This is a genomic window from Micromonospora sp. NBC_00389, from assembly GCF_036059255.1.
Taxonomy (GTDB): Bacteria; Actinomycetota; Actinomycetes; order Mycobacteriales; family Micromonosporaceae; genus Micromonospora.
The window spans coordinates 4,962,750-5,019,194 of record NZ_CP107947.1; the positions used below are offsets into that span (position 1 = coordinate 4,962,750).

Annotated in this window: 53 protein-coding genes and 3 pseudogenes (2 of these 56 running past the window's edge); 32 read left to right on the top strand and 24 right to left on the bottom strand. The window is 70.5% G+C overall.

Translation table 11 applies throughout. The features are described from left to right. Positions 1-85, top strand: the end of a protein-coding gene (locus OG470_RS23530) for a serine/threonine-protein kinase (RefSeq protein ID WP_328415509.1). Its footprint begins 1,526 nt before the window's first position; the window shows 85 of its 1,611 coding nt (coding positions 1,527-1,611); the start codon falls outside the window, past its left edge; it ends in the stop codon at positions 83-85. After that, on the top strand, positions 82-789 hold the full coding sequence (locus OG470_RS23535) for a DUF6308 family protein (RefSeq protein ID WP_328415511.1): 708 nt from the start codon (positions 82-84) through the stop codon (positions 787-789). The genes OG470_RS23530 and OG470_RS23535 overlap by 4 nt, the downstream gene beginning before the upstream one ends. Before the next feature lie 36 nt (positions 790-825). Here OG470_RS23535 and OG470_RS23540 read toward each other — a convergent pair whose 3' ends face one another. Further along, complete coding sequence (locus OG470_RS23540; protein WP_328415512.1) at positions 826-1,242, bottom strand: GntR family transcriptional regulator; 417 nt, start codon at positions 1,240-1,242, stop codon at positions 826-828. Positions 1,243-1,473: 231 nt separating this feature from the next. Here OG470_RS23540 and OG470_RS23545 point away from each other — a divergent pair, with 231 nt between their 5' ends. The 10 genes and pseudogenes from OG470_RS23545 (at position 1,474) to OG470_RS23590 (ending at position 13,138) form a co-directional block, all read left to right on the top strand. Then, positions 1,474-1,773 carry a DivIVA domain-containing protein gene (locus OG470_RS23545; protein ID WP_328415514.1) on the top strand — a complete coding sequence of 100 codons (300 nt, stop codon included), beginning with the start codon at positions 1,474-1,476 and terminating at the stop codon, positions 1,771-1,773. Then, a complete protein-coding gene (locus OG470_RS23550) occupies positions 1,770-2,021 on the top strand; it encodes a hypothetical protein (RefSeq protein ID WP_328415516.1) in 252 nt (83 codons plus the stop codon). Before OG470_RS23545 ends, OG470_RS23550 begins: the two co-directional genes overlap by 4 nt. 350 nt (positions 2,022-2,371) lie before the next feature. Further along, positions 2,372-5,542 carry a type ISP restriction/modification enzyme gene (locus OG470_RS23555; protein WP_328415518.1) on the top strand — a complete coding sequence of 1,057 codons (3,171 nt, stop codon included), beginning with the start codon at positions 2,372-2,374 and terminating at the stop codon, positions 5,540-5,542. A 388-nt stretch (positions 5,543-5,930) separates the two neighbouring features. Continuing rightward, positions 5,931-7,433, top strand: coding sequence for a hypothetical protein (locus OG470_RS23560; protein WP_328415520.1), 1,503 nt, complete (start codon positions 5,931-5,933; stop codon positions 7,431-7,433). Then, positions 7,430-9,916 carry a hypothetical protein gene (locus OG470_RS23565; protein ID WP_328415522.1) on the top strand — a complete coding sequence of 829 codons (2,487 nt, stop codon included), beginning with the start codon at positions 7,430-7,432 and terminating at the stop codon, positions 9,914-9,916. The genes OG470_RS23560 and OG470_RS23565 overlap by 4 nt, the downstream gene beginning before the upstream one ends. Before the next feature lie 28 nt (positions 9,917-9,944). Then, positions 9,945-10,628 (top strand): hypothetical protein, encoded by a 684-nt coding sequence (locus OG470_RS23570; RefSeq protein ID WP_328415524.1) that lies wholly within the window; start codon positions 9,945-9,947, stop codon positions 10,626-10,628. A gap of 47 nt (positions 10,629-10,675) precedes the next feature. Beyond that, positions 10,676-10,927, top strand: a pseudogene (locus OG470_RS23575) (hypothetical protein). A 367-nt stretch (positions 10,928-11,294) separates the two neighbouring features. Continuing rightward, entirely contained in the window at positions 11,295-11,708 is a 414-nt protein-coding gene (locus OG470_RS23580) for a DUF2267 domain-containing protein (protein ID WP_328415525.1), read from the top strand. A gap of 85 nt (positions 11,709-11,793) precedes the next feature. Then, entirely contained in the window at positions 11,794-12,186 is a 393-nt protein-coding gene (locus OG470_RS23585; protein WP_328415527.1) for a DUF2267 domain-containing protein, read from the top strand. 40 nt (positions 12,187-12,226) lie between these two features. After that, positions 12,227-13,138: a TIGR03619 family F420-dependent LLM class oxidoreductase gene (locus OG470_RS23590; protein ID WP_328415529.1), complete on the top strand. Its 912-nt coding sequence runs from the start codon at positions 12,227-12,229 to the stop codon at positions 13,136-13,138. 16 nt (positions 13,139-13,154) lie between these two features. Here OG470_RS23590 and OG470_RS23595 read toward each other — a convergent pair whose 3' ends face one another. Continuing rightward, on the bottom strand, positions 13,155-13,589 hold the full coding sequence (locus tag OG470_RS23595) for a TIGR03668 family PPOX class F420-dependent oxidoreductase (RefSeq protein WP_328415530.1): 435 nt from the start codon (positions 13,587-13,589) through the stop codon (positions 13,155-13,157). A gap of 124 nt (positions 13,590-13,713) precedes the next feature. Between OG470_RS23595 and OG470_RS23600 the strand changes: the two genes are divergently transcribed. Together OG470_RS23600 and OG470_RS23605 are read left to right on the top strand one after the other, a co-directional pair. Further along, on the top strand, positions 13,714-14,163 hold the full coding sequence (locus OG470_RS23600; protein ID WP_328415531.1) for a VOC family protein: 450 nt from the start codon (positions 13,714-13,716) through the stop codon (positions 14,161-14,163). A 715-nt stretch (positions 14,164-14,878) separates the two neighbouring features. After that, entirely contained in the window at positions 14,879-15,274 is a 396-nt protein-coding gene (locus OG470_RS23605) for a nitroreductase family deazaflavin-dependent oxidoreductase (RefSeq protein ID WP_328415533.1), read from the top strand. A 20-nt stretch (positions 15,275-15,294) separates the two neighbouring features. Here OG470_RS23605 and OG470_RS37365 read toward each other — a convergent pair whose 3' ends face one another. Beyond that, entirely contained in the window at positions 15,295-15,555 is a 261-nt protein-coding gene (locus OG470_RS37365) for a DUF4326 domain-containing protein (RefSeq protein ID WP_442931207.1), read from the bottom strand. Between OG470_RS37365 and OG470_RS23610 the strand changes: the two are divergent. Continuing rightward, positions 15,499-15,870 (top strand): annotated as a pseudogene (locus OG470_RS23610) (aldehyde dehydrogenase family protein); the annotation flags it as partial. The gene OG470_RS37365 and the pseudogene OG470_RS23610 overlap by 57 nt on opposite strands. Here OG470_RS23610 and OG470_RS23615 read toward each other — a convergent pair. The 5 genes from OG470_RS23615 to ccsA are packed head-to-tail and all read right to left on the bottom strand — an operon-like array spanning position 15,842 to position 20,378. After that, positions 15,842-16,738, bottom strand: coding sequence for a cytochrome c-type biogenesis protein CcmH (locus OG470_RS23615; RefSeq protein ID WP_328415536.1), 897 nt, complete (start codon positions 16,736-16,738; stop codon positions 15,842-15,844). The pseudogene OG470_RS23610 and the gene OG470_RS23615 sit on opposite strands and share 29 nt — an antisense overlap. Then, on the bottom strand, positions 16,735-17,286 hold the full coding sequence (locus tag OG470_RS23620) for a TlpA family protein disulfide reductase (RefSeq protein ID WP_328415537.1): 552 nt from the start codon (positions 17,284-17,286) through the stop codon (positions 16,735-16,737). The genes OG470_RS23615 and OG470_RS23620 overlap by 4 nt, the downstream gene beginning before the upstream one ends. After that, a complete protein-coding gene (locus tag OG470_RS23625; protein WP_328415539.1) occupies positions 17,286-19,229 on the bottom strand; it encodes a heme lyase CcmF/NrfE family subunit in 1,944 nt (647 codons plus the stop codon). The genes OG470_RS23620 and OG470_RS23625 overlap by 1 nt, the downstream gene beginning before the upstream one ends. After that, on the bottom strand, positions 19,219-19,629 hold the full coding sequence (locus OG470_RS23630) for a cytochrome c maturation protein CcmE (RefSeq protein ID WP_328415540.1): 411 nt from the start codon (positions 19,627-19,629) through the stop codon (positions 19,219-19,221). The genes OG470_RS23625 and OG470_RS23630 overlap by 11 nt, the downstream gene beginning before the upstream one ends. Continuing rightward, positions 19,626-20,378, bottom strand: coding sequence for a cytochrome c biogenesis protein CcsA (gene ccsA / locus OG470_RS23635; protein WP_328415541.1), 753 nt, complete (start codon positions 20,376-20,378; stop codon positions 19,626-19,628). Before ccsA ends, OG470_RS23630 begins: the two co-directional genes overlap by 4 nt. Positions 20,379-20,514: 136 nt before the next feature. Here ccsA and coxB point away from each other — a divergent pair, with 136 nt between their 5' ends. Genes coxB through qcrB form a run of 9 tightly spaced genes read left to right on the top strand, consistent with a single transcriptional unit; the run spans position 20,515 to position 29,240 of the window. Then, entirely contained in the window at positions 20,515-21,558 is a 1,044-nt protein-coding gene (gene coxB / locus OG470_RS23640) for a cytochrome c oxidase subunit II (RefSeq protein ID WP_328415542.1), read from the top strand. 17 nt (positions 21,559-21,575) lie between these two features. Further along, the gene (ctaD, locus tag OG470_RS23645; RefSeq protein WP_328415543.1) at positions 21,576-23,501 is read left to right on the top strand and encodes a cytochrome c oxidase subunit I; all 1,926 of its coding nucleotides are present in this window, start codon (positions 21,576-21,578) and stop codon (positions 23,499-23,501) included. Further along, positions 23,498-24,124 carry a cytochrome c oxidase subunit 3 gene (locus OG470_RS23650; RefSeq protein WP_328415544.1) on the top strand — a complete coding sequence of 209 codons (627 nt, stop codon included), beginning with the start codon at positions 23,498-23,500 and terminating at the stop codon, positions 24,122-24,124. Before ctaD ends, OG470_RS23650 begins: the two co-directional genes overlap by 4 nt. Next, positions 24,121-24,525 (top strand): hypothetical protein, encoded by a 405-nt coding sequence (locus tag OG470_RS23655; protein WP_328415545.1) that lies wholly within the window; start codon positions 24,121-24,123, stop codon positions 24,523-24,525. The genes OG470_RS23650 and OG470_RS23655 overlap by 4 nt, the downstream gene beginning before the upstream one ends. Further along, the gene (locus OG470_RS23660; protein ID WP_328415546.1) at positions 24,513-25,427 is read left to right on the top strand and encodes a cytochrome c oxidase assembly protein; all 915 of its coding nucleotides are present in this window, start codon (positions 24,513-24,515) and stop codon (positions 25,425-25,427) included. The genes OG470_RS23655 and OG470_RS23660 overlap by 13 nt, the downstream gene beginning before the upstream one ends. After that, entirely contained in the window at positions 25,424-25,816 is a 393-nt protein-coding gene (locus tag OG470_RS23665; RefSeq protein ID WP_208869579.1) for a c-type cytochrome, read from the top strand. Before OG470_RS23660 ends, OG470_RS23665 begins: the two co-directional genes overlap by 4 nt. A gap of 3 nt (positions 25,817-25,819) precedes the next feature. Next, positions 25,820-26,620: a cytochrome bc1 complex diheme cytochrome c subunit gene (qcrC, locus tag OG470_RS23670; protein WP_328415549.1), complete on the top strand. Its 801-nt coding sequence runs from the start codon at positions 25,820-25,822 to the stop codon at positions 26,618-26,620. Beyond that, the gene (locus OG470_RS23675; protein WP_328415551.1) at positions 26,617-27,480 is read left to right on the top strand and encodes a QcrA and Rieske domain-containing protein; all 864 of its coding nucleotides are present in this window, start codon (positions 26,617-26,619) and stop codon (positions 27,478-27,480) included. Before qcrC ends, OG470_RS23675 begins: the two co-directional genes overlap by 4 nt. Continuing rightward, the gene (qcrB, locus tag OG470_RS23680; RefSeq protein WP_328415552.1) at positions 27,477-29,240 is read left to right on the top strand and encodes a cytochrome bc1 complex cytochrome b subunit; all 1,764 of its coding nucleotides are present in this window, start codon (positions 27,477-27,479) and stop codon (positions 29,238-29,240) included. Before OG470_RS23675 ends, qcrB begins: the two co-directional genes overlap by 4 nt. 103 nt (positions 29,241-29,343) lie before the next feature. On the opposite strand, the pseudogene OG470_RS37370 reads toward qcrB, so the two are convergent. From OG470_RS37370 to OG470_RS23690, 3 genes and pseudogenes are all read right to left on the bottom strand, one after another. Next, positions 29,344-29,598: pseudogene (locus OG470_RS37370) on the bottom strand (hypothetical protein); the annotation flags it as partial. Further along, on the bottom strand, positions 29,594-30,712 hold the full coding sequence (locus OG470_RS23685) for an RNA-guided endonuclease InsQ/TnpB family protein (protein ID WP_442930953.1): 1,119 nt from the start codon (positions 30,710-30,712) through the stop codon (positions 29,594-29,596). The gene OG470_RS23685 and the pseudogene OG470_RS37370, both read right to left, overlap by 5 nt. After that, the gene (locus tag OG470_RS23690; RefSeq protein ID WP_328415556.1) at positions 30,655-31,068 is read right to left on the bottom strand and encodes a hypothetical protein; all 414 of its coding nucleotides are present in this window, start codon (positions 31,066-31,068) and stop codon (positions 30,655-30,657) included. Before OG470_RS23690 ends, OG470_RS23685 begins: the two co-directional genes overlap by 58 nt. Positions 31,069-31,086: 18 nt before the next feature. Here OG470_RS23690 and OG470_RS37375 point away from each other — a divergent pair, with 18 nt between their 5' ends. Next, positions 31,087-31,269 carry an IS200/IS605 family transposase gene (locus tag OG470_RS37375; RefSeq protein ID WP_442931208.1) on the top strand — a complete coding sequence of 61 codons (183 nt, stop codon included), beginning with the start codon at positions 31,087-31,089 and terminating at the stop codon, positions 31,267-31,269. A gap of 104 nt (positions 31,270-31,373) precedes the next feature. On the opposite strand, the gene OG470_RS23695 is transcribed toward OG470_RS37375, so the two are convergent. The 5 genes from OG470_RS23695 to OG470_RS23715 form a co-directional block, all read right to left on the bottom strand. Next, a complete protein-coding gene (locus OG470_RS23695; RefSeq protein ID WP_328415558.1) occupies positions 31,374-32,366 on the bottom strand; it encodes a TIGR03842 family LLM class F420-dependent oxidoreductase in 993 nt (330 codons plus the stop codon). A gap of 11 nt (positions 32,367-32,377) precedes the next feature. Further along, entirely contained in the window at positions 32,378-33,781 is a 1,404-nt protein-coding gene (gene hydA / locus OG470_RS23700) for a dihydropyrimidinase (RefSeq protein ID WP_328415560.1), read from the bottom strand. Continuing rightward, positions 33,778-34,620, bottom strand: a complete 843-nt coding sequence (locus OG470_RS23705; protein ID WP_328415562.1) for a nitrilase-related carbon-nitrogen hydrolase — start codon at positions 34,618-34,620, stop codon at positions 33,778-33,780. Before OG470_RS23705 ends, hydA begins: the two co-directional genes overlap by 4 nt. Next, entirely contained in the window at positions 34,617-36,173 is a 1,557-nt protein-coding gene (locus OG470_RS23710) for an NCS1 family nucleobase:cation symporter-1 (protein WP_328415564.1), read from the bottom strand. The genes OG470_RS23705 and OG470_RS23710 overlap by 4 nt, the downstream gene beginning before the upstream one ends. A gap of 241 nt (positions 36,174-36,414) precedes the next feature. Beyond that, complete coding sequence (locus tag OG470_RS23715) at positions 36,415-38,019, bottom strand: PucR family transcriptional regulator (protein WP_328415566.1); 1,605 nt, start codon at positions 38,017-38,019, stop codon at positions 36,415-36,417. Positions 38,020-38,147: 128 nt separating this feature from the next. Here OG470_RS23715 and OG470_RS23720 point away from each other — a divergent pair, with 128 nt between their 5' ends. Then, positions 38,148-39,413, top strand: coding sequence for an aspartate aminotransferase family protein (locus OG470_RS23720; protein WP_328415568.1), 1,266 nt, complete (start codon positions 38,148-38,150; stop codon positions 39,411-39,413). Continuing rightward, positions 39,410-40,900 carry a CoA-acylating methylmalonate-semialdehyde dehydrogenase gene (locus tag OG470_RS23725; protein WP_328415569.1) on the top strand — a complete coding sequence of 497 codons (1,491 nt, stop codon included), beginning with the start codon at positions 39,410-39,412 and terminating at the stop codon, positions 40,898-40,900. The genes OG470_RS23720 and OG470_RS23725 overlap by 4 nt, the downstream gene beginning before the upstream one ends. Before the next feature lie 47 nt (positions 40,901-40,947). Here OG470_RS23725 and OG470_RS23730 read toward each other — a convergent pair whose 3' ends face one another. Further along, entirely contained in the window at positions 40,948-41,274 is a 327-nt protein-coding gene (locus OG470_RS23730) for a DUF4326 domain-containing protein (protein ID WP_328415571.1), read from the bottom strand. Between the two features lie 82 nt (positions 41,275-41,356). On the opposite strand from OG470_RS23730, the gene OG470_RS23735 reads away from it, so the two are divergent. After that, positions 41,357-42,547 carry an MFS transporter gene (locus OG470_RS23735; protein ID WP_328415573.1) on the top strand — a complete coding sequence of 397 codons (1,191 nt, stop codon included), beginning with the start codon at positions 41,357-41,359 and terminating at the stop codon, positions 42,545-42,547. Between the two features lie 111 nt (positions 42,548-42,658). Here the strand turns inward: OG470_RS23735 and OG470_RS23740 are convergent, their stop codons facing one another. After that, positions 42,659-44,287 (bottom strand): isovaleryl-CoA dehydrogenase, encoded by a 1,629-nt coding sequence (locus OG470_RS23740; RefSeq protein WP_328415575.1) that lies wholly within the window; start codon positions 44,285-44,287, stop codon positions 42,659-42,661. Next, positions 44,284-44,883 carry a TetR/AcrR family transcriptional regulator gene (locus OG470_RS23745; protein ID WP_328415577.1) on the bottom strand — a complete coding sequence of 200 codons (600 nt, stop codon included), beginning with the start codon at positions 44,881-44,883 and terminating at the stop codon, positions 44,284-44,286. Before OG470_RS23745 ends, OG470_RS23740 begins: the two co-directional genes overlap by 4 nt. Positions 44,884-45,335: 452 nt before the next feature. On the opposite strand from OG470_RS23745, the gene OG470_RS23750 reads away from it, so the two are divergent. Further along, entirely contained in the window at positions 45,336-47,321 is a 1,986-nt protein-coding gene (locus OG470_RS23750; RefSeq protein ID WP_328415579.1) for a beta-propeller domain-containing protein, read from the top strand. 132 nt (positions 47,322-47,453) lie between these two features. Then, the gene (locus OG470_RS23755) at positions 47,454-47,804 is read left to right on the top strand and encodes a hypothetical protein (RefSeq protein ID WP_328415581.1); all 351 of its coding nucleotides are present in this window, start codon (positions 47,454-47,456) and stop codon (positions 47,802-47,804) included. 102 nt (positions 47,805-47,906) lie between these two features. Here OG470_RS23755 and OG470_RS23760 read toward each other — a convergent pair whose 3' ends face one another. Continuing rightward, positions 47,907-48,839: an NAD(P)-dependent oxidoreductase gene (locus OG470_RS23760; RefSeq protein ID WP_328415583.1), complete on the bottom strand. Its 933-nt coding sequence runs from the start codon at positions 48,837-48,839 to the stop codon at positions 47,907-47,909. 12 nt (positions 48,840-48,851) lie between these two features. Continuing rightward, entirely contained in the window at positions 48,852-49,589 is a 738-nt protein-coding gene (locus OG470_RS23765; protein ID WP_328426564.1) for a VOC family protein, read from the bottom strand. A 460-nt stretch (positions 49,590-50,049) separates the two neighbouring features. Between OG470_RS23765 and OG470_RS23770 the strand changes: the two genes are divergently transcribed. Then, positions 50,050-51,273, top strand: a complete 1,224-nt coding sequence (locus tag OG470_RS23770) for an epoxide hydrolase family protein (RefSeq protein ID WP_328415584.1) — start codon at positions 50,050-50,052, stop codon at positions 51,271-51,273. 246 nt (positions 51,274-51,519) lie between these two features. On the opposite strand, the gene OG470_RS23775 is transcribed toward OG470_RS23770, so the two are convergent. Continuing rightward, positions 51,520-52,260, bottom strand: a complete 741-nt coding sequence (locus tag OG470_RS23775) for a hypothetical protein (RefSeq protein ID WP_328415585.1) — start codon at positions 52,258-52,260, stop codon at positions 51,520-51,522. Positions 52,261-52,337: 77 nt separating this feature from the next. Then, entirely contained in the window at positions 52,338-54,521 is a 2,184-nt protein-coding gene (locus OG470_RS23780) for a hypothetical protein (RefSeq protein WP_328415587.1), read from the bottom strand. A 468-nt stretch (positions 54,522-54,989) separates the two neighbouring features. Between OG470_RS23780 and OG470_RS23785 the strand changes: the two genes are divergently transcribed. Next, positions 54,990-55,883, top strand: coding sequence for an NAD-dependent epimerase/dehydratase family protein (locus tag OG470_RS23785; RefSeq protein ID WP_328415589.1), 894 nt, complete (start codon positions 54,990-54,992; stop codon positions 55,881-55,883). 6 nt (positions 55,884-55,889) lie between these two features. Here the strand turns inward: OG470_RS23785 and OG470_RS23790 are convergent, their stop codons facing one another. Next, positions 55,890-56,445, bottom strand: partial view of a glycoside hydrolase family protein gene (locus OG470_RS23790; protein WP_328415590.1) — the 3' portion only. It continues 542 nt past the right edge of the window; only the last 556 of its 1,098 coding nucleotides appear in the window; its start codon lies beyond the right edge, outside the window — the gene reads right to left on this strand; it ends in the stop codon at positions 55,890-55,892.

Consider the following 56,445-nt stretch of genomic DNA (forward strand, 5'->3'; position numbering starts at 1 on the left):
GGTCGAGGCGCTGTTGGCGCATTTGGGTCGCCTGGGTGATGTCAGTAGGCAGGACGAGACAAGGGAAGGACGGGCACGACGATGAGCCGTCAAGCACTCGGCCTCACAGAGATCCTCCAGATTCTCGACGATGACAGGTCGGTCGTAGACCTGCGGCGGTACTTCGGGCTCGACCCCGGTGTGCTCTTCACCGGCAGCCAATTCGAGTCGCTCCGTGGGGGCGGCGACCGGGATGGCGTTCGTGATGTGATCACTGCGGAGGATCTGATCGCGGTGGAACTGCTGAGCGTGCAGGTGCCGCCCCGCATCGCGTTGAACCTGCTGGAAGGACCGCTCGGTCGGGACTTGTCGCTGCACCTGGCGCCGTTACCCACCAACGTCGACCTGGGTGACGAGAGAGCTCTGCCGTTGGTGTCGCCCGCTGGCCCAGCCGACAGCGCCTGGCGCCTGCTCGAGAATTGTGCAGGCATCGGTTGGGTGACCGCAGGCAAGATCCTCGCCCGCAAGCGTCCTCGACTCATCCCGGTCTACGACGGTGTGGTCCGCTGCGCCCTGCGTACGGGCCCACGCTTCTGGACCTGGCTGCACGGCCGTCTTCAAGCGGATGACGCAGCTCTGGCTGCCCGCCTACGAGAGCTGCGGGATGCCGCTGGCCTGAGTGAGTCGATTAGCGTGCTTCGGGTGCTTGACGTGGTGATCTGGATGCGACATCGACAGGAGCACACCGAAGGCAGGTGCGTTGGAATCGGTGACCAGCCCCGTGTGCTGCCCGCTGGGCGGCGGGCATGAGCGCAGTCGGCGCGTGGATCGTGCGCTGATTACGGCTCAACTCTCGGTCGGGCGCATCAGCTCGACCTGGTCGCCTGGCTTGACCTCCACCTTGCCCTTACCATGACGGATCTCCAGCACTGGGACGCCTTCGTCGAGGTGCAGCTCGTTCCGTTCCCGGCCGGTCGGCATACGAGCGACGACTAATGCGCCAGCCGGCAGTTCTACCCGTTGCCGCTCGGGCGTGCTTCGCACCCGCGTTCCGTGACCGCGAACAGTGCTGACCAGCCCCTCGGACCGCAGGATCGCCATCGCCATCCGGACGGCCTCACGGCCGATGCCGTACTCCTGGGTCAGCCGGGCTTCGCTCGGCAGCGATACCCCGGGCGCCAGCTCACCGGATTCGATTCGCTGCCGCAAAAGATCGGCGACCTGCACGTAGACGGGCGTGTGTGAGCGCGGATCGACGGTCATGCCTCGTAAGCCTTGTCCCCCCGTGGGCCGCACTGGTTGTGCCCCTATGCCCCTGTCCGTATATTTACGGAGGTGGCAGCACCTGAGGCCGGAAGCTGGGTCTGTAGCCCGGTCGGGTGACGCCGCACAGGAGCCCCTAGTGCCGTGCCGCTGACTCAAGCCGCGGTGGTAGGGCGGGTGGGGTCGCGCGAGCGGGGCCCACCCTCCGTCCAGAGAGAGGCAGGTTGGTACATGAGCTCCCGCGACCAACGACCGGCACGCGAGGGCCGGGCGACGTATCGCTCTTCGGCGTACACCAGTCTGCTGCCCTGGCAGGTGGGCGAGCGTCGGTTCGCGCCCACCGGGTTCGGGCGTCGCGGCCTGAACCCCAGCGACGTATACGCCTTCCTCGACCGGGTCGCCGTCGACATGGCCGCTCTCCACGCCGCCCTTGCCGAAAGCCGCCGGGAGACCGCACGGATCAAGGAGGCGCTTCGTCGCTGGCAGTCCGAGCACGCCCGCGGCGGCAACGAGCGGGGGCACACCCGATGAGCCAGCGGTATGTCATCCATCTGCCCGTGACCGCCGCCGACCTGCCCGCCGCACAGCGCCTGGCCCGGGTCATCGGCCGTTGGATGTCCGTGCTGCCGACGACCGATCCCGGGGAGACCACGGTGTCCGAGGAGGATCAGCAGTTCCTCCGCCACCGGGTCTTCTGTGACCTGCTGATGCCCGGCGGTCGGCGCTGTGTGCTCCGGGCCGACCACGACGGCGACTGCTCCCGCCGCCTGCGCCGCTGACGGCTGGTCTAACCCGCGATACCTGGGAGCACGCGCTTCCACTGCTGGTCAGGACATAGGCGGTACCGATCCTACGAGCCGCAATCACGTATGGCTATCGATCGATTGCAGGATGTGCCCGATGTGAAGCGCCGGTAATCCTGAAGGGCCAGCCCACGGCTGCAGGGGGATTCATGGGTAGTCCCGCACGTCGCCGTCATACGCCCTCCGGTGTCCGTCAGCTGCGCCTGGTGCCAGATCCCACCGCCCAGGCAGTGGCTGCCTTCGGTGCCCGAGTCGCGGAAAAGACCGGTCGAGGCGGTGATCCCGAGGATCAGTTGCGCGGGCCTCTGGAAGAGCTGCTTCGTCGCATGGGCCAGCACCTGGGAGTCGACGCCGTTCCCTACGGAGAGGTGCGGCTCAACGTGGTTCGAGCGCGCCCCGACTTCGCCGTGGACGTCGCCGGAGTCCGCGTCGGATACGTCGAGCTGAAAGCCACCGGGCATGGGGTGCCCTCGACCTGGCGCCGCCCTGCAAAGCGTGAGCGCCTGCAGTGGGAGAAGCTCAAGGCCCTACCGAACGTCCTCTATTCCGACGGCATTGCCTGGGCGAGATACACCTACGGAGAGCTGGCTGGCTCCGTCGTCTACCTGGAAGGCGACCTCTCCGGCGGGCGGCGCCCGCTGCGGGCGACCGGACCGGAGTTCGAGGCTCTCATCCAGGAGTTCCTGCTGTGGCAGCCCGAACAGCCGCGAACGCTGGCCCAGCTCATCCGGATCGTCGCCGGGCTGTGTCGGCTGCTGCGCGACGAGGTTGGCGCGATCCTCGCGGACCCCACCCGCGATCTGGCTCACGAGGAGTTGTCGCTGCTTGCCGCTGACTGGCGCGATCTGCTCTTCCCCGATCTGGACGACGCCGGCTTCGCGGACGCCTACGCCCAGACCGTCACCTTCGCACTGCTCCTCGCCCGCATCGACGGGATCGTCTTCGATGAGACCCCGCTGCACGAGATCGCCCGTCTGCTCGGCAAGAAGCACTCCCTCATGGGCCGGGCCCTGGCGGTGCTGACCGACAACGACGCAGCCTACGAGCTTCGAATGATCGACACCTTGTCGCGGGTTATCGGTTGTGTCGACTGGAGCACCATCGACAGCGGGCGGGGCGATATCCACGCCGACTTGTACGAGCGTTTCCTGTCCACCTACGACCCCACGTTGCGGCGGCGCAGCGGATCCTTCTACACCCCGCAGCCCGTCGCGGGCGCTGTCGTCGACTTGGTGGACGAGATTCTGCGTGACCGGTTCGATCGTTCGTGGGGGTTCGCCGCCCACGATGTCACCGTCGTGGATCCCGCGATGGGTACCGGAACCTTCCTCGTCGAGGTGTTACGAGCGGTCTCGGCGACGATCGACGCCAAGCAGGGTGCGGGCGCGCGGGGGCCACGGTTGCGGCAGTTCTTCCAACAGCGTCTCGTCGGTTTCGAGATCCAGGCCGCGCCCTACGCCGTCACGGAACTTCGGCTGCACCAGGCGATGAAGACGCAGTTCCATACCGAACTTCCCCCGTCCGAGTACCGGTTCCTTACCGACGCGTTGGAAGATCCCGATACCCAGCAGGGCCGGCTGCGGGCGGCGGCGTATCGGGTCATCGATCGCTCTCGCCTGGAGGCGAACCGGATCAAGCGTGATGTGCCCGTCATGGTCGTGGTGGGCAATCCACCGCACGTGGAGAACACCCGGGGTCGGGCACCGTGGATCGAAGAGCGGCGGAAGACGCCTCTTCTTCCGGGGGCCTGTCCCGATCGGCCCTCGCTCGACGAGTTCCGGGTGCCCGGCGGAGGCCGCTACGAGTCGGACCTCTACGGGCTGCCGTGGTGCTTCTGGCGCTGGGCGCTATGGAAGGCCTTCGAGGCTCACCCTGGAGAGCCACAGGGGATCGTGGCCTTCGTGACGCCGTCGAGCTTCGTCAAGGGCAAGTCCTTCGAGGGCATGCGGGAGTACCTCCGACGGACCTGCGACGAAGGATGGATCATCGAGCTGTCCCCTGAGGGAAATCGGCCGCAGCAACACACCCGCCTCTTCGGGCCGGACGTCGGGCGGCAGCTCTGCATTGCGGTCTTCGCCCGCTACGGCCAGGGCGACCGAACAACTCCGGCGACGATCAGGACGGTCGCACTGACTGGTTCGAGAGAAGACAAGCTCCGGCGGTTGCAGGAGCTGTGCCTGACCGACCCGGCGTGGCACCAATGCCGTGCGGGATGGCGCGCGCCGTTCCTGCCGGATTCCGACACCGACTGGGATCGCTACCCGGGACTGAAGCAGCTCTTTCCGGAGTCATCCCGCGGCGTGACGGCAGGACGAACCTGGATCTACTCCCCGGACGCCGACACCCTTCACCGCCGCTGGCGCAGATTCATTCAAGCGGGGGAGGGCCTGCGCCGGCGGATGCTGCCCGAGTCCCGGGACCGCAAGCTCGACAGCATCGTCCGTCCGCTGCCCGGGATGCCAGCACCGGCCGGGCCGCTTACTGCGGAGACGGGCCCGGCGCCGACGGCCGTAAGGGTCGCCTACCGCTCCTTCGACCGACAGTGGGTGCTGCCGGACAGCCGGCTCATGGTGATGCCCAGGCCGCCGCTGTGGGCAGTCCGGTCACCACACCAGATCTACCTGACCGAGCAGAACAGCCACCCGATCGAGAGCGGTCCGGGCGTCACCTTCACCCAGCTGATACCCGACCTGGATCACTACAACGGACGCAGCGGGCGGGTCTTCCCGCTCTACTGCGACACCTCCACAGGGCGACCCAACGTCGCACCAGGGCTGTGCGCAATGCTGGCCGAGACGCTCGGTACCGAGGTGGCGGCGGCCGAGGTTATGGCCTACGTCGCCGCAGTCGCCGCCCACCCCGGCTACACCGAGCGGTTTCGGCAGGAACTGCAGCACCCCGGCGTACGGGTGCCGCTGACCGCGGATGCCGACGAGTGGGCGGCGGCGGTGTCGATTGGTCGGGAGTTGTTGTGGCTGCATACCTTCGGCCAGGCCAACCTGGGCGAGCAGCCGACCTCGTTCCGTGACTACGTCGACGAGGCGGCGCCGAAGGTGCGGGCAGCGATACCGGACGAGCCGGGAGCCCTCCCCGACAGCATCTCCTGGGAGGCGGACAGCGAGACGCTGCTGGTCGGCAACGGGCGCATCGCTCCCGTCCATCGTCGAGTCTGGGAGTATGACGTCGGTGGGATGAGAGTTATCCGGCACTGGTTCAACTACCGGTGCGCCCACCAACGCCACCGACGTCGCTCCTCCCCGCTGGATGATGAGGAGCTGAACCGCTGGAGCAGCGACCTCACCGACGAGCTGCTGGAGATCCTCGCGGTGCTCGGCGGTTGCGTGGCTGCCGAACCGCGGCAGGTGAACCTACTGGATCGCATCTGCGCCGGTCGGCTGATCTCCGTCGCAGACCTGGCGGCCGGTGGCGTCCTGCCGATACAGGGAGCCGCCAAGCTCACCGCGGTTGACGAAGGGCGTATTCCGAGACTGTTTTGACGGTTTCCGTCGATGCGCCTTCCGGACCGCTTTGGGGCACGTCAGCAGTCGTAGCGGTGCTTGCGGAGCAGCCGCCGTACGGTCTCGGGATCGGGACTTTCACCGTCCCAGCCCCTCGTCGCTGGTGACGTCGTAGCCGCGCTGGCGCAGCTTCACCAACAGCTCGCCCGCCCGTGCCGATCCATCGGCATCGAGGATCTCGCCGCAGCGGGCCTTGGTGATTCGCTGCCTGCTCCGCGCTGACCACCATGGCCCCAGCGCCCGCGGCCTGCGCCGCTGACAACACAAGCGTGTCGGCTATCCGTCACTTCGCTGGCCGCGTCGGGTCGGTCTGCTTCCGTAGCGCGGTGGACCTCATCGACCAGCCGAAGAACATGGGGAAGCGCTGGTGACCGCGATGCTGGGTCCGGCGTGGACGCTCAAACCCGACACTCCGGAGGACACCGGCCGCCAGCCGCTCGCCGTCGAGACTGTGATCGGCACGCACGCCGCGGGGCTGATTCCCGGCGTCATCACCACCACCCCCCACGCCCGTTACCTGGCCCTGCACGCCCGCCTCGCGATCGAGGCGCAGCGGCGTGGCTGGACCGACAAGGCAGACCTGGGACAGTTCCGCGCGCTGGTCCGCCGCGCTGAGGTCGTGCTGGGCGCGGTGTCCGTTGCGCACGGCGACGACGACCACCACCTACGGGCGGGATCGTTCGGTTCACACGGCGTGAACACGATTCGGCCCGCACTGGACCGGCAGCGTGCCGTCGATGTCGGTCATGTGGCCGACGCGTATAGCCGGGTACCTGGCGGCTACCTGCAGACGTACGCAGGGATCGAGGCGGTTCTCGGCCTCACCGATGGGGGACGGATTCCCCTGCCCGGGCCGGCGGCCGACGCCGACCAGCTCGCCGCCCTCGACGAGGTGCTGAGCGTGGCGGAACGGGAGAAGCCGCTCTCCATGGCGGACCTCGATGCCCTGCGCCACCTGTGCGTGTGCGCCATCGGCGACGCCCCCGACGGCGCGTGCGTGCGCAACGCCTACTTCGTCGACCCCGGCCACACCGATTACGCCAGGACCCATCGGCGCAGCGCCGCGCTGTTGGTTGGGGCGCTCACCGGCGAGCAGGTCGATGCGGAGTCGATCGACATGTCCATGGACCGGTGGTGCTGCTTCCGGCCGGGGCTGCTGGAGTTGGTGGGCGAGGACCTGCACCCTCATGCCCTCGTTTGGCGTGGTGCGCTGCTGCGCAACTGGTCGGTCTGGGCGTGGCGGCTGATCTGGGCGCGGTTGGTGTCGCCGTTGTCCGGCACCGGCACCCTTGAGCAGGCGATCGCCGAGTTCGTCCGCGCTCTTCCGGACGCAACCGTCCGCGAGGCGCTCATTGACGGCCTCCCTCCGGTGGCCGACCACGTCGGCACCCCATTGCCGGTCGAGCATGACCTGTACGACGACGCGCTCGAAGCTGACGACTGGACGGTGCTTGGCATGCTGCGGCTGCTCGCCGTCGGCGCCCGACGGCTGGACCATCTCGACCCGGTCACCCGGGACGCCTTCGTCGGAGCGTTCTCCGACGACCTGGGACCCGGCTACGTCGTCGCGTGGCTCGACCGCGACGCCGACCGCCCGCTGGCCGATGCCGTCTCTGACCTCGCCGCTGCGCTGTTCCATCGGGCCGAATCGGTGAGCCGGCAGAAGATGCAGTGGACCCGGTACGGCCTGCGCCTGCCCACCCGTCTGCGCCGCGTCGGCGACCGGTGGCGCCTGGAGGGCCGGGAAGGCCGGGGGGCGGTCTCCCTCCGGCTGCCGACCTTCACCAACGTCATGCAGCAACTGGGTGTGGTCGCGCACGACGGCGGCACCTGGCGTGCCGGCCGGCACGCCACGGAGGTGACGTCGTGACGTTGTGGGAGGACCTGCGGGGAGCCGCCCCGCCGGCGCTGCTGCGCGGCCGGCCGCTCGCCGACGCCGAAGAGGTCCTCGTCCTCACGTACACCTGTGACCTGTCCTTCTTCGAGGACGTCTGCCTGCGGGAGGCGCAGGCCGTCCGCGCCCGCACCACCATCCTTTACGACGCCGACGAGCTCACCCAGGGGCCCCGCCGGGCCGATTACCTGGCCCTGCCGGTCGTCTGCAAGGGAGGCGGGGCCTTCCACCCGAAGCTCGTGGTGATCGCCTCCGAGACGGACGCCGTGGTTGCCATCGGGTCCGGCAACGCCACCCCGTCGGGCTGGCACCACAACGCGGAGGTCTGGACGCTGCTACGCGGTGCAGGCCAGACGGTGCCGCAGCTGTTCCATGACCTCGCTGCCTGGCTGCGCCGACTGCCCGCTGCGGTCTGGGTGGAGAACCTCGGTCGGGAACGCCTCGACCGAGTCGCGGCGCTGCTTACCGCCCGTCCGGCGGAGCAGGCCCCCGGCCAGCCGGTGCTGGTGACGACGGCGGCGCGTCCGATCATCGAGCAGCTTCCGGTGCCGGGGACGCCCGTCACGTCGCTCGCGGTCGCCGCCCCGTTCTTCGACCCGCGGGCGGAGGCGCTGCGCCGGCTGGTCGACCGCTTCGGACCCGCCGAACTGCACCTCCTGCTCACCCGGGACGTCCAGTGCGACCCGGACACCCTCGCCGGAGTGGTCAAACGCGCGCCGACGGGCGTGGTCGCCACCCCGAAGAGCAGCCGCTACCACCACGCGAAGATCGTGGAGTGGAGAACGGCCGACCAGTCGTGGGCGCTGACCGGCAGCGCCAACTGCAGCATGGCCGCCCTGGTCAGGACCATGGCCACGCGTGGCAACTGCGAGCTCGGCCTGCTGACCGAGACGGCCCCGTTGATCGACACCGGAGCCGCCCACGAAGTGGACCTGGCGCAGCCGGCGGGTCTGCACGTACGGGAACCCGGCGAACGCGTCCCCTCGCAGGCGGCCCTCCGCGTGCTCGGGGTCCGGGTCGACGCCGAGCGGGTGGAGGCCACCGTTCTCGCCGACGCGGAGCTGGCCCCGGCATGGCTCATGGTCGACGGGCTGCGGCTCGACCACCAACACAGCGACGGCAAACTCCACCTCTACGCCGCTGTCCCGGCGGCCGACTGGTCTCTTTTGTCCGGTGGGCGGGTGACCGTGCACGTGGCGACCGACATGGGCGTCGAGATCCGCGACGTGGTGGTGACCGACGTGACTGCGGCGCTGTCGCGCATCGACCGCCCGTCCCCGCTGGAACACACGTCGCTGCCGCTCGTCATCGCCGACCAGGCACACCTGGCCGCGCTCGTCGAGGCGCTCGCCCACCTGGCCTCGGTCCGCCCGGACCGCATCGCCACCCCGCCCGGCAGCAACCGGCGGCGCCAGGTCGAAGGTCGGATCACCGCGGCCGTCGGGCCGGCGCTGCTGCGTTTCGCCCTCGGCGTGGACGGCCGGAGCCGGCCAACGCCGACCGACGAAGAGATCTTCGACGATCCGGACGAGGACAACGGCGCTTCGCGGCGGCCCGGCCAGGGGGAGCGGAGGACGACGGAGGAGGGTTCACCGGACCGGGCGGCGCCTGTCGCGACGGTGCTGGACGCGCTCACGCCAGGCCAGCGCACCCGGTTACGACGTGAGATCGAAGGACTGGTCGACGCGTCGGAGGGGTGGTCGCTGCCGGCGAAGCTGGCCGTCATCCGGCTGGTGCTGACCTTGGTCGCCGGCGGGCTCTGGCTGGATCCGGCCGACTGGTCCGACCTCCTCTACTGGGTGGTGCTGCAACTCTGGATGACCGACCAAGAGGAGAGCCTGGACGACGAGCACGCGGCCCTCGCCACCATCGGGCTCGTGGCGCTGCGCAGCGGTCTCGACCGCCGGACCGAGCCGGACAGCGAACTCGTCGAGCAATTCGAGGAGCTACGGCAGGCGTACGTGGAGCGGACCGACTGGCTCGCGGCGGCGCCGGTGGAGACGGTCCGGCGGTACGCGGCCGGCCTGGGCGGACACACCTTCGGTGTGCTGTTCGGACAGACCAACTTCGTGGCCGAACTCAGCTGGATCCTCGGGCGCACGGCGTTGCACGACGCGGTGGACCGGCTCACGGGTGCCCAGCTCGACAGTGGTTCCGTCGTCCGCGTCACCGGCGGCCGGACCACCCGTCAAGCCGTCATCGCCGCCCTCGACGCCCTGCGCGACTTCCCCGAGGTGCAGGTGGCGTCGGAGGGTGAGCCGGCGGTGCACGGCTGGTGGAACGGGCGACGTCTGCTGCTGGTCACCCGGACGGGTGCCACGTGGCGGGCCGAGACCTGGTCGAACCTGATGACCGGTATCGCCGCCTACTCGCGCGGCACCCCGTTGCGCCCGCCTGACCGGCGTTGGACGGCGTCCGGGCCGGACGACGCCTTCGGAAGTCAGACGACCAGCCCTTGAGCGAGCCAGGCGAAGGAACCAGATGTCGATGAGGGGCCCCACGATCGCGGAGCGGGCCGTGCAGGAGTTGCTGCGTGCTAGGACGCCGCTCGACGACGACGAACTTGCCCGGCGGCTCGACGTGCAACCGCGGCAGACGATCAACCAGGTGTGCCGCCGGTTGGAGCAGAGCCGTCGGCTCCGCAGATACGTCGGCCCTGCCGGCAAGATCGTGAACGAACTCCCGGGGGAGGGCGGAACGTCGGCGCCGATCGTGCGGCAGGAGACCCGGCCGGCACCGGCCGCCGGCGACAGCGCGGTGCAACGGCACGCCGAGAGCGTGATGCTCGGGCTGCTCGGCGTCCGGCTGGGCTGCGCGCTCAGCCCCCGGCGATTCGTGCTGGAGGACGGGTCCCGGGTCGAGGTCGACGGGGCGGACGAGAACCTGACCGTCCTCGTCGAGGCGTGGGCACACCAGGGGCCGCCGAAGTCTGCCCAGAAGCACAAGGTGCTCGCCGACGCCTTCCGCCTGATGTTCGTGGCCTCGTCGCTGCCGACCCCGCCGCGCCTGGTGCTCTGCCTCTCCGACCCAGAGGCGGCCCGCCACTTCACGACCGCGCGCTCCTGGGCTGCCGCAGCGCTGCGCGGGTTCGGGCTGGAAGTCGAGGTGGTCGAGCTGCCAACGGAGGTGAGGTCGGAGATCCTCTCCGCCCAGCAGCGTCAGTACCGATGAGCTCTGCCGCACGGGGAGTTGGCGAGGCACGAGCAGGCGGTGCAGCACTGACCCAGCGGTACGTCATTCACCTGCCGGTGGTCGCGAACGACCTGCCCGCCGCGCAGCGCCTGGCCCGGGTGATCGCCGCTGGCTGCTCGTCCTGCCGCAGACCGATCCGGGCGGGACCACCGTTTCGGCCGAGGACGACCAGAACGTACGCCGATGGGTCTTCTTGCGATGCGCTGATGCCCGGCGGTCGGCGCTGCCTGCTCCGCGCCGACCACGACGGCCACTGTGCCCGCCGCCTCCGCCGCTAACTTGGCCCTGCGATGCCTTTCCGGCAACTCGCTGCGAGCCCACCGCTGGCTCAGACGGCTGGCTGAAGCCTCTGCCGTCGAGCACGTTGATGATCTCGTCGTCGCGGGTGACCTCGTAGCCGCTATGGCGCAGCTTCGCCAACAGTTCGCCCGCCCGTGCCGGTCCATCGGAATGTCGAGGATGTCGCCGTAGCGCGCCATGGTGATTCGCCCGATGGGGATGAGGCAGGGTCACCCCCCGTCCCAGGAGGCTGTCGAGGTACCAGTTCGCTCGGCACCCGAGAGTGAAGTGTGCGATCGCGGCGCATTGAGGTCAGGGGCTCGTAACTGGCGGTTCGACGGCGATCGGGCCGGAGAGGAGAATCAGGTGGAATACGAGGATTTCATCAACGCAGTGGCCACGCGGGCGAAGGTGTCGACCGATCAGGCGGCGACACTCAGCCGCGCGACGTTGGAGACATTGGCAGATCGGATCAGCGCCGGCCAGGCTGAGAACCTTGCCTATCAGCTTCCCGGAGGGCTGGACGATTCCCTGCGCAATCCGCCACCGCGTAGAGGCGAACATGCCAAGTCGTTCGGGCTCGAAGAGTTCGTGCGGCGGGTGGCGGACCGCCCGGCCGTCGACCGTGCGCTCGCCGCTGCCGGGGTCGGCGCGGTGCTCACCACGCTCCGTGAGGCTGTCTCCCGTGACCAGTTCGAGGACGCGGTGGCCCAGCTTCCGAAGGAGTTCCAGCAGGTAATCGAACCGGTGGGTGCCGGTGGCGGGCAGCGCTCCGGGTAGCACGCACAGCTGCGCGAGACAGAACAACTGTCGACGCCGGTCACGGATGCCGCGACGCACCTCGACTGGTTCGGAAGGAGAACTGGTGAACTACGCCGAATTTCTCGAAGCGGTGGGGAAGCGGGCCGGAATGCCGGCGGCGGAGGCGGCGAAGTTCGTCGGAGCCACGCTGACGACCTTGTCGGAAGGAGTCAGTGGCGGCGAGGCGCGGCACCTGGCCACCCAGGTCCCCGAGGAGTTGCGGGGGTACCTGCACAAGGACGTGGACTTCGCCGAACGACTCGACCTCGTGGAGTTCCTCAATGAGGTAGGGGTCCGCGTGGGAACGGATGACGAGCGGCCCGTTGAGGGCGCCCGCGCCGTGTTGACGACCCTGCGCGAGGCGGTGAGCCCCGAAGAGCTCGAGAGTCTGGAATCCGAGCTGCCAAAGGACATCCGGCAGCTGCTTCATCCGGTGGGCCGCGGCGTCGGGGCTTGAACCGAGCCACTTCCTGGCCTGATCTGGGTACGGTGCGCGGGTGGAGGTTGGATTCGCCCCGCCCGTCTCCGGCTCGTGGGCCACACCGGAGCGCATGATCCATGTCGCCCGCCGCGCCGAGCAGCTCGGATACCACTCGCTCTGGACGTTCCAGCGGCTCCTGGTGCCCGCCGACCTCGGCTGGAGCGAGACCTACCACAGCGTCCAGGATCCGCTGACAACGCTGGCGTTCCTGGCGGCCCACACCACGCGGATCCGGCTCGGCGTCGCGGTGCTCAACATGCCGTTCATCTCTCCGGTGCTGCTGGCCAAGCAGACCGCGACCCTCGACATCCTCGCCGGCGGACGACTCGACGTGGGACTCGGCCTCGGCTGGGCGGACGAGGAGTATCAGGCGACGGGGGTGAGCAAGCATCGGCGGGGCCATCGGGCCGAGGAGTTCCTCGCCGTTCTCCGCGCTCTCTGGCAGAACGACGTCGCCGAGCATCGTGGCGAGTTCTACCAGATCCCGCCGACGCGCCTGGAGCCGAAACCCGTGCAGCGGCCACACCCGCCGATTCTGCTCGGCGGCCAGGCGCCCGCCGCGCTGCGCCGGGCCGGCCGGCTCGCCGACGGCTGGGTCAGCGGCAGCCAGGCGGACCTGACAGGCATCGGCGAGGCGGTCGCGACCGTCAAGGCCGCCGCTGCGGAGGCCGGCCGCGACCCCGGCTCACTGCGATTCGTCTGCCGCGGCGCGGTCCGCGTACGCCCGACGGGCCCGCCCGATCGCGAGCCGCTCACCGGCACGCTCGAGCAGATCCGGTCGGATCTCGGCAGACTTGCCGAAGCCGGCATCACCGAAGTGTTCGTCGATCTCAACTTCGATCCGGAGATCGGCTCACCCCGCGCCGACGCGCAGGCGTCGCTGCGCCGGGCCGACGAGGTGCTCGACGCCCTCGCTCCGACCCGCTGACACCCCTGACCGGCGCTCACCCGGCCGGGTCGGCTGCCGCGTCCGCCGCGGACCACGCCGACCAGCCGGTCACCGCTACCGCGATCACCGGCCCGGCTGGTGGTCGCTGGACGTACTGCGGGTACTTGTCGGCCAGCGCGGCGCGGGCCGCGGCCTCCTCCACGCGGTCCTCCACCAGCCGGCCGTGCCCGTCCAGGCGGACCCACCACAGCCGCGACCAGTCCTCGTCGTACTCGTCGACCAGCAGGCAGGCATGCCCCGTCGCCTGGATGTTCTCCACCCGTCGTAGCCGCCGGTGGCGCTTGGGCTTCTCGTCCACCGCGTGGTAGACGACGTCGTCGAGCAGGACGAAGCACACGGGCACCAGGTGTGGACGCCCATCCGCTCCGACGGTGGTCAGCCGGGCCACCCTGGCCGACCGGACCCGATGGCGGATTTCGTCGGCGGGCACAGGCCCGACGGTAACAGCCGACACCGGCCATGGTGACTCGTTGTGGCCGCGGCGTCGTCGAGCCGGTGGGTGTGCCGGCGCCGCACGCGGGTACGCCCTGCCGATCGGACCCGGGGGAGGCGTGATGGCGAGCGAGGCGCCCGACTACTTCCAGCCCGAGGCTGGGCTGGTGCTGACGCACCTGCTGATCGTGCGGGATGTGGACCGTTCACGGGAGTTCTACCAGCGGGTGCTGGGAGCGACGGTGGTGCGGGAACGCCAGCCGGCGATCCTGCGGTTCCACAACAGCTACATCGTGATCAACGACGAAGGTGGCCCGACCGACGACAAGCCGGGTGTGCAGGCGCAGGCGCCGCCGGATTCGCGGACGCTCAGCAGCGCGATGAACGTCCGGGTCACCGACGTCCGGGCGGTCTACGAGCAGTGGCGATCACGGGGTGGGGAGTTCCTGACCGAGCCGAAGGACCACGGCGTCGAGATCCGGTGCTACCTGCGTGATCCGGACGGCTACCTGATCGAGCTCGGTCAGGGCACCGGGATCCTCGCCGAGATGGGTCGGGCAGCCTCCGCCTGAGCCTGACGATAGGCGCCGCCGGCACCTCTGGTCACGGCCAGACCAACCATCGTGATCGGGCCCCTGGTGATCAGGGCGGTACCCGGTGCCGAGATGCACGAGCCAGGCGAGGACCCGCTGGCTATGTTTGCAACGCCACATGTGCCGCCAAATGGTATTAATCGGGCTATTGCTGCCGCCGCACTCGGCGAGCCGGTCGGCAGACGACCGACCCGGCCGCTTCAGGAGCGTTCGTAGACGACGGTGCCGTCGGCGATCGTGTGGGTGAGGCGGGCGTCGGCGGGTAGTCCCGCGCCGGTAGCGAACAGGTTGCGGTGGAGCCCGGCAGGTCCGCGCGCTTGCCGACCGCGATCGTGTCGGCGTCATGGTTGACGTACGCCGAGTCTGCGGTGAACGCGATGGGTAGCGGCAGCGCCTGTTCCGGCAGGAACGGGGCGTCGAGCTCGGTCACCGCGGCGGCGAGCAGCTCGGCATCGACGTACGTCAGGCCCCAGTTGTCGGTGTGGCCGCCGCGCCCAATCCGGTCCCAGGTACGCCTGCCGGGCCGCGAGGTCGTTGAGTCAGACCCGTAGCCGGTTGCGCCCGGCCAAGGGCGCGTGAATGTGGGCGTCCTGGAATCCTGGCAGCACCATGCCGCCCGATCGGCGGGTAGCAAAACCAGTGCAGCGATCGAAGTGTCGGCCGCTTCGGTCGCGCTCGGGGGAACATGGTGGCCATGGTGTTACCCAGACGGTTGGCGAGGTTCAACCGGGTCGTCACCAACCGCGTGACCGGTCCGCTGGCCGGGCGGCTGCCCGGTTTCGGCGTCATCATCCATCGGGGCCGCCGCTCTGGTCGCGAGTACCGGACGCCGATCAATATCTTCCGGACGTCCGACGGTTACGTCGCCGCGTTGACCTACGGGGTCACCGACTGGGCGAGAAACGTACTGGCGGCCGGCGGCTGTGAGCTGGAGATCCGCGGCCGGCGAGTGCCCCTCACCCGTCCCCGCCTCGTGCACGACCCCACCCGCCGGGACATGCCGCCGGTCGTCCGCCAGCTCGTCGGGGTGATCGGCGTGACCGACTTCCTCTATCTCGACACCGTGCCCGATGCAGACCACGTCCACTAGGCAGATCTCCGCCGGGCTTCCTACCGAAGGCTCGACGTTGGCAGCGAGTCGGCGAGTTCGGCGATAACCTCGGCGTGGCAGCGCTCCGGCACGCACCAGCAGCCGAGCCGGCGTCCGCGCAGGCCGGGGCGGAGGGCGAGGAGGTCGGGTCGGCCGAGCAGGTACGCCCGGTACTTGTCGAGGATCTCGTTTCGGGTGCCGTCAGGGCCGGGGCGGACTACGACCCCGCCACCGGCCAGGTCTCCGGACAGGTCGACTTCGCAACCGCCTCGGTCGTCGATGAGGCGGTCGCCGCCGCCGACGAGGCGTTCACCCGATGGCGTAGCGCATCCCTCGCTCGGCGGATGAGCGTCATGTTCTCCTTCCGGGAACTGCTCAACGCCCGAAAGTCCGACCTCGCCCAGATCATCACCGCCGAGCATGGCAAGGTGCTCTCCGACGCCGCGGGGGAGATCCAGCGTGCGCTGGAGGCGGTCGAGTTCGAAGGATCGGCGGCGATCGGTGCGGGCCAGCACCAATGCGTGCGCGACCCGGCTCAACGTGGATCCATGGGGTTCGGGTGGGGTGTCACGGGCCGGCGGCCAACAGCCGGGTGATCTCTCCGGCGGCCGGATGCTCCGGAGCGATGGTCAGGAAGCGTTGCAGGGTGCGCGCCGCCTCGGCGGACCGGCTGTCGCGCTGCGCCAGCCCGAGCACGAGCAGGCCGTCCGGGGAGTCTGGGGAGCGGGTCAGCACCTCCCGCGCCGACTGCTCCGCGCCGGCGTTGTCGCCGGCCCGCAGCAGCGCGAAGGCGAGCCGCAGCTGGATCGCATCGTCGGGGCGGTCGCGCAGGGCCTCCCGGTACATCCGCGCTGCGGCGTCGTAGCGGGCCTGCCCCTCGAGGTCGCGGGCCAGCTGCACGGCGACCGTCACGGGATCGGCCGGTTCCGGATCCTGGCCCGGCCGGTCCAGGCGGCTGGCGGCCACCGTGACCGACGCGACGAGGCTCACCATTCCCACCGACACCGCGCGCCACGCCCGGCGCGTGGCCCGACCGGTGGGCGCCGCCCGCACGGCCGTGGCCCGCGCGGACGGGGTCGGGCGGGGACGCAGCGTGCGCAGGGCCGCGTAGCCGCCGGCCAGCAAGGTCAGCGCGGGTACGGCCCAGAGCAGCAGCTCCGCCCGGCGGGTCGGCGGGTCGGTCAGCACCTCCGGGCCGTAGCGCTGGACGAACCAGCGGCGGATCTCGTCGCGGTCCCGCCCCTGGGCCAGATGGTCCGCCACCACCTGCCGCATGGCCGCCGCGATCGGCGAGCGGGAGTCCGCCACCGACTCACCCTGGCAGGCCGGGCAGCGTAGACCCACTGCCACGGCGCGTACGGGGTCCTCCCGACCGGTGCCGCCGGTCGACCGGACCAGCCCTGCGCCCGCTGCGGCGATCAGCGCCGTGAGGACGAGTGCCCCAACGGCCGCGCGCCACCTCATCGGGCCAGCAACGGCGCCACCCGCTGCTCAAGCCACTGCCGGGTGACCACACCCGGCTGCCGGTCGACGATCCGCCCGTCGCGGTCCACCACGAACGTCTCCGGCACTGCCCGGACGCCCCAGTCGACCGCCCGGGTGCCCTCCGGATCTGGCAGCACGGTCAACTCCCGTGCGTCGGTCTCGTCAAGTAGCGCCCGGACCGCCTCGGCGCCGTCCCGGACGTTCAGCCCCACCAGCCGCAGCCCACGGGGCGACCACTGCCGTTCCGTCTCGACCAGTAGCGGCAGCTCGTCGCGGCACGGGCCGCACCAGGAGGCGAACACGTTGACCAGCAGCACGTGGCCACGGGCTTCGGTCAGGTCGAACCGGCCACCATCCAGGGTGGCGCCCGTGAGCGCCGGGGCCGGCGCGGGGGTGACGCCGTTGGCGGCGCCGGCGTCGAGCGGCGTCGACGGTGACCGTAGGCCGAGGGCGACCACGGTGCCAACGGCGACGATGAGCACCAGCACCAGCGCCGGGCCAGGTCGCAGCAGGCGGCGGGCGGTCATCACCGGGCCCCGGCGGCGACCGGGTCAGGCGATGCCGCGACGACGTTCGGGCGTCGCGGACGGGCGGTGCGGATCGCCGCCAGGAGTCCCCCCGCGGCCGTCAGCGTGCCGCCGGCCCAGAGCAGCCCGACGAGCGGGTTCACCGCAAGCCGTACGGTCGCGCTGCCGCTGTCCGGGGCGACCGCGATCAGGGTGACGTACGTGTCCCGCAGCAGTCCGGTCTGGATCGCCGGCACCGTGACAGCGGTGTCCCGGGCGGGGTTGTAGCGTAGGGCGGGCCGGACCGTTCGTTCCCCGCCGCCTGCCTCGGTGAGCCGGAGCCGCGCCCGTACGGTCATGCCCCCGCTGGCGCCGCTGCGGTCCACGCCGAGCAGGCGCACGGACACGTCGCCCAACCGCAGCGCCTCCCCAGTGTGGATGGTTCGCTCCGTGTCGCGGCCGTACGCGGAGGATCCCGCGACACCCACCGCAACCAGGGCGATCCCGGCGTGCGCGACCAGTCCGGCAGCCCTGCCCGGTCTCCGGTTCCGGCCGGAGCGCGGCCGCCGGTCGGCCAGCTCTGCGGCCACGCCGGTGAGCACGAACGCCGCCGCTCCGAACGCGGTGAGCGCGGGCAGGCCGGGCCGGCTGAGCAGCCCCACCACGGCGACGGTGGCGAGCGCCACGGCGCCGGGTAGGGCGAGTCGCCGCAGCGCCTGCGTCCGGTCGCGGACCCGCAGGGCCGGCGTCACGCCCATCATCAGCAGCACCGCGATCGCCAGCGGTACCGCCGTCCGCTGGTAGTAGCCGGGTCCGACCGAGGTGCGCACCCCGCCGAGCGGTTCGGAGAGCAGCGGGAAGATCGTGCCGATCAGCACCACCGCCGTGATCGTCACCAGAAGCACGCCGTTGACCAGCACGGCCGTCGTTCGGGACAGGAGCGGTGTGCTCCTGCCGTGGGCGGGTTCGGGATCGCGCCATCCGGTCAGGACCGTCGACACGATGACCGTCAGCAGCACGAAGCCGAGCAGCATCGGCCCCAACGGTGAGTCGGTGAAGGCGTGCACGCTGGCCACCGCGCCGGACCGGGTAAGGAACGTGCCGAGCAGCACCAGCACGAAGCTCGCGGATGCCAGGGCCAGGTTCCAGCCGGCCCGGCCGGCGGCCCGGCCGGCGGCGCGGCCCAGGGTGGCGTGCAGGAAGGCGGTGGCGGTCAGCCAGGGCAGTAGCGACGCGTTCTCCACCGGGTCCCACGCCCAGTAGCCGCCCCAGCCCAGCACCGCGTACGACCACCAGGCCCCGAGCCCGATGCCGGCGGTCAGCGCCGCCCACGCCGCCAGGGCCCAGGGTCGGGCGGCCCGTACCCAGCCCCGCCCCTGCTGGCCGGCCAGCGGTGCGGCGATCGCGAAGGCGAACGGCACGACCAGGCCGATGTAGCCGGCGTAGAGCAGGGGAGGGTGCACGCCCATCGCCGGGTGCTGCTGCAGCAGCGGGTTCGGCCCCGGGCCGTCGGCGGGTACCGGGTTCACCTCGCGGAACGGGTTCGCGGCGAAGGTGGACAGCGCGAAGAAGAACATGGTCACCGTGCTGACGACCACCATTGCGTAGGCGTGCAGCCGGGGCGGGTGCCGGCGGTGGGCCAGCAGTGCCGCGTACCCGGCGAGGATCAGCAGCCAGAGCAGCAGCGACCCGTCCAGGGCGGACCAGAGGCTCGTCAGCGTGTAGTACAACGGCACCTGGCGTCCGCCGTTCTCCGCCACGAAGCGGACGCTGAAGTCGTGCCGGAGCAGGGCCGCCTCCAGCAGCGCGCAGGCGACGGCGGCGGTTGCCAGGGTCGCGGGGGTCCCGAGGCGGGCCGCTCGGGTGGGCGTGGCGAACAGGGCCACCCGCAGCCAGAGCAGGGCGGTCAGGGTGGCGCAGAGCAGACCGACCGTGAGGCTGGCGGTGCCGAGGTCAGCGAGCATCGACCGACCCCGGCGGGGCGGTGGACGGGCGGTATTCGTTGCCGTGCCGGACCACGACGTGGTCGGAGCGGAACACCCTGTCCGGCGACAGGGTGCCCTCCACGACCGCCCCCTCGCCCTCCCGGAACGTCTCCGGTGGGACGCCGCGCTGCTCGACGGTGATCTCGTGACCGTCCTCGGCGAGGCGGAACACCACGAGGTCGCCGGTGCGCCGCAGCGACCCGGGCACCACGTCGCCGCCGAGGCGTACCCGTTCCGAGGTCGCGTCCGGATCGCCGAGCACCTCGCCCGGAGTGCGGTAATAGGTCAGGGTCTCCCGGAGCGCGCTGGTGACCAGCAGCGCGCCGGCGGCGAGGAGCACGGCGACGACGGCGGTCCGGCCCCCGCGGCGACGGATCATCCGACACGGACCGGGACGCGGTCGGGGGCCGTGTCGGGGGTCAGCCGGCGTTCCAGCTGGACCACCCGGTACAGCAGGACGCAGAGCGCGGCGATCGTCGCGGCGGCGACGGCGAGCAGCAGGGCGACGCCCATCCTGGGGTCGATGGGCGGGCGCTGCGGGGCGAGCACGGTCGCCTGCTGGTGCAGCGACCGCCACCAGACGACGGAGAAGTGCACCACGGGGACGAGCAGGAAGCTGGCCATCCCGACGACCGCGGCGGGCCGCGCCACCCGGTGGTCGCCTCCGTCTCGCGCGCCGGTCCGCTCTGCCAGCGAGCGGCGCAGGGCCAGGTAGCCGGCGTACGCGAGCAGCAGCAGGACGGTGCTGACCAGCCGGGGGTCCCACGCCCACCAGGCACCCCAGACCAGCTTCCCCCACAGTGACCCGGTGGCGATCGCGACGGCGGTCAGGGCCGCGCCGATCTCGGCGCCCGCCCGCGCGAACCGGTCCCAGCGAAGGTCGCCCCCGATCAGGTACGCGCCGCTGGCGGTCAGCACGACGGCGAACGCGGCGTAGGCAACCCAGGCCGCGGGGACGTGGAGGTACATCAGTCGCTGCGCCTGGCCCTGCACCTCGTCGGGGGGTGCCAGCCATCCGCCGGCCACCGTCGCCGCCGCGGTGAGCCCGCCGGCGAGCCAGGCCATGGTCCGGCGGCCGGCGGCCGCTCTGCCGGTGTCCGCGACAAGGTCCACGGTGGAGGCTCGCATGATCTCCCTGTCCGCGCCCCCGGGGCGCTTGCGGATCGAGTTGCGGTATCACCATAAATCGGTCCAGTCGCACTCGTCGGGTTATCAGCCGCAAACAGGGATGAACGGGGTTCGGAAGGGCCTAGTGTCGCTCTCGGTGGACACGACAGCAGGGATGACCATGAGCGCCGCCCGACCCGCCGGGCGGCGCCGGCAACCGCGCCCGCTCCCGGTGCTGACGGCCCTGTGCGGCCTGGCCCTGCTCGCCGGATGCGGTGGTGACCCGCCGTCCGTCCTTAACCCCGCCGGCACGGGCGCCGCCCGGGTCGCCAACCTGTGGTGGCTGCTCTTCTGGATCTCGCTGGCGGTGGTCGCCGAGGTCATGGCGCTGCTGATCTGGGCGCTGGTGTTCCGGCGGGGCAACGTCCGGGTGCGCCACGGGCAGCCGCTCCGCTTCGTCACGATCGCCGGAGCCGGGCTGCCGTTCGTCATTCTCGTCGCCGTCTATGGGGTGGGGCTGCGGGACCTCGCCGCGCTCGCCGTCGATCCCGACCCCGACGCCCCGACGGTGGAGGTGACCGGCCACAAGTGGTGGTGGGAGGTGCGCTATCCGGGGGCGTCCGGGGCGACCGCGAACGAGATCCACATTCCGGTGGGGGAGCGGGTGAAGGTCCGGCTGCGCACGGACGACGTGCTGCACAGCTTCTGGGTGCCGCAGCTCATGCCGAAGACGGACCTGATCGCCGGTGAGACCCGCGAGACCTGGTTGCGGGCGGAGCGGGCCGGCCGCTACCGCGGCCAGTGCGCCGAGTACTGCGGCACCCAGCACGCCCACATGGCCTTCCTGGTCGTGGCGGAACCCCGCACCGACTTCGACGCGTGGCTGACCCGCCTGAACGCCCCGGCCCGTCAGCCGCGCACGGAGGCCGAGCGCCGCGGCCAGCAGGCGTTCGTGCAGGGCACCTGCGCCGCCTGCCACGCGGTACGGGGCACCGGCGCCCAGGGCCAGGTGGGGCCCGACCTGTCGAACGTGGGCTCCCGATGGAGCCTCGGCGCCGGGGCGGTACCGAATGACGCCGGACACCTCGGCGGCTGGATCGTCAACTCCCAGACGGTCAAGCCCGGCAACGCGATGCCCCCACAGCCGGTCGGCGCGGCCGCGCTGCCCGACCTGATCACGTACCTGCGGTCGCTGGATTAGGTCGGGGAGGGGGAACTATGGTCACGACCAGCACGCCGCCCGGCGTCAGCCGGGTGGACCTGGCCCGGCTGACGGAACACTGGGCGGAGCCGCGCTCGCTACGCGGCTGGTTCAGCACGGTCGACCACAAGAGGATCGGCCGGCGCTACCTGGTCACCGCCGGGGTCTTCTTCGTCCTCGCCGGACTCAGCGCCCTGGCCATGCGCACCCAGCTCGCCCGACCCGAGGCGGGACTGCTGTCGCCCGAGGAGTACAACCAGCTCTTCACCATGCACGGCACGGCGATGATCTTCCTGTTCGCCACACCGATGCTCTTCGGCTTCGGGAACTACCTCGTACCCCTGATGATCGGCGCCCGGGACATGGCGTTCCCGAGACTGAACGCCTTCGGCTACTGGGTCTTCCTGTTCGCCGGCCTGTTCATGTGGGCGAGCCTGCCCTTCGGCGCCGCCCCCAACAGCGGCTGGTTCGCGTACGCGCCGCTGAACTCCGAGCAGCACAACCCCGGCCTGCACATGGACGTCTACGCCCTCGGTCTGCTCTTCCTCGGCATATCCACGACCGCCGCCTCGATCAACTTCATCGTCACCGCGCTCAAGCTGCGGGCACCGGGAATGTCGCTCAACCGGGTACCGCTGTTCGTCTGGGCGATCGTCGCTACCGCGTTCATGGTGATCTTCGCGCTGCCGGCGCTGAACCTCGACAACGCGATGCTGTTCCTCGACCGCCGGTTCGACACCCACTTCTTCGACCCGTCGGCCGGCGGAAACGTCCTGCTCTGGCAGCACCTGTTCTGGATCTTCGGACACCCCGACGTGTACATCATCGTCATGCCGGGGCTGGGCATCGTTTCGGCGGTGCTACCCGCATTCACCCGGCGGGGCGTGGTCGGCTACCCGCTGATCGTGCTGTCCATCGTGGCGATCGCGATCATCTCGTTCGGGGTCTGGGTGCACCACATGTTCGCCACCGGGCTGCCGCAACTGTCGTACAGCTTCTTCAGCGCGGCCAGCACGATCATCACCATTCCGTCCGGGCTGCAGATCTTCGCCTGGCTGGCCACCATGCTGCTCGGCCGGCTGATCATCCGGGTGCCGCTACTGTTCGTCGTCGGCTTCATCGTGACCTTCGTGCTCGGCGGCGTCACTGGCACGATGTTCGCCCTGACCGCGTTCGACCAGCAGGTCACCGACACCTACTTCGTGGTGGCGCACTTCCACTACGTGCTGATCGGCGGCGCGGTCTTCCCGATGCTCGCCGGCATCTACTACTGGCTGCCCAAGATCACCGGGCGGATGTACCACGAAGGGCTGGGGCGCTGGGCGTTCTGGCTGGTCTTCGCGGGCATGCACGTCACCTTCTTCCCCATGCACCTCTACGGTCTGTTCGGGATGCCCCGCCGGGTCTACACCTACGCCAGCGAGCCGGGCTGGGGCGGATGGAACCTGGTCAGCACCATCGGCTCCTACGTGCTCGCTCTCGGACTGCTGCTCGTGCTCGTCGGCGTGGTGCACGCCGTCCGCCGGGGTCGGCCCGCCCCGCCGGACCCCTGGCGCGCCGACACCCTGGAATGGGCCACCACGTCGCCGCCCGAGCCGTACAACTTCCCCGTCCTGCCTCGGGTGCACAGCCTGCACCCGGTGTGGGACGAACGGACCGCCGAGTCGACCGGCGAGGGGGCGACCGCGGACCGCATCCTCAGCGAGGGACGCAACACACTGCTCACCAGCGAACTGGACGCCCGCGTCGAACGCCCGGTGCCGATGCCGGAGTCAACGCTCAAGCCCCTCGTGCTCGCCGCCGCGTTGCTGGTCCTCTTCGCCGCTCTGCTCGTCGCCTGGTACCCGGTGGCGGCCGTCGCCGCGGTGGTGGTGGCCGCGACGATCGCGGTCTGGCTCTGGCCAGCTGGACCGAGCCGGACGAGCGGGGTGGCGACACCATGACGGATCGGGGCGGGATCATGGCGGCCACCGGCGCCGAGGCGCTGAGCACCGAGCTGCCAGCCGGTCGATCGACCGGCTGGTGGGGCATGGTGATGTTCGTGGCCACCGAGGCCACCCTCTTCGCCTGCCTGCTCGGCAGCTACTTCTACCTCCGCTTCCAGTACGGCCCCCAGTGGCCGCCGGGCGCCATCGGGGCCCCGGAACTGCTCAAGCCGTTGATCATGACCGCCGTGCTGCTGCCCAGCAGTCTGCCCATGGTGTGGGCCGAACGCGGCAGCCGGCACGGCCGGCGGTGGCAGCTGCGGTGCGGCCTGGGCGCCACCATGGTGCTCGGGCTGACCTTCCTGACCCTGCAGGCCATCGAGTACGCCGAGAAGCTCCGGCACTTCACCCTGACCACCGACGTGTACGGGTCGCTGTTCTACCTGATCACCGGTTTCCACGGGCTGCACGTCCTGGTCGGCCTGACCATGATCGGCTGGCTGCTCGCCGCCGCCCTGAGCGGCGCCACCATCGACGCCCACCGGCGCGAGCGGGTCCGCAACACCGCCATCTACTGGCACTTCGTCGACGCGGTGTGGGCCGCCATCCTGTTCACCATCTACCTCTCCCCACGACTATGACCACCACACCACCCGGGCCACGGGCCCGTCTGACCGGCGGGGTGCTGCTCTGGTACGGCGTCCTCGGCGGCGCCGTCGCTTGGGCCGTACACGTGCTCGCCGCCTGGGGCCTCGACGAACTCGCCTGCGCCGCCGGCTCCGACCGCGTCCTCGCCATGCCGCTCGGGCGGGTCGTCGGGCTCGCGGTGATCGTCCCGGCCCTGGTCACCGCGGGCTCGCTGGCGGTCGCCGCCCTGGCATGGCGACGCACCGCCCGCGCGCAGGCCACGGGCACCCAGGACCGGGCGTACGGCCGGTCCCGGATGCTCGCCGTGGTGGGCGTCTGGGTCAACCTGCTGTTCCTGACGATCATCGTGCTCGGCGGGGTCGCCGTGCTGGTGCTGCCGCCATGTCAGCTCTGAGCGTCCACCAGGCACACGGGCCCGGCCAGAGCCCGCTGGCCGAGAGCCTGCTGGCGATGCTCGTCGTCGTCACGGTCTGCCTGCTGGCAGCCGGCTACGGGCGGGGCGTCCAGGAGCTGTGGTCGCGCCGCGGCGCGGGGCACGTGGTCCCCCGCCGGCGGGTGGCCGCGTTCGGCGCCGGACTGCTGGTGGTGCTCGGCACTGAGCACGGGCCGGCGCACGAGATGGCGGAGTCCTCCTTGGCCGGGCACATGGCTCAGCACATGCTGCTCCTGCTGGTGGCCGGGCCGTTGCTCGCGGCCGGCGCGGCGGGGCTGCCGCTGAGCATGGCCGTGCCGCTCCCGCTGCGCCGGCTGCTCGCCCGCTGCCGGGTGGCGCCGCCGATGCGCCGGCTGCGCCACCCGGGCACGTACGCCCTGCTGGCCGGTGGCGGGCAGACCGTCGTGCTCTGGTTCTGGCACCTGCCCGGGCCGTACGCGGCCGCGGTCGACCGTCCCGCCGTGCACGCCACCGAGCATCTGTGCTTCCTGGCCACGGCCTGGCTGTTCTGGGCGCCGGTGCTCGGCTCGCCACGGCACCGCGCCCCCGCCCCGGTGACGGTGCTGCTGCTGGCCGGCACCATGCTGCCCGCCTCGGCCCTCGGCGCCGTGCTCACCTTCGCCCCGCAACCGATCTATCCGCGGCGGGTGTTCGGCGCCGACCCGCTGGCCGACCAGCAACTCGCCGGCCTGTTGATGTGGGCGCCGATGGACCTGGCCGTGCTGGTCGTGGCGCTGACCGTGTTCCTGGGCTGGCTGCTGCGGATGGACCGCGACCGGCCCGACGGCCTGCGCGGGGGGCCGCCACCCGGAGGGACCCGCCCGATGGCGACCACAGCTGAAGCGGAAGGGATGGTGCCATGATGCTGCCCCGCCGGCTCTGGGCACTCGGTGCGGCCCTCATGATCCTGCCGATGGTCGCGGTTACCGCCTGCGCCTCGACGGCCCCACCGCCACCACCGGAGTCGCGCAACGGACGGCCCGACCGCGGCGCAGAGCTGATCGCCCAGTACGGCTGCGGGTCGTGCCACACCATCCCTGGCATCAACCGCGCCGACGGCCTGGTCGGCCCGCCCCTGACTCGGTTCGGCGCCCGCTCCTATATCGCCGGTCAACTGCCCAACAACGCCGACAACCTCCGGCGCTGGATCGCCGATCCCCAGGCCGTGGAGCCCGGGACCGCCATGCCGAACCTCGGTATCAGTGCCATTGACGCCCAGGACATCGCCGCCTACCTCTACACGCTGGACTGACCGATGCGGCACTCACGAGCCGCGGCCCGGCGGCTCACCCTGCATCCCCGCCGGATGCTCGCGGTCGGAGCCGTGCTGGTGCTCGCCGCCGGTCCGGTGGCGCTCGCCCCCGAGCCGACCCCCGGGGCGGCGACCCCGGCCGCGTCCGCGCCGTCGTCGATCCCGGCGGACCGGGGCACCGAGCTCTACCTGCAGCAGTGCGCGAGTTGCCACGGTGAGCAGGGGCGGGGCACGCAGCGGGGCCCGTCGCTGATCGGCGTCGGCCCCGCCTCGGTCGACTTCCAGGTCTCCACCGGACGGATGCCGCTGTCGCGGGAGGAGCAGCAGGCCCGGCGCGCGGAACCGGTGTTCTCGGCCGACGACATCCGCGCACTGGTGGGCCACGTCGGCAGCTTCGGCGGGGGTGGTCCGCAGATACCCCGGGTCGCCCCGGGCAACCTGGTCTCCGGTCAGGAGATCTTCGCCGCCAACTGCGCACCCTGCCATGGGGCCACCGGCGCGGGCACCGCGCTGACCAACGGCTGGACCGCCCCGCCGCTGTACGACGCCACAGCGACGCAGGTCGCCGAGGCGGTCCGGGTCGGCCCCGGGCTGATGCCGGTCTTTCCCAGCCAGGTGCTCGACGACCAGCAGGTCAACGACCTCACCGCGTACGTGCAGCGGCTCCGCGGCGAGCGGCTGGACCGGGGCGGCAACCCCCTCGGTCGGCTCGGCCCGCTGGCCGAGGGACTGGTCGCCTGGGTGGCCGTCCTGGGTCTGCTGGTGGCAGCCGCTCGATGGCTGGGCAGGAGGGCGGGGGAGTGAGCGCGCGGCGTCCCTCGGCGAGCGAGCGGGCGGCCAGTCGCCGGACCGTCGTCGCGTTTCTGGTCAGCGCCGCCGGGGCGGTGGGCTTCGCGGTGACGTACGCGGTGGGCGGCGACACCCGCTGGGAGGGGGTCTGTCTCGCGGTGGCCTTCGCCGGGCTGGCCGTGGGCCTCGCCATCTGGGGCCGGCGGCTCGTGCCGGTCGACGGGTACGTCGAGGAGCACGAGGGCTTCGCGCCGCCTCCGACCGAGCAGGCGATGACCGCCGCAGTGCTCGCCGCGCCGGACAGCCCGGTGCGGCGGCGGGGCCTGCTCGCCGCGCTCGGGCTCGCGCTGAGCGCGCTCGGCGCCGCCGCGCTGTTCCCGCTGCGCTCCCTGCTGCCCTCCGGACGGGCCCACCCGCTCCAGGCACGCAGAGACACCCCATGGGGACCCGGCGTGCGGCTGGTCACCGCGGACGGACGGCCACTGCGGCTGCAGGACGTGCCCGCCGGCACCGCGGTCGGGATCTTTCCCGAGGGCCACCTCGACACCGGGGACGGCCCCGCTTTCGCGGTCCGCCTTGATCCGGAACGCTTCTCCCGCCCGCCCTCCGCCGGTCACGTGAACGGGCTGGTCGTCTACTCGCTGCTCTGCACGCACGCAGGGTGCCCGGTCCGGATCTACCTCAAGGGCACCGGGCAGGTGCTCTGTCCCTGCCATCAGTCCTCCTTCGACCTGCTGGCAGATGCCCGGCCGGTGGCCGGTCCGGCGGCCCGGGCGCTGCCAGGGCTGCCGATCGAGGTCGGACCGGACGGCTTCCTCCGCGCGACCGGTGACTTCACCGTGCCGCCCGGCGCGGGCTTCTGGAGCTCACCATGATCACCGACCGGCTGGCCCGGGCCCTGGACGACCGGCTACGGCTCTCGCCGATCACCCGCCGGGCGCTGGTGAAGGTCTTTCCCGACCACTGGTCGTTCATGCTCGGCGAGATCGCGCTCTACTCGTTCATCGCGCTGATCCTCACCGGCGTCTACCTGACCTTCTTCTTCGACGCCAGCTCCGCCGACCGGGTCTACCGCGGTGCGTACGCCCCGCTGGACGGCGCCACCACCTCCGCGGCGTACGCCTCGACGGTGCGGCTCAGCTGGGACGTCCGGGCCGGCCTGCTGATCCGGCAGACCCACCACTGGGCCGCGCTGGTCTTCGTCGCGGCCATCGTGCTGCACCTGGCGCGGATCTTCTTCACCGGGGCGTTCCGCAAACCCCGTGAGCTCAACTGGCTGATCGGCGTGACCATGCTGACCCTCGCCCTGGCCAACGGCTTCACCGGCTACTCCCTGCCGGACGACCTGCTCTCCGGGCTGGGCCTGCGGATCATCACCTCGGTGGTGGAGTCGATCCCCCTGGTCGGGGCGTGGCTGGTTTCCCTGGCCCTGGGCGGGGAGTTCCCCTCCGACGAGATGATCCCCCGGATGTTCGTCGCCCACGTGCTGCTGGTGCCGGCCGTCCTCGTCGCCCTCGTGTCGCTGCACATGGGCATCCTGGTGCGGCAGAAGCACAGCCAGTTCCCCGGTCCGGGGCGGACCGAGCACAACGTCGTCGGCTCCCGGCTGTGGCCGAGCTACACCCTGCGCACGCTCGCCCTGTTCGCCTGGGTGCTGGCGGTACTGTTCGCCCTCGGCGGCCTGATCCAGATCAACCCGGTCTGGCTCTACGGGCCCTTCGAACCGGCCCAGTCCACCGCGCCGGCCCAGCCCGACTGGTACGTCGCCTGGGGTGATGGGGCCCTGCGGCTGTTCCCGCCGCTGGAGTTCCGCGTCGCCGGGCATCTGGTGCCCGCGCCGTTCTTCCCCGGCGTGGTGCTCGGCGGGTTGACCTTCCTCGTCCTCTACGCGTGGCCGTTCGTCGAACGGCTGCGTACCGGCGATCGCCGGCAGCACCACCTACTCGACCGGCCCCGCGACCATCCCGTCCGGATGGGCATCGGTGTGGCCGCGCTGACCTTCTACGCGGTACTCACGGTGGCGGCCGGCGACGACATCATCGCCCGCCTGCTGCGGGTGCCGATCTACGACCTGCTGTCGGTGTTCCAGGTGCTGGTGCTCGTCCTGCCGATCCTGGCCGGGGCCCTCGCCTTCCTGACCGCGCGGGCGCTGCACCGCGGCGGCGCAGCCGGCGTCGGCGAACTCACCCGCGCGGACCTGCGGCGGGCCGCCCACCGCTCGCCTCACCCACCCGAGGGCGAGGGTGAACCGGAAACACCCGCCCTGGACAGGCCGGGGGAACGAATCGAGCTGTGGCCGGAGGGCGACCTGTGGCATTGGCGATACCGCGACGAGGCCCGGCACCTCGTCATCGGCGGGAACCGGGCCCTGCGCTCGGAGGAGGAAGCGATCTCGGCCTCCCGGCTCGCGTACCCGGGGGTCGACCGGGTGGTGGTGCCCGGACCGCCGCCGGCGCCACCGCCCGGGCCGATCCGCGCCGCCCTGCGCCGTTGGGGCCGGGCCGCGGCCGTCGGGTCGCTGCTGCTCGCAGCCCTCGTCGAGAAACGGCGGGACCGCCGGGAGCGGGAACGGGTGGACGGCCCGACGCCGCCGGAGCCGGCGGAAGAGGCGCCGACCGGGGATGGGCGGACATGACACACCTGGTGGGGCGCGTGGAGGGAAAGGGCCGATGAAGGCTCCGCCGTCGCCGAGGGTGGCGCGACCGGTGATGTATCACCAACGAGGATCAGGGTCGGGATCACGGCACGGCCCCCTCCATGTCCCCCCGCACCGCCGTCCCTTCAAGATCGTCCCCAGACCGCTCCGGCGGCCAGGTGGTCCGCCTCAGCCAGCTTGTGTCAGCTTCTCGACCCTGGAGGGCCGAGCTTGCGGATCGTGACGGCTCGTGGTGATGAGCACGAGGTCGCGCCGCGTTCGGCAGGCTGACGGCTGCCCAGCCTGTAACACCGCGTGCGGCGATGTTGCGGGCTGCGTTCCGGTCGGCGTGCTCAGCGAAGCCGCACGACCGGCAGTGGAAGGGTGGATTGGTTGGGCCGGTTGGCCTTGGCGACGTGTCCGCAGGCGGAGCATCCCTGCGAGGTGTACGCCGGGTCGACGTGCACGACCGCCACTGCGGACCGCTTCGCCTTGTAGGCGATGTACTGGCCGAGTTGGTGGAACGCCCACGAGTGCAGCGTGACCCGCTGGGGCCGTCGGAGCCGTACCCGGTCGCGGATGCCGCCCAGGTCTTCCAGGGCGATTCCGCGGCCGGTGCGTTCGGCCTCGGTCACGATGCTCTTGGCGATGCGGTGGTTGGTGTCGGCGGCAAACCGGGATTCCTTGCGGCGGCGTTTCTTCAGCAGCCGCTTGGCGGACTTGGTGCCGATGGCCTGGAGTTTCGCGCGGAGCCGCTGGTTGCGGTGCCGGATGCGGTTTGTGGCTTTGCCGCTGTGGTGGCGGCCGTCGGAGTCGGTGGCGAGGTTGGCGATGCCGAGGTCGACGCCGAGGAACCCGTCCGGTTCCTTGGTCGCGGTGTCGGGGATGTCGCAGGTGGCGTACAGGAACCACTTGCCGTCGCGGCAGACCAGGTCCGACTCGCCGCGGCGGTGCGCGACCAGGGTGGCGTGCTGCTGGTCGGAGCAGCCGAGGCGGATCGGCCCGGATCGGCCAGCGACCGTCCAGATCGACACGGTGCGGGCAGCCAGTTGCCAGGACAGGCAACGGTCGTCGAACGGCTGCGCCGCGTCGCGACGGAACCGGATCGGTTTGCCCTCGGCGGCCTGGCGCCTCTTCGAGGCTGGCTTGCCGAGGTTGCCGGCCTGGATGTTGGCCGTCAGGGTGGCGTACGCGCCGGATACCTTCCGGGCGACGTGGATGGCGGGCTGCGCGGACAGACCCATGTCCTTCAACTGGCCGTAGGTGAGCCGCTGCAACGACTGCTTGGCGAACACCCGCCGCTGGTACGCCAGCCCGGAGGCGACGTTCGCAGCGTCGTTGCACAGGTCCAGAGTGGCCCGCAACGCCGTCTGCTGAGCGGCGTCCGGGAACAGCCGGACCTGCACGACAATCTTCACCAGGCGTCCTCGTCGTCCGCGTAGTCCTCTTCGGCTGCCATCGACGTCGGCCACCGCCGCCAGGCGGCCCGGTCCGCTTCGTCCTCGGAGCAGTGTGTCTCGATCATCAGGTGGGTCAGGGCGCCGTCGATGTACAGCACCGCCTGGTCGACGGTGCCGAGGTCCGGCGCGTCGTACCCGAGACGTGCCAGTGCGACGTCCAGCTCCGCTGCCCGCGCCTCGCTGGCCTGCTGCACGCTGCCCGCGTGGCGGCGTCGCGCTTCGGTCAGCCAGCCGGGCCTGCTGTCACGCAGCGACCGCACGTCCCTCTTCGTCCAGGGGCGGTCGAGTTTCGGCAGGTCCGCGTAGTCGATGCCGAGGACCTTGGCCGCCCATCTCGGCTTCACGACCTTGTCCAGTTTCGCAGGCATGCCCACACCGTATCCACGCTGGTCAACCGACTCAAGGGCGTCTCGGCGCACTACCTGCGCAAGGAGTTCACCGGCCGGATCAACCGGCACATCATCCACGGGCACCTGTGGTCCCCTTCGTACTTCGCCGCGTCCTGCGGCGGCGCCCCACTGGAAGTGATCAAGGACTACATCAACGGGCAGAAGCATCCCGGTCCGTGACGCGATTCCTCCCGGCCCTGAAGGGCCAGCATTCCTCGCCAATCCAGTTGAGCTCCACCGATCACGCTCAGGGAACGTGCGAGGCGTACGTCGAGTGGCCCGGATCAGACCTGCGTGATGACGTTCTTGCCGTACGAGGACAGGGTCTTCTCCTTGTCGTCATGCATGAGGTAGAGGGCGAAGTTGTGCACCCCGATCTCCTTGAGCTCCTGCAGCCGGTCGACATGGGCTGACTCGGGGCCGACGAGGCAGAACCGGTCGACGATCTCATCGGGCACGAAGTCGGTGGACGGATTGCCGGCGCGGCCGTGGTGTGCATAGTCGTAGCCCTCGCGCCCCCTGATGTAGTCGGTGAGCGCCTTCGGCACGACCCCGGAATCACCGTAGCGGGCGACCAGGTCGGCCACATGGTTGCCGACCATGCCGCCGAACCAGCGCAGCTGATCCCGTTGGTGCGCGACGTTGGTGCCCACGTAGGCCGGCGCGGCCACGCACATCGTGATCGAGTCGGGATCTCGACCTGCTGCGGTGGCCGCATCGCGTACCGAGCCGATCGTCCAGCGGGCGATGTCGGGATCGGCCGTCTGCAGGATGAAGCCGTCGGCCTGCTCGCCGACCAGCCGCAGCGCTTTCGGGCCGTAGGCGGCCATCCAGATCTCCAGCCTGCCGTCACGCACCCACGGGATGCGCACCGGCGTGCCGTGGTGTTCGACCTCGTTGCCTTCGGCCAGCTCCTTGATCACGTGCATCGCTTCTTTCAGCGTGGCCAGGCTCGCCGGCGGCTGGCCGATGACCCGCCGGGCCGAGTCGCCGCGGCCGATCCCGCACACCGTGCGGTTGCCGAACATGTCGTTGAGCGTGGCGAAGAGCGACGCGGTGACCGACCAGTCGCGGGTGCTCGGGTTGGTCACCATCGGCCCGACGATCAGGTGCTTTGTTGCGGCGAGGACCTGCGAGTAGATGACGAACGGCTCCTGCCACAGCACGCAGGAGTCGAACGTCCACCCGTAGCGAAACCCGTTGTCCTCGGCGGCGGTGAGGCCGGCCACGACGTCGCGCGCCGGCGGGTCGGTCTGGAGTACGACACCGAAGTCCACGGCTCCTCCTTTTAGACCAGGTACTGACTGAGATCGCGCTTCAGGAACCTGCCGTGCCCGGCCGCGCCGTGAAAGGCGTTGTCGTCGACCACGACTCGACCACGGGACAGCACGGTGGAGACCTTTCCGGTCAGCTCCATGCCCTCGTACGCGGAATAGTCCACGTTCATGTGGTGCGTGCTGGCCGAGATGGTCTGCTGGGCCGTCGGGTCGTACACCGTGATGTCCGCGTCGGCGCCCGGCGCGATGACGCCCTTACGCGGGTAGAGCCCGAACATCCTGGCGGGCGTGGTCGAGCTGATCTCCACCCAGCGCGGCAGGGTGATCTCGCCTTTCACGACGCCCTGATAGAGCAGGTCCATCCGGTGCTCGACGCCGGGCATCCCGTTCGGGATCTTGGAGAAGTCGCCCCGGCCCAGCTCCTTCTGGTCCTTGAAGCAGAAGGGGCAGTGGTCGGTGGACACCAGCGACAGGTCGTTGGTGCGCAGGCCCCGCCACAGTTCCGCCTGGTGCTCCTTGGGGCGCAGCGGGGGAGAGGCGACGTATTTCGCGCCCTCGAAGTCGGGCTTGGCCAGATCCTCCAGCGACAGGAACAGGTACTGCGGGCAGGTCTCGGCGAACACGTTCTGCCCGGTGTCACGCGCCTGGGTGACCGCGTCCAGGGCGTGCGCGGCGGAGAGGTGCACGATGTACAGCGGCGCGCCGGTGACCTTGGCCAGCGCGATCGCCCGCGAGGTCGCCTCGCCTTCCAGCTCGGGCGGCCGGGTCAGGCCGTGCTGCACCGGGTCGGTCTGACCGTTGGCCAGCGCCTGCGCGACGAGCTGGTCGATGGCGATGCCGTTCTCCGCGTGCATCATGATCATCGACCCGGTGTTCCGGGCCTTCTGCATCGCCCGCAGGATCTCCCCGTCGGTGGCGTAGAAGACCCCTGGATAGGCCATGAACATCTTGAACGTGTTGACGCCCGCGTCGATGCAGGCGTCCATCTCCTTCAGAGACGTGTCGTTGACGTCTGAGATGATCATGTGGAACCCGTAGTCGATCGCGCAGTTGCCGTCGGCCTTGCTGTGCCACTTGTCCAGCGCGGACAGCACGGATGTGCCCTTGCCCTGTACGGCGAAGTCGACGATGGTCGTCGTGCCGCCCCAGGCTGCCGCGATTGTCCCGGTCTCGAAATTGTCCGCCGAGAACGTGCCGCCGAACGGCATCTCCATGTGGGTGTGGCCGTCGATGCCGCCCGGCACCACGTACTTCCCGGTGGCGTCGATCGCGCGCTCGGCACCGGACGTCCACTGCTCGGCCAGACCCGAGTCGGGCGCGGCGAGCGCCGCTATCCGCTCGCCCTCGACCAGCACGTCCGCCGGGTACGCCCCGGTGGCGTTGACGATTGTTCCGTTGCGGATGACGATGCTCACGGCTTCACCAGCGATTCGTACGTGTCGGGACGGCGGTCGCGGTAGAACGCCCACAGGTCACGGACCTCGGCCAGCTTGTCCATGTCCAGGTCGCGGACGACAACCTCCGCTTCGCTGTCCGACGCCGCGTCGCCGACCAGTTGCCCGCGCGGGTCCACGAAGTACGACTGGCCGTAGAAGTCGTTGTCGCCCAACGGTTCCACGCCGACCCGGTTGATCGCGCCGACGTAGTACTCGTTGGCGACCGCGGCCGCGGGCTGCTCCAGCCGCCACAGGTACTCCGACAGGCCGCGGCTGGTCGCCGACGGGTTGAAAACGATCTTCGCGCCGGCCAGGCCGAGCGCCCGCCAGCCCTCGGGGAAGTGCCGCTCGTAGCAGATGTAGACGCCGATGCGCCCCACGGCGGTGTCGAACACCGGATAGCCGAGGTTTCCCGGCCGGAAGTAGAACTTCTCCCAGAACCCCTTCACCTGCGGAATGTGGTTCTTCCGGTGCTTGCCGAGGTAGGTGCCGTCGGCGTCGATCACCGCGGCGGTGTTGTAGTAGACACCGGGCTGCTCCTGCTCGTACATCGGCACGATCAGCACCACGCCGTGCTGCTCGGCGACCTCGCGCATCAGCGCGGTCGTCGGCCCGTCCGGGATGGCCTCCGTGTACGAGTAGTAGTCCGCGTCCTGGATCTGGCAGAAGTACGGGCCGTAGAACAACTCCTGCAGGCAGACCACCTGTGCGCCCTGCGAGGCGGCGCTGCGGATGGCGTCGACCGCGTTGGCGATCATCGACTCCTTGTCGCCGGTCCACTTCTGCTGCACCAGCCCGGCTCGGATGATGTTGCTCATTTCTCCCCCTTCGCGTGCGCGGTGCGCGGTATCGACAGCGCCAGGTAGACGAGGAACCCGCCGATCAGTCCGACCACCCAGCTGTAGTCGTAGAGCGGCTTGAGGAACGGGATGAGCCCGTCGGACGGGAACGGCCCCTTGCCGGGTGCGGAGTAGGCGCCACCCACCGCGAGGACCGCGCCGACGACGGTGGCGACGATGGCGGCCCAGTTCCACCCGCCGGAGAACCAGTACCTGCCCTCGGGGCGGTAGAGGGCCGGCAGTTGGAGGCTGGTGCGGTTGCGGATCCAGTACCCGGCGATGAGTACGCCGGCGACGGCGCCGAGCAGGCCGCCGTAGAACCCGAGCCAGACGAAGATGTAGATGTTGGGGTCCTGCACCAGGCGCCACGGTTGGATCAGGATGCCGAGCACGCCGGTGATCAGGCCTCCGGTCCGGAAGTTGATCAGTCGGGGCAGGGCGTTGGAGAAGTCGTACGCCGGGCTGACCGTGTTCGCCGCGACGTTCACCGACAGCGTGGCGACCACGACGGTGAACAGGCCGAGTGCGACGACCAGCGGGTTTTCGAACTTGGCCGCGAGCTGGATGGGGTCCCAGATCGCCTCACCGTAGATCACGGCCGTGCCCGAGGTGATCATGATCGACAGGATGGCGAAGAACGACATCGTGGTGGGTAGACCGAGGATCTGGCCGTACGCCTGCTGCCGCTGACTGCCGCCGAACCGGGTGAAGTCGGGGATGTTCAGCGACAGCGTCGCCCAGAAGGCGATCATCCCCATCAGTGACGGCGCGAACAGCTTCCAGAAGTCGGCGCCCCAGCCCAGCTTCGACGGCTGGGACAGGATCGGGCCGAGCCCGCCCGCCTCGACCAGCACCCAGATCAGCAGGGCGACGGCGACCACGATGACGAACGGTGCGGCCCAGTTCTCGAAGCGCCGCAGGGTGTCCATGCCCCGCCAGATGATCGCCATCTCGATCGCCCAGAACAGGAAGAACGAGGCCCACAGCGTCCACGGGTAGTCCATCACCGTCGCCGCGTCGACCCACCAGGAGCCGAGCAGCTTGCCGGCGATCGCGTAGATCGCCTCGCCGCCGATCCAGGTCTGGATGCCGAACCAGCCGCACGCGATGAAGGCGCGGAGCAGGGCCGGGACGTTCGCGCCGCGGACTCCGTAGAACGCGCGGGCGAAGACCGGGAACGGGATCCCGTACTTCGTGCCCGCGTGGCTGTTCAACAGCATCGGGATCAGGACGAGCAGATTGCCCAGCGTGATCGTGAGAAATGCCTGCACCCAGTTCATGCCGAGCTGGATGAGCCCGGCGGCGAGCAGGTAGGTGGGGATGTTGTGCGCCATGCCGATCCACAGCGCCGCGAAGTTGTACGTGGTCCAGGTGCGCTTCTCGATGGGCACCGGGGCGAGCTCTTCGTTGAAGTACGGGCTGTCGGCGATCGTGGAGAAATCACGCAGCTCGACTCGGCCATCCGGATGGGTGATCTGTGTGCCCGGCTCGACCGCGGTGGTCTCGGCGGGGGGCAGGGGTTCAACGGCCATCGGTCACCTCCCTGTTACGCTGCCGCAACAGCGGCCGGCCAGCCGGCGCGCGAGCTGCGGGTGGGGGCGGATCAGCTCGATCTTTATCTCGGAATGGTGGGTGTCCCGGACCCGCCACGGGCAGCGGCAAAGTGTCCACGCTTGCCGTGATCAGGGCACACTGTGTCCACCCGCACGGCCGCACCGAGCTGTCAATCGGCGCGGTGGCTCGATTCGCAACTCCTGCTGGACCCTTGACCCGTCACGCCTCGTCGAGTTCGTGCACCAGGAGGGCGACGTACAGCGACAGCATCGACTCCGGGTCCTCCAGCGACACCCCGAGCACCTGCGCGATCCGCGACAGCTGCTGGTAGTAGGCCGTACGCGACAGGTGCGCGGCCGCGGCCGCCGCCGACTTGTTCCCGCCCTGCTCGCAGAAGCAGCGCAGCAGCTCCACGAGCCGGCTGCGCTGGCTGGCGTCCCGCGCCAACAGCGGACTCAACTCGCGGTCCGCGAATGCCCGGACCCGCTCGTCGTCGCGCAACAGATGCAGGAGGCCGCGCAGGCGCACATTGTCCAGCTTGTGGTAGAGCTGCGTGCCGGGGGAGCGTAGGGCCGCCCCCGCCACGTGGGCGGCCTCGCCCAGGCTGCGGCGCACCTCGGCGACGTGGGACACCGTGGTGCCGACCGCCACCAGCACCGGACCGGCCGCGGAGCGATGCACCTCTCTGGCCAACCGGCGCAGTACCGGGTCGACCCCGGCCTGCGCGGGCAGCGACAACAACGCCCGAACGCTTGTGTCGTCCACGACGCCCACCAGGGCGGGCACGGCCATCCGCCGCGCGGCCAACGCCGTCCCCTCCGCGAGGTCGCGCAACACCTCCTGCCAGGCCAGCGCAGGGGCGCGCGGCGTCCCGGTCGCGGGCCGGATCGCGACCCCGACCAGCTGCCGCCGCTCGAGGCCAACGCCCAGCGCGGCCGTCCGGGCGGCCAGATCCGGGGGCGGTACCGCCTGACCGAGCAGCTGCGCGAGCAGCATGCGGTGCGTCTGCCGCTCCAGACTCTCCCGATCGCGCGCCACGAGCCGGTGCACCGCCAGCGCCGACGCGGCCCGCTCTGCGACCACAACGTGCCGGTGCGGTGGAGGAGCCGGCGAGAGCAGGACCAGGCGCCCCCAGTCTGCGCCCTGCGCGCCGACCATCGTGACCAACCAGCCGGACTCCTCGTCGTAGGCGGTCCGGTCCGGCGCGGCCACCGACCGGGACCGCTGACCCCAGTCGGCCAACAGCTCGGTGGGATTCTGCCCGGCCGCGTCGTACGCGAGCACCTCGTGCCCCAGCGTCTCCAGCACCACCGGCAGTCCGGAGATCCTGGCCACCTCGCGCAGCACCTCGGCCGGCTCCGCCCCGGCCACGGTGAGCGACGTGAACGTCTCGTGCACCTGCTCGGCAGCCCGCAGCTCGGCGAGCTGCGCGTCGACGATCAGCGCCACCACCGCCTCGGTGACGGACACGAACCTCGTCTCCTCGGCGAGCGTGATCAGGGGGAGTCGGTGCCGGTCGGCCGCTGCCACGAGCGCCTCCGGTATCCGGTCACTCCACCGCCGGACCAACTCGATCACCAGTCCCGCCGCGCGGACCGCGGCCAGGTCGTCCACATACCTCGTGAGCGCCGCCGCTTCGTCCGGCAGCGCGATTCCGGTGGTCAGCACCAGTTCTCCGCCGCGCAGCAGGTGCGCTATGTCGGCGACCTCCGCCACGTGGACCCAGCGGACCCGGCCCTGCATGCCGGCCGACCCGGCCACCACCTGCGGCTTTGCGCGCCGGATCACCGGCAACGCGATGGCTTCTGCGACGGAGGGGTACATCGCTGCCTCCTGTGGGCGGGACTGCACAGAACGTAATGCCCTTGCCCCCAGAGCGGCACAGGTTGTGCATAGCGGTTGGACAACGATTGCCGCCACACTCGCCGTACGGACGAGATAGGGAGGGCGCGATGGCGCACCGCGAGCTGCTGGCCAGACACCGGTCCGTGATGCCGAACTGGCTGGCGCTGTACTACGAGCAGCCGATCGAGATCGCCAGCGCGCACGGTCGCCGGGTGACCGATCGCGAGGGCCGCACGTACCTCGACTTCTTCGGCGGCATTCTCACCAACTCAGTCGGCTACGACGTGGCCGAGATCAGCGACGCGGTCCGCTCGCAGCTCGACACCGGCGTGCTGCACTCCTCGACGCTGTACCTGATCGAGTCGCAGGTCGAGCTCGCCGAGAAGATCGCGCACCTGTCCGGGATCCCGGACGCGAAGGTGTTCTTCACGAACTCGGGTACGGAGGCCAACGAGACCGCGTTGATGCTCGCCACGCAGTACCGCCGCAGCGGGCAGGTGCTCGCGCTGCGCAACTCGTACCACGGGCGCGCGTTCGCCACCGTCGCGATCACCGGCATCCGCGGCTGGTCGGCCAGTGAGCTCAGCCCGATCAAGGTGAGCTGGGTGCACGGTGGCTACCGGTACCGCAGCCCCTTCAAGGACCTGTCGGACGCCGATTACGTCAAGGCGTGCGTCGCCGACCTGCGCGAGGTGATCGAGACCGCGACCGCCGGCGACGTGGCGTGCATGATCGTCGAGCCGATCCAGGGCGTGGGCGGTTTCGCCTCCCCGCCCGACGGCCTGTTCCGCGAGTTCAAGAAGGTGCTCGACGAGTACGGCATCCTGCTCGTCTCCGACGAGGTCCAGACCGGTTGGGGCCGTACCGGCGAGCACTTCTGGGGCATCCAGGCGCACGACGTCGTGCCGGACGCGATGACCTTCGCCAAAGGACTCGGCAATGGTCTGGCGATCGGCGGTGTCGTCGCGCGCGCGGAACTCATGGACTGCCTGCAGGCCAACTCGATCTCCACCGCGGGGGCCCTTGCCACCCTCAACTACCTCCTCGACCACGACCTGCAGGCGAACGCCGCAAAGCTGGGAAACCGCCTGATCCATGGCCTTCGCTCGGTCGCCGCGACGCATCCGGTGGTCGGCGACGTACGCGGCAAGGGTCTGATGCTCGCCCTCGAGTTCGTCGGCCCGGCCGGCGAACCCAATCCCGCGGCCGCAGCCGCCCTGCTGGAGGAAGCGCGCAGTCGCGGACTGCTGGTCGGCAAGGGCGGCCTGCACGGCAACGTGATCCGGCTGGCGCCGCCGATGACGCTCACCGAGGACGAGGCCGACGAGGCGCTGGGCATCCTCGCTGAGGCAATTGAGGCGGTGTCGGCATGAGGATCACGCACTGGATCGGCGGCAAGGCATGGACCGGCATCGCCCAGCGCACGGGTGACGTGTACGACCCCGCGACGGGTCAGGTCGGCGGGCAGGTCGATTTCGCCAGCGCCTCGGACGTCGACGAGGCGGTCACCGCCGCCCGCGAAGCCTTCTCCCGGTGGCGCAACGCCTCCCTCGCCCAACGCGCGAACGTGATGTTCGCGTTCCGCGAACTGCTCAACGCCCGGAAGTCCGACCTCGCCGAGATCATCACCGCCGAGCACGGCAAGGTGCTCTCCGACGCGGCGGGCGAGATACAGCGTGCGCTGGAGGCGGTGGAGTTCGCCTGCGGAATCCCGCAGTTGCTCAAGGGCGGGTTCAGCGAGAACGCCTCGACCAAGGTGGACGTGTACTCGATCCAGCAGCCGCTCGGTGTGGTCGGGGTGATCTCCCCGTTCAACTTCCCGGCGATGGTGCCGCTGTGGTTCGTGCCCAACGCCATCGCCTGCGGCAACACCGTGGTGCTGAAGCCGAGCGAGAAGGACCCCTCCGCGGCGAACTTCCTGGCGGAGCTCTTCGCCGAGGCCGGGCTACCGGATGGCGTGTTCAACGTCGTGCACGGCGACAAGGAGGCGGTCGACCGGATCCTCGAGCATCCGGAGGTCAAGGCGGTCTCGTTCGTCGGGTCGACGCCGATCGCCCGGTACGTCTACGAAACCGGAACGCGCAACGGCAAGCGGGTGCAGGCGCTCGGCGGCGCGAAGAACCACATGGTCGTGCTGCCCGACGCCGACCTCGACCTCGCCGCGGACGCCGCCGTCTCGGCCGGTTTCGGCTCGGCCGGTGAGCGCTGCATGGCGATCTCCGTCGTCGTGGCGGTGGATCCGGTCGGCGATGAGCTGGTCGGCAAGATCAGCGAGCGGATCGCCGGAGTGCATGTCGGCGACGGTCGCCGCCCAGGCTGCGAGATGGGACCTTTGGTCACCGGTGCGCACCGCGACAGGGTGCGGTCATATCTGGACGCCGGCCGGTCCGCGGGCGCGAAGCTGGTGGTCGACGGACGCGGTCAATCGATCGACGGTGACGACGCCGGCTTCTGGCTGGGGCCGACACTCTTCGACCACGTCGACGTGGACATGTCCATCTACACGGACGAGATCTTCGGTCCGGTGCTCTCGGTGGTGCGGGTCCCCAGCTACGACGCGGCGGTCGAAATGGTGAACGCCAACCCGTACGGCAACGGCACCGCCATCTTCACCAACGACGGCGGCGCCGTGCGGCGGTACCAGAATGAAATCGAGGTCGGCATGGTCGGCGTCAACGTGGCGATCCCGGTTCCGGTCTCGTACTACTCGTTCGGAGGTTGGAAGGACTCACTGTTCGGTGACTCGCACGCGTACGGGCCGCACGGCGTGCACTTTTTCACCAGGTCCAAGGTGGTCACCAGCAGGTGGCTCGATCCGTCCCACGGCGGCGTGAACCTCGGCTTCCCACAGAACAGCTGAGCAGCTCGTCGGCAGACCACGTCGATCAGACAGCTCCGCCGGGCCTCCTACCGGAGGCTCGACGCCGGCGGCGAGTCGGCGAGTTCCGCGATCACCTCGGCGTGACAGCGCTCCGGCGCACACCAGCAGCCGAGCCTGCGCCCGCGCACTTCCGCCAGGAGTGCGAGGAGTTCGGGGCTGTCGAGCAGGTACGCGCGGTACTTCTCGACGACCTCGTCCCGGGTGCCGTCCGGGCCGGGGCGGTACGGGCTGGACAACGGGGAGCGGGGGAGCTGCCAGCCGCCGCGATACATGGCGCGCCCGACGTAGACCACGTCGGCGTACGCCGGGTCGTCGCGGTGGCCCTTCAGGTTCACGACTGTGGTTGCCTGCATGCTCGGCTCCTCGGTTTTCCCCGGCAAACGGTAGTCGGGCGATCCACGCCCGGCCAGCTTGCCGGTAGGCCAGACTGCACGGGTGAGAGTCACCGCGCTCACCATCAGGTGGACGCCGTGGCGGTTCGTGTCCGCCTTCGGTGTTGTCAGCCTGCTGTCGGACGTGGTGTACGAGGGCGCCCGGTCGGTCATCGGCCCCTATCTGGCCACCTTCGGCGCATCCGCGACCGTCGTCGGGCTGGTCACCGGCGCTGGCGAGGCGACCGCCCTGGCCGGGCGGCTGGCCACCGGACCCCTCGCGGACCGGACCCGCGCCTACTGGCCGCTCGTCCTGGTCGGCTATGCCGTGACCATGGTCGCCGTGCCCGCTCTCGGGCTGACCACCGCACTGTGGCTGGCTGCGACGCTGTTCGTCGCGGAGCGCGCCGGCAAGGCCATCCGCGGCCCGGCGAGGGATGTCATGCTCTCGCACGCCGCTGCGGCAGTCGGCCGCGGCAAGGGCTTCGCCGTCCATGAGGCGCTCGACCAGGCCGGCGGCGTGGCGGGGCCGCTGCTGGTCGCCGCCGTACTGGCCGCGACCGCCCACAACTACCGGCCCGCGTTCCTCGCCTTGGCCGTACCCGCCGTGGCGGCGATGCTCCTGCTGCTGTGGCTACGCGCCGGCGTGCCCGACCCGCGTCGCTTCGAACCCGGCCCTCGACCCGGCGCGCCGCCCGCCCCGCCTGGCGGCCGGCTACCCCGCGTGTTCTGGACCTATCTGGCGTTCACGGCGGTGACCACGGCCGGCTACGCCACCTTCGGGGTGCTCAGCTTCCACCTCGCCACCCGGCACGTCGTACCCGTGGCGGTGGTCCCGGTCGTGTACGCCGCCGCGATGGGCGTCGACGCGCTCGCCGCGCTGGCCTCCGGGTGGCTGTACGACCGGGCCGGCGTCCGGGTACTGGCCGCCGTACCCGTGCTGACCGCCCTGATCCCGCTGGCGGCCTTCACCACCACCCCGGCGACCGCGGTCGCCGGGGTCCTGGCCTGGGGTGCCGTGCTCGGCATTCAGGAATCCACCATGCGTGCGACCATCGCCGACATCGTCCCCGCCGCTCGGCGGGGCACCGCCTACGGCATCTTCGCCGCCGGGTTGGGCGGGGCGACCCTGGTCGGTGGGCTGCTCACCGGTGCCCTCTACGACTACTCGATCACCGCGTTGATCATCACCGTGGCCGGCATCCAGGCCGTCGCCCTGGCCCTGTTCCTTGCCATCGTTCGACCGGCGACCTGACGCTGGGTCCCGAGAGCCGGCGGCGGAGGTCCGGCTGACCAGCCGGCACCCCGCTGCGTCTGGTGTGGCCGACACCGGTCCGGACGGTGATGGCCACCGGGGAGGTTTCTGTCAGCTTACCTTCGGGGTGGCGTGGGAGATGATCGCGGCGAAGTCGACGCCGGTCGGTAGGGTGCCGTACGCCTGGCCGTGATCGCCGCCGAGCCGGGACGCGCAGAAGGCGTCGGCGACGGCGGGGTGGCCGTGCCGCACCAGCAGCGAGCCCTGCAGCACCAGGGCGAGCCGCTCGACGACGCGCCGCGCCCGCAGTTCGAGGTCGTCGAGGTCGGACAGGTCGGCCTGCACCTGGCGGACCGCGGCGTCGAGCCGTGCGTCGGCGCCGGCAGCGGCGCTCACCTCGGCCTGGAACGCCTCCATGACCTGGGGTTCCTTGACGAGAACACGCAGGACGTCCAGGGCGGCGACGTTGCCGGAGCCCTCCCAGATCGAGTTCAGCGGCGACTCGCGGAACAGCCGCGGCATGCCCGACTCCTCGACGTAGCCGTTGCCGCCCAGGCATTCGAGGGCCTCCGCGGCGTGTGCCGGCCAGCGCTTGCAGACCCAGTACTTGCCTACGGCGAGGGCGAGCCGTTTGAACGCGGTCTCGCTGGCGTCGCCGCGCGCGGATCGGTCGGTCGCTCCGGCGAGGCGCATCATGAGAATGGTGGCGGCCTCGGACTCGACCGCGAGGTCGGCGAGCACGTTGCGCATCAGTGGCTGGTCGATGAGGTACCGGCCGAAGGTCTGCCGGTGGGTGGCGTGGTGGGCGGCGGTGATCAAGCCTTGGCGCATCCCGGCCGCCGCGCCGATCACGCAGTCGAGGCGGGTCAGGTTGACCATGTCGATGATCGTGCGCACGCCACGGCCCTCGTCTCCGACGCGCCAGGCGACCGCCTGCTCGTATTCGACCTCCGCCGAGGCGTTGGACCGGTTGCCGAGCTTGTCCTTCAGGCGCATCAGCCGCATCGGGTTGCGGGTGCCGTCGGGAAGGACACGCGGGACGAGGAAGCAGGTGATTCCGTCCGGTGCCTGGGCGAGGGTGAGGAAGATGTCGCACATCGGCGCCGACGTGAACCACTTGTGCCCGACGAGCCGGTAGGTTCCGTCCGGCTCAGGGCGGGCGGTGGTGGTGTTGGCGCGCACGTCCGAGCCGCCCTGCTTCTCCGTCATCGACATGCCCGCCAGCAGCCCCTGCTTGGCCAGCGGCGGACGCAGCCCGAAGTCGTACGTCGTGGCGGTGAGCAGCGGCTCGTACCGCGCGGCCAGCTCCGGGTTGTGCCGCAGCGCCGGCACTGCTGCGTAGGTCATCGAGATCGGGCAGCCGTGGCCGGCGTCGGGCCGCCACGTGTAGAACTTGGCGGCCCGGGCCACGTGTGCGCCCGGTCGATCGTCCGCCCACGGTGCGGCGTGCAGGCCGTGCGTGACCGCGGTGCGCATCAGCTCGTGCCAGGCGGGGTGGAACTCGACCTCGTCGATCCGATGGCCGGAGCGGTCGTGGGTGCGTAGGACCGGCGGATGCTCGTTGGCCAGCCGCCCGTACTCGATGGCCTGCTCGGCGCCGCCCAGGCGGCCGAGCTCGTGCAGCTCGGCGGCGGCCCAGCCGGCGCCCTCCCGCTCGAGCCCGTTGAGCAGTGCCGGGTCGTCCGCCGCGTCGTAGCCAGCGAGCGGGGGAACTTGGTTGAAGACCTCGTGTGTCGTCACGGCGATACTCCCAGCGCGCGGTGGATGAAGGCGATCAGGGCGGGGATGGTCTCCGGGCCGGCGACCCCGGCGGCCAGCGGACCGACCATGGCCTCGGCCAGGGCGCCGACCAGCGCGGTCGCGGTCAGCTCCGGATCTTGCGGGGGTAGTTCACCGCTCGCCACATCGGCCGCGACGTACCCGGCGATCAGTTCGGCGTAGGCGCGGCGGAAGACGAGCCGCTCGGCGTCGACCGCGGGGTCGACCGGCTCGGCGAGCAGGGCGTACGCCAACCGTGGGGACTGCAGGGCGCGGCCGGAGAACGTCTCGACGACGGCGGCCATCTGCTCGGCGGCGGAGGTCTCCAGCGCTGCGGCGCGCGCGACCGCGTCCACCTCGCGCTGGGAGGCCGTGCGGAACACCTCGGCGAACAGGTCGGCCTTGGTCGGGAAGTGGCGGTAGACGCTGCCGGTCGCCACGCCGGCCCGCTCGGCGACGGCGGCGACCGAGCAGCCGGCGTACCCGTGCTCGGCCATGATTCCCAGTGCCGCGGCGATGATCCGTTCCCGGGAGGCGCTCAGCCGAGCCTTCACCCGCTCGGTGCTTCGGTACGCCACGCAAGGATTGAACCATCATTCAATCCTTGGCGACAAGGTGTCGTGTCGGCCCGGCCGGCCTCGCCGGGCCGTCGCGGTGGTGCGACCGGAAGCGGTAGCCGGGGTGATCCAGGCCCGGCCACCTTGCCGGTGGACCAGACTGCATGGGTGAAAATCACCGCGCTCACAATCAGGTGGACGCCGTGGCCGTTCGTGACCGCGTTCGGTGTGGCCGTACGGCTATCTGATCGAGCTCGGTCAGGGCACCGGGATCCTTGCCGAGATGGGTCGCGCCGCCTCCGCCTGAGCGACCGACACCCGCACCCCCGGTCGTTTACTCGGCGCGGGGTCTGCATGCTGGGAACCCAGCCCGGGGCAGCCACGTCGTAGGGGGCATGACGGGTAGCAGCGCCCACGTACCCCATCCAACGGCCGCCACCGGCGTCCCCCGAGTCATGACCCCAGCTCGCCTCATGGGACTGGCCCTGGTCGCCGGCCTGGCGCTGGTCACCGGTTGTACGACAGAGCCGGCCCCCGTGCCGCCACGTGACCGGCAAGTGCCGGCCGGCGGGTTCCGGCTCGTCGCGTTCGACTCCTGCCCGGAGGCGCTGCGGCAGCTGAAGACGGCTGCCAAGGCGTACGTCGGGCCCTGGGGGTTCGGGCCGAACGGGGACATCCGTACCTTCGGCGGCGCGGAACAGGCCGGGGCGCCCGCCGGAGCGAAGCGGGCGGATGCGGCGCCCGGGGCCACAGCCCTGGGCGACACGGCGGCCGGGGCCGCCGCCCCCGGCTACTCGGGCACCAACACCCACGAGGCCGGGGTCGACGAACCGGACCTGGTCAAGACCGACGGCAAGCGGATCGTCACCGTCAACCAAGGCAAGCTGTACGTGATCGACCCGGCCACCCGCCAGCTGACCGGGGAACTGCAACTGGCACCCGGCGGGTTCGGCGGGGCCGAAGACAGCCTGCTGCTGCAGGGTGACCGGGCGCTGGTGCTGCTCCGCGAGGGGTGGGTTGGAACGGCGAAAGACGCCGTCCCCGAGAGAGGCGGGCGCCCCGCCCCGGCAGACGGCGGCGCTGCCCCGATGCCGAACGGCATCATCGGCCCCCGGCTGATCATGGTCGACCTTTCCGGCGCACCGAAGGTCATCGGCGAATACCGTATCGACGGCAATCTGGTGGACGCCCGCCAGGTAGGCACGACGGTCCGCGTCGTGGTCCGCTCCATGCCCCGGCTGAACTTCCCGCACCGGGAACAGGCCACAGACGGGCAGCGCACCACCGCCAACCGCGAGATCATCGACAACGCCACCGCCGACGACTGGCTGCCCCGGTACGAGGTCACCTCCGGCGGGCGAACCAGCGCCGGACGGGTCGGCTGCGAACGGGTGAGCCGGCCGGCCGCCTACTCCGGCACGTCGCTGGTGACCGTGCTCAGCTTCGACCTCGGTGTGGCCACGCTCGGCGCTGGCGACCCGGTCACCGTGATCGCCGACGGCGACACCGTCTACAGCAACGGACCCCGGCTGTACGTCGCCAACGACCAGCGCTGGCGGGTGCTGCCGATGCTGACCGCGCGGAACATCGCACCCGATCCCAGGGACGAGACCACCGAGATCTACCAGTTCGACACCTCGGGCGCCGGTGCCCCGCGGTACGTCGCCGCCGCCTCCGTACCGGGCTGGCTCATCAACCAGTACGCCATGTCCGAGTGGGACGGTCACCTGAGAGTGGCCACCACCAGTGGCCGTACCTGGGGCAACAAGCCGAACTCGACGTCCAGCGTGTACGTCCTGCGCGCCGACGGCACGGCGCTGACCCAGGTCGGCAAGGTCACCGGACTGGGCAAGGGGGAACGGATATACGCGGTACGGTTCGTCGGCGGCACCGGGTACGTCGTCACCTTCCGGCAGACCGACCCGCTCTACACCGTCGATCTGCGTGATCCGGGGGCGCCGAAGGTGAGCGGCGAACTGAAGATCAACGGGTATTCGGCGTACCTGCACCCGGCCGGCGAAGGACGGCTGCTCGGCGTCGGGCAGGAGGCGTCCGACCAGGGCCGTGTCCAGGGCACCCAGCTTTCACTCTTCGACGTCTCCGATCCGGCCAAGCCGACCCGGATCGCCCAGTACCACGTCAAGCAGGGGCACTCCGAGGCGGAGTTCGACCCGCATGCGTTCCTCTACTGGCCGGCCGAACGCCTGGTCGTGGTCCCACTGACCGTCCACGGTACGGGCCTGCCGAGCAACGTGGCGCTGGCCCTGCGAGCCGGCGACGGCGGGTTCACCGAGGTCGGCGCGGTCGACCACACGCTGGGCACGGGGCGTCTCGAGGGTATGACGACGATCCGCCGGTCACTGGTGGTCGACGGAGTGCTCTGGACCGTCTCCGCCGCTGGCCTTAAGGCGACCAGCCTCTCCACGATGAAGACCCTCGGCTGGCTGCGTACGGCGTGAACGGCATGGTGGTGTCCGGGGTGGCCCGCCGTGGGTGGGCGTGGCGGTTGCCCGCCGCGCACCGCCCTGGCGTCCGCACCGACCACGAGTGATCGGGCCCGTGGTGATCAGGCGGCGGGTAACGTGAACGCCGTGGAGGATCTCGGCGCGAAGGTCTCGTACCTTGCGCTCGCCGTCGGCACCCGGGTCTACGACGTCGAATCGGCACCCGTCGGCGTGGTCGAGCACGTGCTCGCCGACGAACGGGACGACATCTTCCACGGCGTCATCGTGGCCCCGCCGAAGCCGTACCGGTCCCATCGCTTCGCCCACCGGGAGCAGATCGCCGATCTGTACGAGCGGGGGGTCGTGCTGTCGGTGCCCGGTGCCGAAATGCACGAGCCGGGCGAGGACACGCCGGCCAGAGAGGTCGAGGCCGCGGGTGACGACCCAGTGCAGATGGGCCTCCGCCGCGCCTGGGAGTGGCTGAGTCGACCACGCTGAACCTGGCGGCCAGTTCACACCAGGTGAACGATGATCGGCCCGTCGAGGCAGGCGAGGAAGAGTTCAACGGTCACCTGACGGGCCTGCCGCACGGCCCACGTCTCAGGCTGATCGGGCAGTGTCGGTGATGTACGCGATCACGGCCGAGTAGTCCCGGTCGCCAAGGCCGGCCTCCTGGGCTGACGCGACCCACTGCCGCGCGGCCACCGCGACCGGCAGTTCGACGCCTGCCGACTCGGCGGCCGACACGACCAGATCGGCGTCCTTACGGGCGAGTGACAGCGCGAACCGGAGCGGGAATTGACCGGACTCGACTGCTGGTCGTCGCCGATCCGCCTGCGCGCCAACGGGAGTCGCGGACAAGACCTCAAACGCTGTGTCACGCGGCAGTTCAAGCCCATCCGCGAGGGCGAGCGCCTCACCGAGAACAGCGAGCACTCCGAAGAGGGTCGAATTGGCTACCAGCTTGGCCGCCGCGCCGGCACCGAGCGGTCCGACATGCATCGGCGAGCCAAGCGCGCCCAACACCGGCATCCACCGTTGGGCGAGCGGCTCCGGCCCACCGACGAAGATCCGCAGCGAACCCGACTCGGCCTCCGAGACGCTGCCCAGCACCGGCGCATCGAGCAGGCCAACACCATCCGGCAGTTGCGCGGCCAACCATCGCACCGCGGACGGCCCGACCGTGGACATCTCAGCGAGCGTCGTCGACGCGGTAGCACCGGCGAGGATGCCCAGCGGGCCCTCGACCACCTCTTGCAGCGCGGCCGGGTCGGACAGCATGGTGATGACCAAATCCGCCCGGCGGGCAGCCTCTGCCGGACTGCCGGCAGCGACCGCGCCACGCGCCACCAGATCGCTGGCCCTCTGCGGCGTGCGGTTCCAGACAACGAGGTCATGGCCGGCATCGAGCAACCGGTGGGCCATCCGGCTACCCATTCCACCCAGACCGATCACAGCGACCGTGGCCATGGCGCCATCCTGCCAATTTCGCCCGGGCAATGCCGCACCAAGCGCCGGCTCGTCCACATCCATCATCAGCTCCGGTCAGCTTGGCGTGAGGAGGCAGAACTCGTTACCTTCCGGGTCGGCGAGGACGGTCCACGGGACATCGTTTTGGCCTAGGTCGATGGCGGTGGCGCCGAGAGTCCGCAGTCTGGTCGCCTCGGCCTCTAGGTCGTCACCCGGGTATGGGCGGACGTCGAGATGGACGCGGTTCCACACGGTCTTCACGTCGGGTGTGCGGATGAACTCCAGATATGGGCCAACGCCCTTGGCGGAACGCAGTACCGCGTTGTGGTCGGTCACCTCGTGCAGGGTCCAGTCCATGGCCTTGCCCCAGAAGCGGGCCATGGCTCGCGGATCCGCGCAGTCGACCACTACCGCGGCGATCGGTCCGGTGTCTCGATAGAGCGGTCGGGGGTCCAGCACGCAGAACTCGTTGCCCTCTGGGTCGGCCATGACCGTCCATGGCACGTCGCCCTGGCCTATGTCAGCGGGTGTTGCGCCGAGATCCTTCAGGCGCGTGACCACCTCCGCCTGATGGGCCGCCGAGGTGGTGGCGAGGTCGACGTGCACGCGGTTCTTCACCGTCTTGGGTTCCGGGGAGACGACGAGGTCAAGGCAGACGGCGACGGGGTCGGGGTAGACGAAGCCCTCGGGTTCGAGGTTGGTCACGCCGGGTCCCTCGCTGGAGACCCCCCAGCCGAGCGCCTTCGCCCAGAAACCGCCCAGCGCGGAGTCGTCGCGAGCCTTCATGTTGATCTGAACAAGTCGCGTTGCCATGCCGACGATGCTAGGGCCCGTCGAGTCGGCGGTGGTGCCCGAACTGGAGTGATCGTTCGGCGTGTCGAAGATCGGCATATGGCGAGGTCTCCGAAAGATGGTTCATGCCCCATGGCGCGACGTGCAGGCCGAACCACCCGGCGGTGTCAGCGTCGAGCCGGCCGACCACGCGCTCGGCCGCTCCCGCGGTGGGTTGACCACGAAGCTGCACCTGGGCTGCGAGCAAGGCAAGAAACTCCTCGCCATCCATGATTGCTCGTATGGCCCCGACACGGGGAAAGGCTCTCTACGCTTGGACGGAGATGTGCCGGCGCGCCTCTGCCGACCTGGCACAGGTCCGGGCTGCGCCTTCACTGAAGATGCCCCTTCCGCAGCAGGAGCCGAGGCATGCCGTTTGTCGCGGCAGGAGGGCAGAAGCCCTGCTCGACCTCCAATGAGCTCGAAACGGAAAGGGGCCCACATGGCTGTCAAGACGGAAGCGCGACCGGACGTAGGGGTCCGGCCGTTCAGGGTGGAGGTCCCCGAGGCGGACCTCAAGGCGCTGCGTGCGCGCATCGCGGCCACGCGGTGGCCCGAGAAGCAGACCGTCGACGATCAATCGCAGGGCGTGCCGCTCGAAACGAGCCAGGCGCTCGCGCGCTACTGGGAGAAGGAGTACGACTGGCGCAAGGTCGAGGCGCGGCTGAACGCCCTGCCGAACTTCATCACCGAGATCGACGGGCTCGACATCCACTTCATCCACGTCCGATCCAAGCACGAGGACGCGCTGCCGCTCATCGTCACGCACGGCTGGCCGGGCTCGGTCATCGAGCAGCTGAAGATCGTCGGTCCGCTCACCGACCCGACGGCGCATGGCGCGGACGCGTCGGACGCCTTCCATCTGGTGATTCCATCGCTGCCCGGCTTCGGTTTCTCGGGCAAGCCGAGCACGCCCGGCTGGGGCCCCGAGCGCATCGCGGGCGCCTGGATCGAGCTGATGAAGCGCCTCGACTACACGCGATTCGTGGCCCAGGGCGGCGACTGGGGTGCGCTCATCACGGATGTCATGGGTCTGCAGGCGCCACCGGAACTGCTCGGCATTCACACCAACATGCCGGGTATCATTCCGCCCGACATCGATACGCTGCTCCAGTCCGACATCACCGGAGCGGGCAACGCGCTGGCCTCGCTGCCGTCGAACCTCTCCGACGAGGAAAAGCGGGCGTGCGAGCAGCTGAACTTCTTCTGGAAGCACTCCGCCTACGCTGCCATGATGGGGACGCGCCCGGAGACACTGACCGGATTCGCGGACTCGCCCATCGCTCTGGCGAGCTACATGATCGACCATGACGCCGCCAGCCTGGAGTTGATCTGCCAGGCCTTCGCCGGACAACCCGTCGGCCTTACGCGGGACGACGTCCTCGACAACATCACGCTCTTCTGGCTGACGAACACGGGAGCTTCCGCGGCTCGGATCTACTGGGAGAACAAGCTCTCCTTCTTCTCCGCCAAGGGCGTCTCTGTCCCGGCTGCCGTGAGCGTCTTCCCCGACGAGATGTATCAGACCCCGAGGAGTTGGGCGGAGCAGGCGTATCCCAATCTCATCCACTTCAACAAGCTCGACAAGGGCGGGCACTTCGCCGCCTGGGAACAGCCGCAACTTCTTTCCGAAGAGCTTCGCGCCGCCTTCCGGTCGCTTCGCTAGCTGACCCTGCACGAACGTCTGCACATGTCCGCACTGGGCGGGGCTCGGCGAGGGACGACTCCCACTCGTCGAGCCGACGGCCCGCCGCGTCCGACGCAGCTTCGTCCGCCCACATGTCGGCCCTCCCCAGGGACATCGGCGCGGCCATCATCGCCGGGAGCGTCGCTACGTTACCAATCGGTGGCGCTCCGTGTCGTTCCCGACCTCACCGGAGCCGAGCTACACGCCGACAACATCGTGATCCTTCTAGCGGAGGTCCGCGCAGGTGCGCTCGTGCGGCAGCAGCGGCCGGACCACCAGGCGTACCCGGTGTCCCTCGGCCTGCCATCGGGTCTCGCCGCGCGCCGCGCCGGCCTCGGCCAGCAGCGGCGCCAGCGCCGCGCCGTCGACCACGTGGCAGGGCCGCTGGGGTGCGCCGTCCATCGCGGACAGGGGCACGTCCAGCGGCCAGGGCCGTACGTCGGAGTCGTTCTCGGAATCGGCCACCACCAGCACCGCCGCCCGCTGCGGCAGGTACTCGCCGGCGTCGACGCCGGAGGCCGCAGCGGTCTTGGCGAACGCGATCACCTCGCCACGGTTACCGCCCTCGTCGGGCGACGGCTGCGTCACCGTCGTCTCGTACGTGTCGCCTGTCGTGGTCAGCCGCACGGTGAGCGTGGCCGCGTCGGTGACGTCCTGCGGATAGTCGCGCTCGGTGAAGAGGCCCGCGTCGTCCGCCCGTTGGAACAGCGCGTCGATCTGTGCCGCCGAGAGCGTCCGGCGATGGCCCGTCAGGAGCGCACCCCGGTCGTCACCTCGGGTCACGGCGGTGCCGTCGCCGTAGAGCGTGAGCGCCGGCAGCGCCCACTGCTCGGCGGCGGGGGCGAAACCGCCGTGCCGGTCGACCTCGGCGATCACGGTGTCCGCGCCGGTCGGTGGCCGGGCTGCCGGTCGGTCACCGCAGGCAGTGAGGAGAAGGACCGCGCAGAGCAGCAGACGTCGGGTCATCACCGTTGGACGCTCCATCTGCCGGTACGGGTTCCGGCGGGCACCCGAGAGTGGGTACCCGCCGGAACCTCACCTGATCAGGAACGGGTCAGCGTGTAGGTGCCGTTGCCCGCTCGGTTGGCGATGATCACGCCGACGCAGCCGTCGGCCGGTGTCGTGTATGCGAGCGACTCCGGTTGGCCCGCCCCGGTCCCGGTCGCGGCCGCCGCGCTGGCCCGGTCCCGTACGTACGTGGCCGGCGCGCCGGCCGTCGAGGACACCACGAACAGTTCGGCGTCCTGGCTCGGGTCGCCCGGCGTGACGGTGAATGTCACCTGCTGGCCGGCGGTGAGGCAGGAGTTCCAGATCGCGGCCACGTCACCCGTGCCCATCTGCCGCTTCGCGGTGTCGACCAGTGTCTGGCCGCTGTCGGCCAGCTCGATGGTGTACGCCCCCGTGCCGGTGACCCGGTGCACCCGCGGGTAGTAGTCGCCGAGCGGGCGCCGCCCGGCCGTGGAGTCGACCGCGACGAAGTCCGTCACGTCGACGCCGAGCAGGCTCTCCTCCAGCCGCTGGGTCTGCGCCCGGTCGTCGAAGAGCGTCACGTCGTCGTCCCCGCCCGTTGGCGGGCGGACCGCGACGACCGACCATGCCTCGTGCCGCGTGTCGTACCGGAAGTTCTGGTCGTTCGGCGGCGTCGTGGCGGTCACCTCGGAACCGTCGGTCAACGCCCGGCGGAACCCGTAGTCGATCGTGTTCTGGAACAGCGATCCGAGCGCCGGGTCGCCGACCTCGTGGCCGTCCTGGCCGCGCGCCGACCAGTAGGCGGCGAAGCTGGTCACCCGGTGATCCAGGAAGGTGTCCCACACGTTCGTCAGCGTGTCGCGGTACGCGTCGGTGCCCTCGGTGCCGGTGTCCAGCAGGTCCCAGATTGCGCCGGCGACGCGGCCCTCGACCTGGTCGCCATCGTCCCAGTCGGGGGTGCCCCAGGTCGCGGTGTCGATGTTGCCGTAGCCGGGCAGGTCGGGGTTGTTCAGCACGGCGGCGCCGAACCAGTCGGCGAAGCCCTCCGACCAGGCGCAGGCCGGGCCGGACCGGCGGGTGAGGTAGTGCGTTGGGCTGCACTCCGAGCCGATCTGCGGGTAGTTGTCCTCGTAGACGTCGTCCATGACACCGTGACCGAGTTCGTGGATCACCACCCACGGATTGCCCGGGTCGGCGGCGAGCAGCCGGACCTCGTCGTCGCTGGGGTCGTAGTAGGTGCCCTCGGTCGAGCCCGGCTCCCACTCGATGTCGATGTTCTGGCAGCTCTCGTCGCGGCTGTCCCAGCAGTCGCCGGGCGTCCAGGCCAGCGCGTCGTCGGCGGTGTCGTACGCGTGGTACGCCGGCATCAACGTCGTGTCCGCGGTGTGCAGCTGTCCGTAGTCGTACGTGCGGCCGTTGCCCAGGTTGTCACGGGTGGTGCTGCGGAACGCGTATGCGTCGTCGTCCGAGTCCTCCACCTTGTACTGCGTGCCCTCGGTGACCGCCCGGACGTACACGTCCTGGCCACCGCCGCCGATGCCGTCGTCGTTGTTGAAGCAGGCGCGGTAGGCGCCGGCGCCGTCGGTGAGCCCGGCCGCGAGCAGGTCGTCGCCGAAGGTGTCGTCGTCCCACACCTGGTACTGCAGGTTCTTCGACGGGTGCCAGGCGCCGTTGTTGTCGCTGTAGTTGAAGCTGCCCGTCACGCAGGTGACCTGGGCGGGCGCCGCACCGGGCGACCGGATGTCGTCGCTGTGCGGCGTGGGCAGCCCGGCGGTGCTCGCGGGACGGTAGGGCACCGACGGGTTGGCCGGGACGACCGGCGTTCCGGCCGGAGTCTGTGCGGCCTCCGCGTCACCGTCGGCCTTGCCCAGTCGGGACTCGCGGGCCGTGGCGCCGATCGTGACCGGCACGTGGACCTCGTCGCTGCCGAGAACGGGCCCGCCGGCGGACGTCGCCTGCACCCGCAGGACCGTGGGGCCGATGCCCGTGGCGATCAGGTCGGTCTGGTAGCGCAGGACGCGGCCGGGTGCCGCGTCGACGGTGGTGCTGATCGTGGTGACCTCGCCCGCGTCGGACGGCACCCGGGACACGGCCCGGGCCGCGGTGAAGCCGGCCGGGGTCGCGGCCGGGCGCAGGGCCGACGGCAGCGCGACCCGCACCCGCAGGTCGTCGATCGCCACCTGGGCGTCGACGGTGACGGTGAGCCGGGCGGTCTGCCCGGTGGCCGGTGCCCGGTCGAGTGCCGCGGTGACCGTCACGCAGCGCAGCCACTCTGAGGAGGTCGGCGCGCACTGCGCCCCGGTCTTCCCCGAAGCCGGTGATGCCGGTGCGGCGGTGGCTGGTGTTCCGGCACCGGCGACGATGATCAGTGCCGCGGCGGCGTTGGAAACCAGGCCTTCGTACGATGACGCGGTGACGTGCGGTGGTGCATGTGCCCTCCCCGTGGTGCGGCGTTGCTCCGATGGACGGGTCGCCGACGGGGTGGACAGGGTGCCGTTGGACGCCACCGAGACCGGTTGCCGCACGGCACACAGGTGCCCTGGGCAGTTCGGTATCGATCCCCGCATCGACGAACTTCGCTAAGCTACCAATGGGTAAAGATCGATGCCATTCGATGTCAGGCAGCTGACAGCCGGATTGTCGGTGTCTGCCGATCGGTGCCTGTCGTCACCAGGCGGGCTGCACCCGCGTGCGAGGCGCCGCACCACGCCGGAGAAGATGTGGTCATGACCGTTTCCGCACTGCCCACGCGCGTCGTCGTCACCGGTGCCACCGGCAAGCTCGGGCGCGCCGTCGTCGCGCACCTGCGCGCCGTGGGCGTCGACGTGCTGGCGGTCGACCGCGCGGGCGGACGCGACCCCCGTGACGTCGACGGCGAGTTCCTCCTGGTCGACCTCACCGACTACGGGCAGGTGGTGGAGGCGTTCACCGGCGGCGCCGACGAGCACGCCGGCGGCGTCGACGCGATCGTGCACCTGGCGGCGGTCCCGGCCCCCGGGCTCCAGTCCAACGCGACCACCTTCGCGAACAACTCCGCCGCGACGTACAACGTCTTCGCGGCGGCCAGGGCGGCGGGCATCAAGCGGGTGGTGTGGGCGTCGAGTGAGACCGTGCTGGGGCTGCCGTTCGACACCCCGCCGCCGTACGCGCCGGTCGACGAGGAGTACGCGCCGCGACCGGAGTCGACGTACTCGCTGAACAAGGCGCTGGAGGAGGAGATGGCGCGGCACTTCTGCCGCTGGGACCCGGAGCTGATCATGGTGGGTCTGCGGTTCTCCAACGTGATGGACGTCGAGGACTACGCACCGTTCCCCTCGTTCGACGCGGACCCGCAGCTGCGCCGGTGGAACCTGTGGGGCTACATCGACGCCCGCGACGGGGCCCAGGCGGTCGAGCGGGCGCTGGTCCACGACCAGCCCGGCGCTGACGTCTTCATCATCGCCAACGCCGACACGGTCATGAGCCGGTCCAGTGCCAGCCTGATGGCCGAGGTCTACCCGGCCGTCGAGGTCCGTAAGGAGTTGGGCGAGCACGAGACCCTGCTCAGCATCGACAAGGCGCGACGGGTGCTGGGTTACGAGCCCCGCCACTCGTGGCGGAACCACGTCAACCCGACGTAGCCCGAGTCAGCGCGCGGACTGGTAGGCCCGGCCGACGGCGGTCGCTGCGCTGCCGGTACGGAAGAGCCCGGTCTGGTCCTTGTCGGTGGCGGGCAGGCCGAACCAGGCGTACCGGTGCAGCCAGGTCAGCCCGCTCAGCATCCGGGTCGCCGCGGTGAGGAACGCGGCCTGCTGTGCCTGGCTCGGGAAGCGGACGCCGTTGGAGAAGTCGATCAGGGCGAACTCGGTGAGCCAGATCGGCAGCCGGTAGCGGTCGTGGACCGCCTGGAGGTACGACTTGAGCTGGTTGACGGCGTTGGCGGTGGTGAAGTCACCGCCGTACCAGTGCAGGGCGATGAAGTCGACCCGGTAGCCGCGTTCCTTCGCGCCGGACATGAATCGATCCAGCCACTCGCTGGGCCGGTCCCCGCCCCACGCCACCGCCGGGCTGCCCAGCGGGAGGCCGGTCGCCTCCAGTTGCGGCCACAGCTCCAGCGCCTGTTCGACGCTCATGTTCGCCTGGCCGCCCATGTCCGGCTCGTTGAACCCGAGCAGCTGTCGACCGTTCCGCTTGGCCTGTTGC

What these genes read in the sequence shown, in the direction of transcription:
- OG470_RS23715 (WP_328415566.1), bottom strand. Translation starts at nt 38,019, where the DNA reads ATGTACCCCTCCGTCGCAGAAGCCATCGCGTTGCCGGTGATCCGGCGC.
- OG470_RS23535 (WP_328415511.1), top strand. Translation starts at nt 82, where the DNA reads ATGAGCCGTCAAGCACTCGGCCTCACAGAGATCCTCCAGATTCTCGAC.
- OG470_RS23760 (WP_328415583.1), bottom strand. Translation starts at nt 48,839, where the DNA reads ATGGATGTGGACGAGCCGGCGCTTGGTGCGGCATTGCCCGGGCGAAAT.
- ccsA (WP_328415541.1), bottom strand. Translation starts at nt 20,378, where the DNA reads ATGCGAGCCTCCACCGTGGACCTTGTCGCGGACACCGGCAGAGCGGCC.
- OG470_RS23570 (WP_328415524.1), top strand. Translation starts at nt 9,945, where the DNA reads ATGAGGGGCCCCACGATCGCGGAGCGGGCCGTGCAGGAGTTGCTGCGT.
- OG470_RS23720 (WP_328415568.1), top strand. Translation starts at nt 38,148, where the DNA reads ATGGCGCACCGCGAGCTGCTGGCCAGACACCGGTCCGTGATGCCGAAC.
- OG470_RS23750 (WP_328415579.1), top strand. Translation starts at nt 45,336, where the DNA reads ATGGGACTGGCCCTGGTCGCCGGCCTGGCGCTGGTCACCGGTTGTACG.
- OG470_RS23710 (WP_328415564.1), bottom strand. Translation starts at nt 36,173, where the DNA reads ATGGCCGTTGAACCCCTGCCCCCCGCCGAGACCACCGCGGTCGAGCCG.
- OG470_RS23545 (WP_328415514.1), top strand. Translation starts at nt 1,474, where the DNA reads ATGAGCTCCCGCGACCAACGACCGGCACGCGAGGGCCGGGCGACGTAT.
- OG470_RS23775 (WP_328415585.1), bottom strand. Translation starts at nt 52,260, where the DNA reads ATGACCCGACGTCTGCTGCTCTGCGCGGTCCTTCTCCTCACTGCCTGC.
- OG470_RS23730 (WP_328415571.1), bottom strand. Translation starts at nt 41,274, where the DNA reads ATGCAGGCAACCACAGTCGTGAACCTGAAGGGCCACCGCGACGACCCG.
- OG470_RS23605 (WP_328415533.1), top strand. Translation starts at nt 14,879, where the DNA reads ATGGTGTTACCCAGACGGTTGGCGAGGTTCAACCGGGTCGTCACCAAC.
- OG470_RS23650 (WP_328415544.1), top strand. Translation starts at nt 23,498, where the DNA reads ATGACGGATCGGGGCGGGATCATGGCGGCCACCGGCGCCGAGGCGCTG.
- qcrB (WP_328415552.1), top strand. Translation starts at nt 27,477, where the DNA reads ATGATCACCGACCGGCTGGCCCGGGCCCTGGACGACCGGCTACGGCTC.
- OG470_RS23600 (WP_328415531.1), top strand. Translation starts at nt 13,714, where the DNA reads ATGGCGAGCGAGGCGCCCGACTACTTCCAGCCCGAGGCTGGGCTGGTG.
- OG470_RS23770 (WP_328415584.1), top strand. Translation starts at nt 50,050, where the DNA reads ATGGCTGTCAAGACGGAAGCGCGACCGGACGTAGGGGTCCGGCCGTTC.
- OG470_RS23625 (WP_328415539.1), bottom strand. Translation starts at nt 19,229, where the DNA reads ATGCTCGCTGACCTCGGCACCGCCAGCCTCACGGTCGGTCTGCTCTGC.
- OG470_RS23785 (WP_328415589.1), top strand. Translation starts at nt 54,990, where the DNA reads ATGACCGTTTCCGCACTGCCCACGCGCGTCGTCGTCACCGGTGCCACC.
- OG470_RS23705 (WP_328415562.1), bottom strand. Translation starts at nt 34,620, where the DNA reads ATGAGCAACATCATCCGAGCCGGGCTGGTGCAGCAGAAGTGGACCGGC.
- OG470_RS23655 (WP_328415545.1), top strand. Translation starts at nt 24,121, where the DNA reads ATGACCACCACACCACCCGGGCCACGGGCCCGTCTGACCGGCGGGGTG.
- qcrC (WP_328415549.1), top strand. Translation starts at nt 25,820, where the DNA reads ATGCGGCACTCACGAGCCGCGGCCCGGCGGCTCACCCTGCATCCCCGC.
- OG470_RS23660 (WP_328415546.1), top strand. Translation starts at nt 24,513, where the DNA reads ATGTCAGCTCTGAGCGTCCACCAGGCACACGGGCCCGGCCAGAGCCCG.
- OG470_RS23555 (WP_328415518.1), top strand. Translation starts at nt 2,372, where the DNA reads ATGGGCCAGCACCTGGGAGTCGACGCCGTTCCCTACGGAGAGGTGCGG.
- OG470_RS23725 (WP_328415569.1), top strand. Translation starts at nt 39,410, where the DNA reads ATGAGGATCACGCACTGGATCGGCGGCAAGGCATGGACCGGCATCGCC.
- OG470_RS23550 (WP_328415516.1), top strand. Translation starts at nt 1,770, where the DNA reads ATGAGCCAGCGGTATGTCATCCATCTGCCCGTGACCGCCGCCGACCTG.
- ctaD (WP_328415543.1), top strand. Translation starts at nt 21,576, where the DNA reads ATGGTCACGACCAGCACGCCGCCCGGCGTCAGCCGGGTGGACCTGGCC.
- OG470_RS23620 (WP_328415537.1), bottom strand. Translation starts at nt 17,286, where the DNA reads ATGACCGCCCGCCGCCTGCTGCGACCTGGCCCGGCGCTGGTGCTGGTG.
- OG470_RS23690 (WP_328415556.1), bottom strand. Translation starts at nt 31,068, where the DNA reads ATGCCTGCGAAACTGGACAAGGTCGTGAAGCCGAGATGGGCGGCCAAG.
- OG470_RS23540 (WP_328415512.1), bottom strand. Translation starts at nt 1,242, where the DNA reads ATGACCGTCGATCCGCGCTCACACACGCCCGTCTACGTGCAGGTCGCC.
- OG470_RS23665 (WP_208869579.1), top strand. Translation starts at nt 25,424, where the DNA reads ATGATGCTGCCCCGCCGGCTCTGGGCACTCGGTGCGGCCCTCATGATC.
- OG470_RS23765 (WP_328426564.1), bottom strand. Translation starts at nt 49,589, where the DNA reads ATGGCAACGCGACTTGTTCAGATCAACATGAAGGCTCGCGACGACTCC.
- OG470_RS23630 (WP_328415540.1), bottom strand. Translation starts at nt 19,629, where the DNA reads ATGATCCGTCGCCGCGGGGGCCGGACCGCCGTCGTCGCCGTGCTCCTC.
- OG470_RS23615 (WP_328415536.1), bottom strand. Translation starts at nt 16,738, where the DNA reads ATGAGGTGGCGCGCGGCCGTTGGGGCACTCGTCCTCACGGCGCTGATC.